The organism is Amycolatopsis roodepoortensis, from assembly GCF_024628825.1.
In the GTDB taxonomy this organism is placed as follows: Bacteria; Actinomycetota; Actinomycetes; order Mycobacteriales; family Pseudonocardiaceae; genus Amycolatopsis; species Amycolatopsis roodepoortensis.
Genome location: NZ_CP102415.1, coordinates 7,624,732 through 7,681,969, shown reverse-complemented (window position 1 = coordinate 7,681,969; position 57,238 = coordinate 7,624,732). Strand labels below are relative to the sequence as shown.

52 protein-coding genes (2 of these 52 running past the window's edge) are annotated in these 57,238 nt (G+C 69.4%); 21 read left to right on the top strand and 31 right to left on the bottom strand.

The annotated features are described in order from the left end of the window. Together alc and allB are read right to left on the bottom strand one after the other, a co-directional pair. Positions 1-967, bottom strand: the 5' portion of a protein-coding gene (gene alc / locus NQK81_RS36990) for an allantoicase (RefSeq protein ID WP_257485181.1). It extends 50 nt beyond the left edge of the window; 967 of the gene's 1,017 nt are visible here — the first part of the coding sequence; its start codon is at positions 965-967; its stop codon lies off the left edge, out of view. A gap of 1 nt (position 968) precedes the next feature. After that, positions 969-2,297, bottom strand: coding sequence for an allantoinase AllB (gene allB, locus NQK81_RS36985; protein WP_257485180.1), 1,329 nt, complete (start codon positions 2,295-2,297; stop codon positions 969-971). Positions 2,298-2,401: 104 nt separating this feature from the next. Here allB and NQK81_RS36980 point away from each other — a divergent pair, with 104 nt between their 5' ends. The 4 genes from NQK81_RS36980 to pucL are packed head-to-tail and all read left to right on the top strand — an operon-like array spanning position 2,402 to position 4,627. After that, positions 2,402-2,878 (top strand): helix-turn-helix domain-containing protein, encoded by a 477-nt coding sequence (locus NQK81_RS36980; protein WP_126733427.1) that lies wholly within the window; start codon positions 2,402-2,404, stop codon positions 2,876-2,878. 58 nt (positions 2,879-2,936) lie between these two features. Continuing rightward, complete coding sequence (gene uraD / locus NQK81_RS36975) at positions 2,937-3,428, top strand: 2-oxo-4-hydroxy-4-carboxy-5-ureidoimidazoline decarboxylase (RefSeq protein WP_257485179.1); 492 nt, start codon at positions 2,937-2,939, stop codon at positions 3,426-3,428. After that, positions 3,425-3,742 (top strand): hydroxyisourate hydrolase, encoded by a 318-nt coding sequence (gene uraH, locus NQK81_RS36970; protein ID WP_034310857.1) that lies wholly within the window; start codon positions 3,425-3,427, stop codon positions 3,740-3,742. The genes uraD and uraH overlap by 4 nt, the downstream gene beginning before the upstream one ends. A 6-nt stretch (positions 3,743-3,748) precedes the next feature. Next, a complete protein-coding gene (pucL, locus tag NQK81_RS36965; RefSeq protein WP_034310855.1) occupies positions 3,749-4,627 on the top strand; it encodes a factor-independent urate hydroxylase in 879 nt (292 codons plus the stop codon). 90 nt (positions 4,628-4,717) lie between these two features. On the opposite strand, the gene NQK81_RS36960 is transcribed toward pucL, so the two are convergent. Continuing rightward, positions 4,718-6,229, bottom strand: a complete 1,512-nt coding sequence (locus NQK81_RS36960) for an alpha/beta hydrolase (RefSeq protein ID WP_257485178.1) — start codon at positions 6,227-6,229, stop codon at positions 4,718-4,720. Between the two features lie 139 nt (positions 6,230-6,368). Between NQK81_RS36960 and NQK81_RS36955 the strand changes: the two genes are divergently transcribed. Continuing rightward, the gene (locus NQK81_RS36955) at positions 6,369-6,953 is read left to right on the top strand and encodes a TetR/AcrR family transcriptional regulator (protein ID WP_257485177.1); all 585 of its coding nucleotides are present in this window, start codon (positions 6,369-6,371) and stop codon (positions 6,951-6,953) included. A gap of 102 nt (positions 6,954-7,055) precedes the next feature. Beyond that, the gene (locus tag NQK81_RS36950; protein WP_257485176.1) at positions 7,056-7,745 is read left to right on the top strand and encodes an Ig-like domain-containing protein; all 690 of its coding nucleotides are present in this window, start codon (positions 7,056-7,058) and stop codon (positions 7,743-7,745) included. 43 nt (positions 7,746-7,788) lie between these two features. Here NQK81_RS36950 and NQK81_RS36945 read toward each other — a convergent pair whose 3' ends face one another. The 7 genes from NQK81_RS36945 to NQK81_RS36915 form a co-directional block, all read right to left on the bottom strand. Then, complete coding sequence (locus tag NQK81_RS36945; RefSeq protein ID WP_257485175.1) at positions 7,789-8,160, bottom strand: allophanate hydrolase-related protein; 372 nt, start codon at positions 8,158-8,160, stop codon at positions 7,789-7,791. Beyond that, positions 8,151-9,593, bottom strand: a complete 1,443-nt coding sequence (locus NQK81_RS36940; RefSeq protein ID WP_126733434.1) for an NCS2 family permease — start codon at positions 9,591-9,593, stop codon at positions 8,151-8,153. Before NQK81_RS36940 ends, NQK81_RS36945 begins: the two co-directional genes overlap by 10 nt. Before the next feature lie 209 nt (positions 9,594-9,802). Further along, entirely contained in the window at positions 9,803-10,297 is a 495-nt protein-coding gene (locus NQK81_RS36935; protein WP_126733435.1) for a nucleoside deaminase, read from the bottom strand. 33 nt (positions 10,298-10,330) lie between these two features. Then, positions 10,331-12,613: a xanthine dehydrogenase subunit D gene (gene pucD / locus NQK81_RS36930; RefSeq protein WP_257485174.1), complete on the bottom strand. Its 2,283-nt coding sequence runs from the start codon at positions 12,611-12,613 to the stop codon at positions 10,331-10,333. Beyond that, complete coding sequence (locus tag NQK81_RS36925) at positions 12,610-13,959, bottom strand: 8-oxoguanine deaminase (RefSeq protein WP_257485173.1); 1,350 nt, start codon at positions 13,957-13,959, stop codon at positions 12,610-12,612. Before NQK81_RS36925 ends, pucD begins: the two co-directional genes overlap by 4 nt. Beyond that, complete coding sequence (locus NQK81_RS36920) at positions 13,956-14,426, bottom strand: (2Fe-2S)-binding protein (protein ID WP_125673221.1); 471 nt, start codon at positions 14,424-14,426, stop codon at positions 13,956-13,958. The genes NQK81_RS36925 and NQK81_RS36920 overlap by 4 nt, the downstream gene beginning before the upstream one ends. Beyond that, the gene (locus NQK81_RS36915; RefSeq protein ID WP_126733438.1) at positions 14,417-15,286 is read right to left on the bottom strand and encodes an FAD binding domain-containing protein; all 870 of its coding nucleotides are present in this window, start codon (positions 15,284-15,286) and stop codon (positions 14,417-14,419) included. Before NQK81_RS36915 ends, NQK81_RS36920 begins: the two co-directional genes overlap by 10 nt. Positions 15,287-15,446: 160 nt before the next feature. Between NQK81_RS36915 and NQK81_RS36910 the strand changes: the two genes are divergently transcribed. The 5 genes from NQK81_RS36910 to NQK81_RS36890 all read left to right on the top strand — a co-directional run bounded on the left by NQK81_RS36910 (position 15,447) and on the right by NQK81_RS36890 (position 20,013). Next, positions 15,447-16,868, top strand: a complete 1,422-nt coding sequence (locus tag NQK81_RS36910; RefSeq protein WP_257485172.1) for a PucR family transcriptional regulator — start codon at positions 15,447-15,449, stop codon at positions 16,866-16,868. Positions 16,869-16,870: 2 nt separating this feature from the next. After that, a complete protein-coding gene (locus NQK81_RS36905; RefSeq protein ID WP_126733440.1) occupies positions 16,871-17,353 on the top strand; it encodes a MarR family winged helix-turn-helix transcriptional regulator in 483 nt (160 codons plus the stop codon). Positions 17,354-17,388: 35 nt separating this feature from the next. Continuing rightward, entirely contained in the window at positions 17,389-17,994 is a 606-nt protein-coding gene (locus NQK81_RS36900) for a DsbA family protein (RefSeq protein WP_126733441.1), read from the top strand. Between the two features lie 9 nt (positions 17,995-18,003). Next, on the top strand, positions 18,004-18,480 hold the full coding sequence (locus NQK81_RS36895) for a GNAT family N-acetyltransferase (protein WP_257485171.1): 477 nt from the start codon (positions 18,004-18,006) through the stop codon (positions 18,478-18,480). Positions 18,481-18,759: 279 nt separating this feature from the next. Further along, complete coding sequence (locus NQK81_RS36890; RefSeq protein ID WP_257485170.1) at positions 18,760-20,013, top strand: HNH endonuclease signature motif containing protein; 1,254 nt, start codon at positions 18,760-18,762, stop codon at positions 20,011-20,013. A 62-nt stretch (positions 20,014-20,075) separates the two neighbouring features. On the opposite strand, the gene NQK81_RS36885 is transcribed toward NQK81_RS36890, so the two are convergent. Next, positions 20,076-20,714: a TetR/AcrR family transcriptional regulator gene (locus tag NQK81_RS36885; protein WP_257485169.1), complete on the bottom strand. Its 639-nt coding sequence runs from the start codon at positions 20,712-20,714 to the stop codon at positions 20,076-20,078. Between the two features lie 74 nt (positions 20,715-20,788). On the opposite strand from NQK81_RS36885, the gene wzt reads away from it, so the two are divergent. Next, the gene (gene wzt / locus NQK81_RS36880) at positions 20,789-21,547 is read left to right on the top strand and encodes a galactan export ABC transporter ATP-binding subunit Wzt/RfbE (RefSeq protein WP_257485168.1); all 759 of its coding nucleotides are present in this window, start codon (positions 20,789-20,791) and stop codon (positions 21,545-21,547) included. On the opposite strand, the gene NQK81_RS36875 is transcribed toward wzt, so the two are convergent. Continuing rightward, on the bottom strand, positions 21,523-21,768 hold the full coding sequence (locus NQK81_RS36875; protein WP_101609689.1) for a hypothetical protein: 246 nt from the start codon (positions 21,766-21,768) through the stop codon (positions 21,523-21,525). The two genes, wzt and NQK81_RS36875, sit on opposite strands and share 25 nt — an antisense overlap. A gap of 353 nt (positions 21,769-22,121) precedes the next feature. On the opposite strand from NQK81_RS36875, the gene NQK81_RS36870 reads away from it, so the two are divergent. Continuing rightward, positions 22,122-22,430: a hypothetical protein gene (locus NQK81_RS36870; RefSeq protein WP_257485167.1), complete on the top strand. Its 309-nt coding sequence runs from the start codon at positions 22,122-22,124 to the stop codon at positions 22,428-22,430. A gap of 59 nt (positions 22,431-22,489) precedes the next feature. Here NQK81_RS36870 and NQK81_RS36865 read toward each other — a convergent pair whose 3' ends face one another. Together NQK81_RS36865 and aceB are read right to left on the bottom strand one after the other, a co-directional pair. Then, positions 22,490-23,686, bottom strand: coding sequence for a DUF6986 family protein (locus NQK81_RS36865; RefSeq protein ID WP_257485166.1), 1,197 nt, complete (start codon positions 23,684-23,686; stop codon positions 22,490-22,492). Between the two features lie 4 nt (positions 23,687-23,690). Beyond that, positions 23,691-25,268, bottom strand: a complete 1,578-nt coding sequence (gene aceB / locus NQK81_RS36860; protein ID WP_257485165.1) for a malate synthase A — start codon at positions 25,266-25,268, stop codon at positions 23,691-23,693. A gap of 103 nt (positions 25,269-25,371) precedes the next feature. Between aceB and NQK81_RS36855 the strand changes: the two genes are divergently transcribed. Beyond that, positions 25,372-26,148 (top strand): IclR family transcriptional regulator, encoded by a 777-nt coding sequence (locus NQK81_RS36855; RefSeq protein WP_126733446.1) that lies wholly within the window; start codon positions 25,372-25,374, stop codon positions 26,146-26,148. Here NQK81_RS36855 and NQK81_RS36850 read toward each other — a convergent pair. Then, positions 26,138-26,869: a TetR/AcrR family transcriptional regulator gene (locus NQK81_RS36850; RefSeq protein WP_257485164.1), complete on the bottom strand. Its 732-nt coding sequence runs from the start codon at positions 26,867-26,869 to the stop codon at positions 26,138-26,140. The two genes, NQK81_RS36855 and NQK81_RS36850, sit on opposite strands and share 11 nt — an antisense overlap. 105 nt (positions 26,870-26,974) lie before the next feature. Here NQK81_RS36850 and NQK81_RS36845 point away from each other — a divergent pair, with 105 nt between their 5' ends. After that, on the top strand, positions 26,975-28,471 hold the full coding sequence (locus NQK81_RS36845; RefSeq protein WP_257485163.1) for an MFS transporter: 1,497 nt from the start codon (positions 26,975-26,977) through the stop codon (positions 28,469-28,471). Positions 28,472-28,559: 88 nt separating this feature from the next. Further along, complete coding sequence (locus NQK81_RS36840; RefSeq protein WP_257485162.1) at positions 28,560-28,769, top strand: hypothetical protein; 210 nt, start codon at positions 28,560-28,562, stop codon at positions 28,767-28,769. A 97-nt stretch (positions 28,770-28,866) separates the two neighbouring features. Here NQK81_RS36840 and ftsY read toward each other — a convergent pair whose 3' ends face one another. Then, positions 28,867-30,171, bottom strand: a complete 1,305-nt coding sequence (gene ftsY, locus NQK81_RS36835) for a signal recognition particle-docking protein FtsY (protein WP_257485161.1) — start codon at positions 30,169-30,171, stop codon at positions 28,867-28,869. A gap of 152 nt (positions 30,172-30,323) precedes the next feature. On the opposite strand from ftsY, the gene NQK81_RS36830 reads away from it, so the two are divergent. Together NQK81_RS36830 and NQK81_RS36825 are read left to right on the top strand one after the other, a co-directional pair. Continuing rightward, entirely contained in the window at positions 30,324-31,532 is a 1,209-nt protein-coding gene (locus NQK81_RS36830; RefSeq protein WP_257485160.1) for an anhydro-N-acetylmuramic acid kinase, read from the top strand. Positions 31,533-31,541: 9 nt separating this feature from the next. Further along, entirely contained in the window at positions 31,542-33,125 is a 1,584-nt protein-coding gene (locus tag NQK81_RS36825) for a sodium:solute symporter (protein ID WP_257485159.1), read from the top strand. A gap of 42 nt (positions 33,126-33,167) precedes the next feature. Here NQK81_RS36825 and smc read toward each other — a convergent pair whose 3' ends face one another. Together smc and NQK81_RS36815 are read right to left on the bottom strand one after the other, a co-directional pair. Beyond that, on the bottom strand, positions 33,168-36,767 hold the full coding sequence (gene smc, locus NQK81_RS36820; protein ID WP_257485158.1) for a chromosome segregation protein SMC: 3,600 nt from the start codon (positions 36,765-36,767) through the stop codon (positions 33,168-33,170). Positions 36,768-36,855: 88 nt separating this feature from the next. Next, positions 36,856-37,143, bottom strand: coding sequence for an acylphosphatase (locus NQK81_RS36815; RefSeq protein WP_192742667.1), 288 nt, complete (start codon positions 37,141-37,143; stop codon positions 36,856-36,858). Positions 37,144-37,309: 166 nt separating this feature from the next. Between NQK81_RS36815 and NQK81_RS36810 the strand changes: the two genes are divergently transcribed. Next, positions 37,310-37,942, top strand: a complete 633-nt coding sequence (locus NQK81_RS36810; RefSeq protein ID WP_257485157.1) for a hypothetical protein — start codon at positions 37,310-37,312, stop codon at positions 37,940-37,942. Between the two features lie 207 nt (positions 37,943-38,149). Here NQK81_RS36810 and NQK81_RS36805 read toward each other — a convergent pair whose 3' ends face one another. The 6 genes from NQK81_RS36805 to kdpF are packed head-to-tail and all read right to left on the bottom strand — an operon-like array spanning position 38,150 to position 45,907. Continuing rightward, on the bottom strand, positions 38,150-38,851 hold the full coding sequence (locus tag NQK81_RS36805; protein WP_126733454.1) for a response regulator: 702 nt from the start codon (positions 38,849-38,851) through the stop codon (positions 38,150-38,152). After that, a complete protein-coding gene (locus tag NQK81_RS36800; protein WP_257485156.1) occupies positions 38,848-41,433 on the bottom strand; it encodes a DUF4118 domain-containing protein in 2,586 nt (861 codons plus the stop codon). Before NQK81_RS36800 ends, NQK81_RS36805 begins: the two co-directional genes overlap by 4 nt. Positions 41,434-41,438: 5 nt before the next feature. Then, positions 41,439-42,050, bottom strand: a complete 612-nt coding sequence (locus tag NQK81_RS36795; protein ID WP_257485155.1) for a potassium-transporting ATPase subunit C — start codon at positions 42,048-42,050, stop codon at positions 41,439-41,441. Between the two features lie 4 nt (positions 42,051-42,054). Then, positions 42,055-44,148 carry a potassium-transporting ATPase subunit KdpB gene (gene kdpB, locus NQK81_RS36790; RefSeq protein ID WP_257485154.1) on the bottom strand — a complete coding sequence of 698 codons (2,094 nt, stop codon included), beginning with the start codon at positions 44,146-44,148 and terminating at the stop codon, positions 42,055-42,057. After that, positions 44,145-45,806 carry a potassium-transporting ATPase subunit KdpA gene (gene kdpA / locus NQK81_RS36785; protein WP_257485153.1) on the bottom strand — a complete coding sequence of 554 codons (1,662 nt, stop codon included), beginning with the start codon at positions 45,804-45,806 and terminating at the stop codon, positions 44,145-44,147. Before kdpA ends, kdpB begins: the two co-directional genes overlap by 4 nt. Then, positions 45,806-45,907: a K(+)-transporting ATPase subunit F gene (gene kdpF / locus NQK81_RS36780; protein ID WP_020630647.1), complete on the bottom strand. Its 102-nt coding sequence runs from the start codon at positions 45,905-45,907 to the stop codon at positions 45,806-45,808. The genes kdpA and kdpF overlap by 1 nt, the downstream gene beginning before the upstream one ends. 344 nt (positions 45,908-46,251) lie before the next feature. Here kdpF and asnB point away from each other — a divergent pair, with 344 nt between their 5' ends. Continuing rightward, on the top strand, positions 46,252-48,084 hold the full coding sequence (asnB, locus tag NQK81_RS36775; RefSeq protein ID WP_257485152.1) for an asparagine synthase (glutamine-hydrolyzing): 1,833 nt from the start codon (positions 46,252-46,254) through the stop codon (positions 48,082-48,084). A 195-nt stretch (positions 48,085-48,279) separates the two neighbouring features. Here asnB and NQK81_RS36770 read toward each other — a convergent pair whose 3' ends face one another. From NQK81_RS36770 to NQK81_RS36755, 4 genes are all read right to left on the bottom strand, one after another. Further along, positions 48,280-49,200, bottom strand: a complete 921-nt coding sequence (locus NQK81_RS36770; RefSeq protein WP_257485151.1) for an ABC-2 membrane transporter-related protein — start codon at positions 49,198-49,200, stop codon at positions 48,280-48,282. A gap of 225 nt (positions 49,201-49,425) precedes the next feature. Next, positions 49,426-50,214: an ABC-2 membrane transporter-related protein gene (locus NQK81_RS36765; protein ID WP_257485150.1), complete on the bottom strand. Its 789-nt coding sequence runs from the start codon at positions 50,212-50,214 to the stop codon at positions 49,426-49,428. A gap of 9 nt (positions 50,215-50,223) precedes the next feature. Beyond that, positions 50,224-51,087 (bottom strand): ABC transporter ATP-binding protein, encoded by an 864-nt coding sequence (locus tag NQK81_RS36760; protein ID WP_257485149.1) that lies wholly within the window; start codon positions 51,085-51,087, stop codon positions 50,224-50,226. Further along, a complete protein-coding gene (locus NQK81_RS36755) occupies positions 51,084-51,479 on the bottom strand; it encodes a GntR family transcriptional regulator (RefSeq protein ID WP_126733463.1) in 396 nt (131 codons plus the stop codon). Before NQK81_RS36755 ends, NQK81_RS36760 begins: the two co-directional genes overlap by 4 nt. A gap of 414 nt (positions 51,480-51,893) precedes the next feature. Between NQK81_RS36755 and NQK81_RS36750 the strand changes: the two genes are divergently transcribed. Beyond that, positions 51,894-54,872, top strand: coding sequence for an AfsR/SARP family transcriptional regulator (locus tag NQK81_RS36750; RefSeq protein WP_257485148.1), 2,979 nt, complete (start codon positions 51,894-51,896; stop codon positions 54,870-54,872). Here NQK81_RS36750 and NQK81_RS36745 read toward each other — a convergent pair. The 3 genes from NQK81_RS36745 to NQK81_RS36735 form a co-directional block, all read right to left on the bottom strand. Then, entirely contained in the window at positions 54,869-55,396 is a 528-nt protein-coding gene (locus NQK81_RS36745) for a hypothetical protein (protein WP_257485147.1), read from the bottom strand. The genes NQK81_RS36750 and NQK81_RS36745 overlap by 4 nt on opposite strands. A gap of 488 nt (positions 55,397-55,884) precedes the next feature. After that, positions 55,885-56,886 (bottom strand): Gfo/Idh/MocA family protein, encoded by a 1,002-nt coding sequence (locus NQK81_RS36740; protein WP_257485146.1) that lies wholly within the window; start codon positions 56,884-56,886, stop codon positions 55,885-55,887. Positions 56,887-56,890: 4 nt separating this feature from the next. Next, on the bottom strand, positions 56,891-57,238 hold the 3' portion of the coding sequence (locus NQK81_RS36735; RefSeq protein WP_126733466.1) for a LacI family DNA-binding transcriptional regulator. Its footprint extends 657 nt past the window's final position; 348 of the gene's 1,005 nt are visible here — the last part of the coding sequence; its start codon lies beyond the right edge, outside the window; its stop codon occupies positions 56,891-56,893.

Genomic DNA, 57,238 nt, shown 5'->3' with positions numbered 1-57,238 from the left:
CGGAAAGCGCCCCGAAGAGCCGTAGGCGCGCCATCCCGCCGTCGGGATAGATGTCGAGCCGGACCTCGGTCACTTCAGGACCCTCGGCGAGGGCGAACCGGTGCCGCGTGTCGGGCTGCAACCGCGTCTTGGGCAGCAGTTCGGCCCATTCGCCGTCACCGTCCCGGCCGCTCAGCGACGCCCAGCCCGGCGCGTTGCCCTTGAGGTTGCTGTTGTCCAGTTCGGCGAACCGGACGACGCCCGCGCCGGCGAGGCGCACGGTGACCCAGTCGTTCCCGTCGTCGCGGCGCCGCGCGGTCTCCCAGCCCTCGGCCTGATGCGCGGCGAGCCCCGGCGAGAAGAGGTTGTTGGGCGAGGAATAGAACATGTCGCTGCAGCCGGTGACGACCGCGCCGTTCTCCAGCGCGGCGAGGTCGAGTGCGCCGAGGTCGAGCAGCCGCGGGTCCGGGATCGGTGTGCCGTGCACCCGCAGCCGGGCCACCCCGCCGTCGGGATGCATGGTCAGCCGGACGTGCGTGTAGCGCTTGCTCCCGCCGACCTCGAAGAAGTTCTCCGTGTGCCCCGCCGCCGCGCCGCGTTTCACCAGCACGTCCCAGTCCGCTTCGGACAGTTCGGCGGCGTTGGGATAGCCGTCGACGGCGCACGCTTCGACCGAGACGAACGGCGGGTAGTTGCCCTTGAAGAACGCGGTGTCCACGATGACGCCGGTGATCGCGCCCGCCAGGCCGAGCCGGATCACCGCCTGATCGTCGCCGGGCTCGCGGTGCCGCCGGGTCTCCCAGCCGTCGTAGACCTGCCCCTTGGGACCGAAGGTCTCCGCCCGATGCGCGGGAACCCAGGGATTGACCAGGTTCTCCTTCTCGGCGAACAACTCGTCCGTCGCCCACATCACGGTCCCGCCGAACCTGCGCGAGGCCAGATCGGGCAGGGCTGTCCACTCAGGACGGTCGTTCACGGCATCCTCCATCTCAGCAGTCTCCCCGGGTCAGCAGAACGCCTGCCGGGTCTTCACCGGTGATCTCCTCGCCTCGCAACCACGTGCTCCGGACGACACCGGCGAGCGGCCGTCCGTGGTAGGCGCTGACCGGGTTGCGGTGCTTCAATTTCGCGACGTCGACGACGAACGCCTCGTCGGGGGCGAACACGCTGAAGTCGGCGTCGTAGCCGGGCGCGAGATGTCCTTTGCGCTTCATCCCCGCCTGTGCGGCCGGATGTTCGGCCATCCAGCGGACGACGTCGGTGAGCGCGAAACCGCGCTGCCGCGCCTGAGTCCAGACGGCCGGCAGGCCGAGTTGCAACCCGGCGATCCCGCCCCAGGCGAGCCCGAAATCGCCGCTGTCGAAGCGTTTCAGCTCGGGCGTGCAGGGCGAATGGTCGGTCACCACGCAGTCGATGACCCCGTCCGCGAGGCCCTTCCACAGCAGTTCGCGGTTCCCGGCCTCGCGGATCGGCGGGCAGCATTTGAACTGCGTGGCGCCGTCGCCGATCTCCTCCGCGGTGAAGCTCAGGTAGTGCGGGCACGTCTCGGCGGTCAGCCGCACGCCGTCGCGCCGCGCGCTCTCGACCATCGGCAGCGCGTCCGAAGAGGACAGATGCAGGATGTGCGCGCGGACGCCGGTCTTCCTGGCCAGCTCGATGACCTGCGCGATCGCCACGTTCTCCGCGCCGCGCGGCCGGGAGTGCAGGAAGTCCTCGTACTTCTCGCCGTGCGGGTCGGGCGCGTGGTCGATCGCGTCGGAGTCCTCCGCGTGCACGATGATCATGCCGTCGAAGGTCCGCAGTTCGGTCATCGCCTCTTCGAGGCCGCGCGCGTCCAGCGGCGGGAACTCGTCGACCCCGGAATGCAGCAGGAAGGACTTGAAGCCGAACACTCCGGCTTCGTGCAGGCCGCGCAGGTCCGCGAGGTTGCCGGGGATCGCGCCGCCCCAGAAGCCGACGTCGACGTGCACCCGGCCCTCGGCGGTCTTGCGTTTCACCTCCAGTGACGCGACGTCGACCGTCGGCGGCAGGCTGTTCAGCGGCATGTCCACGATCGTGGTGACCCCGCCCGCCGCGGCCGCGCGGGTCGCCGAAGCGAACCCCTCCCATTCCGTGCGGCCAGGGTCGTTGACGTGCACATGCGTGTCCACCAGGCCCGGCAGCAGGACGACGTCGTCACCGAGTTCGAGTACCCGCTCGCCGTCCAGATCGGCTCCGGCGGGCTCCACCGCGACGATGCGGCCACCGTCGACACCGACGGTCGCGGGTACCTCTCCGGCGGCCGTCACGGCTCGGGCGGCTTTGATCACCAGGTCCATCTAGAGCCTCCAACTTCCACTGAGTGGAATCGAGGTTTCGCACTCCGACATTAACTCCGGCCACCCTGCTCGTCAACGAGCCCGGGCGGCGCTACCTTCGCTGGGTGCAGTTAGAAGCCGAGTTCACCAGCGAACCGTTCCACGGCGAGGGTCCGCCACCCGAACACGCCGTCAAAGCCCGCGACACCGCGGAGGACGCGGGTCTCTCCGCCGATTTCGGCCCGCTCGGCACCCTCGTCCGCGGCGACGCCGACGCCCTCCTCGACGCGCTCCCCGCCATCGCCAGGGCGGCACTGAACGGCGGCGCCACCCGCGTGACCCTCCAGCTCCGGCAGGTCGGCGACGAAACGAGCGAGCCCGCCGTCGAACTGCACAGCGCGCTGGCCCGGCTCATCGGCGACGTCGAACGCGAACTCGGCGGCAGACTCGACACCCTCGACCGCGCCGCCAAGCAGCGCGCGGTGCGGCTGCTCAAGGAACGCGGCGCGTTCGGCCTCCGCAAGTCGGTGTCGACCGTCGCCGAGGCGCTGGGGGTCACGAGGTTCACGGTCTACAACTACCTCAACCGGGACCAAGACTGAAGAGCTGATTCAACAAAATGTTGACGGCGGCGGAATCGTCGCCGTACCGTCAGTTCCCGTGCCGCTCACCATTCGAGAGTTCAACGAGGCTCCCGCACAGGACGTCCGGCCGGCGCTGACCGCCTGCCTCGACGTCCCGCGCTGGGTGGAGACCCTGCTGGCCAGGCGCCCGTACGCCGATCTCGCCGCGCTGCTCGCCGCGGCCGGGGCGCTCACCCCGTTGCGTCCCGAAGAGGTCCGGCGCGCCATGGCCGCCCATCCCCGGATCGGGGAGAAAGCGGACGGGAAGAGCACCGAAGCGGGCTGGTCGCGCTTGGAACAGTCCGGTGTGGACGGTGACGCGGCACGCGAGTTCGCCGCGGCCAACGCCGAGTACGAAGCGACGTTCGGGCATGTCTTCCTGGTCTGCGCGAGCGGCCGGAGCGGCGCCGAGCTGCTGGAAAACCTGCGTTCGAGGCTGCCGAACGATCCCGAGAAGGAACTCGAAGTGGCCGGTCAAGAGCTGGCCAGGATCGCCGCGCTGCGGCTGGAAAAGGCGGTGACGGCATGAGCCTCGTGACCACGCACATCCTCGACACCGCCGCGGGACGGCCGGCGGCAGGCGTCGGGGTCCGGCTCGAAACCGGCGCGGGCGAACCCGTCGCCGAAGGGCGGACCGACGCCGACGGCCGGATCCGCGACCTCGGCCCGGACACCCTGGAACCCGGGGTCTACCGGCTGGTCTTCGACACCGGCGCCCACCTCGGCCCGGACTCCTTCTTCCCCGAAGTCACCTTGACCTTCCGCATCGCCGACGGGACCGAGCACCACCACGTGCCGTTGCTGCTGAGCCCGTTCGCCTATTCCACCTATCGAGGGAGCTGATCGCCCGTGGCCATCACCCTGGGCCCCAACCAGTACGGCAAGGCCGAAGTCCGGCTCGTCACCGTCCAGCGCGAAGGCACCGTCCACCACCTCAAGGACCTCACCGTTTCGACGTCGCTTCGCGGCGACCTCGCGGCCACGCATCTCACCGGTGACAACGCCGACGTCGTCGCGACCGACACCCAGAAGAACACCGTCTACGCCTTCGCCAAGGAAGCCCCGGTCGGCGAGATCGAGGACTTCGCGCTGCGGCTGGGACGCCATTTCGTCGGCTCGTTCGAGCACATCACCGGCGCCCGGATCCTGATCGACGAACACGGCTGGAACCGCATCTCCGGCCACGACCACGCGTTCTCCCAGGCGGGCAGCGAAAAGCGGACGACCGCCGTGACCGTGCAGGGCGACCAGGCCTGGGTGGTGTCCGGTTTGGACGATCTCGTGGTGCTCAAGTCGACCGGCTCGGAGTTCCACGGCTTCCCGCGCGACGAGTACACGACGCTGGCCGAGACGAACGACCGGATCCTCGCGACCGCCGTGACCGCGCGCTGGCGTTACCAGGGCGACGGGATCGACTGGGCCACGAGCCACGCGGAGGTCCGGCGGATCCTGCTGGAGACCTTCGCGGACAAGCACAGCCTCTCCCTGCAGCAGACGCTGTACGCCATGGGAGAGGCTGTGCTCAAGGAACGCGAAGAGGTCGCCGAAGTCCGGCTCTCACTGCCGAACAAGCACCACTTCCTGGTGGACCTGTCACCGTTCGGGCTGAAGAACGACAACGAGGTCTTCTACGCCGCCGACCGTCCGTACGGCCTGATCGAGGGTGTGGTCCTCCGCGACGACGCCGAGGATCCGGGCCTGGCCTGGCACACCCTCGCCGCCTTCTAGGGCAGCGGGCACGTCGCGAAAGCCACTTTCGGGACGTCTGGCGTCTCGAAAGTGGCTTTCGCGACACGGGGAGCAGGCGGCCCGGCGTCGCTAGGGAGCCGGCACCGGCAGCGGCATCCCGGGGACGCTCTGGTCGGCGGGGACCACCCCGTCGACCAGGTAGGCGTCCACGATCTCGTCCAGCTTGGGGTTCCCGTCGGCGTAGAGCCCGTGGTCACCCTCACCGGTCACGGTCAGCATCCGCGAGTTCGCGAACCCGGCGTGCGCCTTCCTGGCACCCTCGATCGCCGTGGCCGGGTCGTGCTCGGAGTGCACGATCAGCACCGGCGGGACCCCCTTGCCGTCCATCTTCGGCAGCGGACGGGGTTCCTTGTCCCAGAACAGGCAGACCGAGGCGTTCAGCGTGCCGCCACCCGCCAGGAGCAGACCGCGATCGAGGTTCCGCTGTGAGGCGCGGATCAGCGATTCGCGGGTGCCGATGAAACGTCCCTCACCGCAGAGGGTGTTCCAGAAGGTGGCGTCCTGCGCGTCGGGGTGGTCACCCGCCGCGTCGACGGCGGCCTTCGCCTCGGCCCTGGCCGCCGGGTTCTCCATCGCGTCCCGGATCTTGACCAGCAGGTCGGCCAGCGCCGGGAAGGTCGCCTTCTTGTACAGCATGTAGATGATGGCGGTGTCGAGTTCCATCGGCCCGCTCCCGTTCAGCGGGTTGCGGGACAAGGCGTAACGGACCCGCTCGTAGTTCTGCCGGACCACCTCACCGTTGGTGCCGAAGTGGTACTTCGCGTCGTACCGCGCCATCCACGGCAGGAAGTCCTGCCGCCAGCGCCGTTCGAACCCGACCGGCTGCCGGTCGAACGTCTTCTGCCAGTCCGTGGTGAACTCCGTCGCGGAGTCCAGCACGAACCGCCCGGTCCGCTGCGGGAACTGCTGCGCGTAATGCGCCCCCAGCCAGGTCCCGCCGGAGTAGCCGACCCAGTTGATCTTCTCCCTGCCGAGCAGTGTCCGGAGCAGATCGAAGTCCCTGATCGTCTGGTGGGTGGTGATCAACGGACCGAGTTCGCCGCCGGCGCTCTGGCAGGACCTGGCCACGTGCTCGGCGTTGGCCAGGATCTGGTTCAGATTGCGCGGATCCCGGTCACGTGGATCCAGCTGCCGGATGAGATCGGCCGTGCCCCGGCAGGTGACGTTGGTGCTCTTGCCGGTCCCGCGCACGTCGATGCCGATGATGTCCTGGTGCTCGCGCAGTTTCTCCTGCCCGCGGAACGTCACCGGGAACCAGCGCCCGGGACCACCCGGCCCGCCCGGGTTGGTGAGCACCGAGGCCGTCGAGGTGCCGGTGGCCTTCAGCCTGCTGACCGCGATGGTCAGGTCCTGCCGCTCGCCCGCACGATCCCAGTCCCGGGGTGTGCGGAACGTCGAGCATTCGAGCCCGCTGATGTCGGTGCCCGGCGGCAACGTGACCAGTTCCTCCGCCGCGCAGGGATGCCAATCCAGCTTCTGGTCGGCGTAGTGAGCCGGGACGCTCGCCGAAGCCGGTGTGGCTCCGGCGAGCAGCCCGCCCACGATCACCGGGAGCAACCCGGCGGCCAAGAACCGCTTCATGTACTTCCCCCTTCTTCCTTGGTTTCCCAACGGCTCACGACGCTAGGGCCGGGCACACCGGGCGAACATCGACCGCAGGTAGCGCCGGAAGGTGAACCAAGGTCGAAGGGACCATCGAAACTTGATAGAACGCTCTATCATGGGAGGCGTGACTGGAACGCGGGAACGCATCGTGAACGCCGGCGCCGAGCTGCTCCGGCGCAACGGGTACACCGGCACCGGGGTGAAGCAGATCGTCGAGGCGGCGAACGCGCCGTTCGGCTCGCTGTACCACTTCTTCCCGGGCGGCAAGGAACAGCTCGGCGAGGAGGTCATCCGCACTTCGGGGATGATGTACCTCGCGCTGTTCGAGATCTTCTTCGCCGACGAGCCGGACCTCGTCCACGGTATCGAGGCGTGTTTCGCCAGCGCCGCCGAGACGCTGAAGGCGACCGACTACGCCGACGCCTGCCCCATCGCGACGGTCGCGCTGGAGGTCGCCAGCACCAACGAGAAGCTGCGGATCGCGACGGCCGACGTCTTCACGGCGTGGATCGAGACCGGCGCCGAGAAGCTGGGCAAGTACGGCCTCGAACCGGAAGCCGCGCGGCGCCTCACCATCGCTTTGGTGAACAGCCTCGAAGGAGCGTTCGTGTTGAGCCGTTCGCTGCGTAACACCGAAGCGCTCGAGGTCGCGGGTGCCTCGTCGGTGGCGTACGCGCGCACGTTGCTCCCGGATGCGTGAAGCACCGACGGCGGAATCCTGAACACCGGGATTTTCCCGCAACGCACCACGGCTTCCGGCCGACCTAGCCGTCGCCAACACCGGAATCCGTTTGGGGAGCCCATGATCATCAGGAAGCTCGTGATCGGCACCATCGCCGCGGCCGCGCTGCTCACCGCGGGCGCGGTACCCGCGACCGCCGCCGAGGCCCAGCCGTCCACCCTCACCACGACGACCAGCAGCACCAAGATCGACGCCGGGCAGACCGTCACCATCTCCGGGAAGCTCACCAAGGCCGACGCCACCCCGATCGCGGGCGCCGAGGTGGGCATCTCGTTCTGCTTCAACGGCTTCTGCGGTGAAGCGCAGGCCAAGCCGGTCACCGACGCCGCCGGTGCGTACAGCGCGACGCTGACCCCGATCCGCACCGGCAACTACCGCGCCGACTTCTTCTCCACCGACCCGTCGATCGCGAACTCGGGCGCCGACACCGCGAAGATCGTCGTGCTCCACCCGGCGAAGATCACGTCGTTCGCGGCGGGCCGGGACGCGGCCAGGGCGGTGACCGGCTCCGGCACGATCGAGTTCCCCGGCCGGTACACCGCGAACCCGATCCCGGTCGAGCTCCAGTACTTCTCGTTCAGCACCTACCGCTGGACCACGGCGGCGACGGTCACCGCCACCTGGAACGGCACCACCTGGGCCTTCGCGGCTTCGGCCGAGCACCGTAAGCCCGGCGCCTGGCGGGCCTTCTACGCGGGCGCGCCCGAGATGTTCCACGCGGCGGCGAGCGACCTGGTCTTCGTGCTCTGACGTTCCGTGAAGGCCTCCCCGCGGGGAGGCCTTCACGGAACCACTAGCGGGACGCGAGATACGCCCGCCAGTCCCCCACCGCGGAGATGTCCGTCAGCTCCGGAGAGTCCACATAGGACGAACGCAGGACGGTGGCGAGACAGGCCGCGCCGTCCTCCAGTTCGATGACACCCAGCTCCAGTTCCGGCGGTTCGGCCGGGACGAGGTGATCCCGCAGCACCGTGAGCGGCAGGTCGTAGACCTCGCCCACGACCGACGCGGAACCGCCCTCGTGCATGGCCGGGAACCGGTCGCCCACGGAGTAGTAGTGGTACTTGGGCGCGGATCGGGCCACGCAGCACAACGGCGCGCCCCGCAACTGTTCGTGCAGCGGTCCGCCACGCATCCCGCCGCCGTTGAGGAACATCAGAACCACGACATGATCCCTTCGATCCCGAAGTACACCCCGAACACCGCGGCCAGGATCCCGAGGATCCAGCCGATCTCGCGGATCTTGCCCTTGCAGATCTTGATCAGCACGTAGGCGACCAGCCCGGCGCCGATCCCGTTGGTGATCGAGTAGGTGAACGGGATCAGCGCGATGGTCAGGAACACCGGGATCGCGAAATCCAGGTCCCGCCAAGGGATCCGCGCGCATTGCGCCATCATCATCCCGCCGATGACCACCAGCGCGGGCGCCGCGGCCTGCGCCGGGACGATCGCCGCGATCGGCGTCAGGAACAGCGTGGCGGTGAACAACCCGCCGGTGACGATGCTCGCCAGCCCGGTCCGCGCGCCTTCGCCGACGCCGGCGGCCGATTCGAGGAACACGGTGTTCGGCGCCGATCCGGTGACGCCGCCCGCCAGCGCGCCCGCGCCGTCGACCAGCAGGATGCGGCCCATCCCCTCGACCTTGCCGTTCTTGACCAGCCCCGCCTCCTCCGAGACGGACGTGATCGTGCCCATGGCGTCGAAGAACCCGGACAGCACCAGCGTGAACAGGAACACCGCCGCCGTCACCGCGCCCGCCGACCCGAAGCCGCCGAAGAGGTCGATGTCGCCCAGCAGGCTGAAATCGGGATGCGCCACGACCTGGTCGGGCACCTTGGGTTCGACCAGCCCCCAGCCTTCGACGTGGAACACGCTGTTGACCAGCACAGCGAGCCCGGTCGCGACCGCGATGCTGATCAGCACCGCGCCCGGCACGCCGCGGCTCACGAGCACGATCATCAGCAGCAGCCCGAGGCAGAAGATCGCGATCGGCCAGCCTTCGAGATGGCCGGCGATCCCCATCCGCACCGGCACCGTCGACTGCGCCGAATCCGGTGTCCTGGTCACGAATCCCGCGCTGACCAGGCCGACCAGCGCGATGTAGAGGCCGATGCCGACGGTGATCGCGACCTTGAGCGCCATCGGGATCGCGTTGATGATCCGTTCCCGGACACCGGAAACGGCCATCAGCACGATGCAGAAGCCTTCGAGGACGACCAGCCCGAAGGCCTGCGCCCACGTCATCGCCGGAGCCATCTGGAAGGCGACGACCCCGTTGACGCCGAGACCGGCCGCGAGCGCCAGCGGCGCGTTGCCGACCAGTCCCATCAGGATCGTGGTGACGCCGGCCGCCAGCGCGGTCGCGGTGGTGATCGCCTCGGTGGTCAGCTTCGCGCCGGTGATGTCGGCCGACGCGCCGAGGATGAGCGGGTTGAGCAGCACGATGTAGCACATCGCGACGAACGTGGTGATCCCGCCGCGCACCTCGCGGCCGATCGTGCTGCCGCGATGGGAGATCTTGAACCAGCGGTCGAGCCCGGACAGCCGCCCCGGCTCGGGCGAGGGCAGGTGGGGACGCTCGGTACCTAATTGGGTCATGCCTACTCCACAACGTTGTGGGGCGGGAAGATTCGCTCAGCAAGCCGGTCGGCGGAGCAGTTGTGGCAGCCGAACCAGCCGACTACGACGTGAACCCGCCCCGGTCGAAGACCCCGTTATCGCGGCGGCAGGGCGCCTCTTCACACCTGACACGTCGCTTCGAGCACGAGTGCCCTGGCGACGCGATAACGGTCGCGGGTTCACCTGGATCAGTAAGCCTTCTTGTCGGGTTTCGACAGCCAGGCCTGGAAAGGCGCGAAAGAGTCCGGAAGGGACAGCTGGCCGACGGGTAGTGACCAGGTCTCGCGCGGACGGGAAAAGAGGTCGTAGAACTCGCGGTCGTCGAAGCCCGCCTCGGCCGCGTCGTGGCGGTCCGCGGCGTAGACGACCTTGCCGACACGCGCCCAGAGCGCGGCGGAAAGGCAGAGCGGGCAGGGCTCGCAGGAGGTCACGAGGACGCAGCCGTCGAGTTTGTAGTCGCCGATCGCCTGACAGGCCGCGCGGATCGCGACCACCTCGGCGTGCGCCGTCGGGTCCAGCGTCGGCGTCACCTGGTTGGTGCCGGTGGCCAGCACCGAACCGTCCCGGACGATCATCGCGCCGAACGGTCCGCCGCCGCGCTCGACGTTCGAGGTGGCCAGCCGGACGGCTTCGGCGAGCCATTTCTGCTCGTCGGACTCCGAAATGGACAGACGGGTACCCACGGATGTGCTCCTAGCTCGGAAAAGTACGGATTCTCAGGTGCCGGTGAGGTGTTCGGGACGCACCGGGACGCGGGGCAGCGCGAGCCCGGTGGCCGCGCGGATGGCCGCGACGATCGCCGGGGTGGACGAGATCGTCGGCGGTTCCCCGACCCCGCGCAGACCATACGGCGCGTTCGGGTCGGGCCGCTCCAGGACGTCGATGTCCATCGGCGGCATGTCCAGCACGGTCGGGATCAGGTAGTCGGTGAACGACGGGTTGCGGATCTTCCCGCCGTCGGTCTGGATCTCCTCCATCACCGCGAGCCCGAGCCCCTGCGCGGAACCGCCCTGGATCTGGCCGAGCACCGCCTGCGGGTTGAGCGCCTTGCCGACGTCCTGCGCGCAGTCGAGCGCGACGACCTTGATCAGGCCGAGCTCGGTGTCGACGTCCACGACCGCGCGGTGTGCCGCGAAACCGTACTGGACGTGCGCGTTCCCTTGCCCTGTCTCGGGATCGATGGGCACCGTCGGACGGTGACGCCACTCCACGGTCTCGTCGAAGACCTCGTCGCCGAGGACGTCGGCGAGGTCCGCGAGCACGCTGCCGTCGGCGGAGACGACCTTGTTCGCGACGACGCTCAGCTTCCCGTCCGCGGCGAGCTTGCCCGCCAGATGCTTGTGCAGCCCGGAACGCACCGCGACACACGCCGCCTGCACGGCGCCGCCGGTGACGTAACTCTGCCGGGAGGCCGAGGTCGAACCGCCGTTGCCGATGTTCGTGTCCATCGGCAGGATCGTCACCTGGTCGATGCCGAGTTCGGTCCGCACGATCTGCTGCATGATCGTGACCAGGCCCTGGCCGACCTCGCAGGCGGCGGTGTGCACGGTCGCCGCGGGTTCGCCGCCGACGAGCTGCAGCCGCACGCGGGCGGTCGAGTAGTCGTCGAAACCCTCGGAGAAGCAGATGTTCTTGATGCCGACCGCGTAGCCGACACCGCGGACGACGCCCTCGCCGTGCGTCGTGTTGGAGACACCGCCGGGCATGCGGCGCAGGTCGAGTTCCTCGTGCGTGACCGGTAACGGTTTGGCGCGCAGACGTTCCAGCAACTCGGCGACCGGGGCGGCCGAGTCGACGATCTGCCCGGTCGGCATGACGCTGCCTTCGGCCATCGCGTTGCGGATCCGGATGTCGACCGGGTCGAGGCCGCACGCCTCGGCGAGCTTGTCCATCTGGGACTCGTACGCGAAGCCCGCCTGCACCGCGCCGAAACCGCGCATCGCGCCACAAGGCGGGTTGTTGGTGTACACGCCCCAGCAATCGACCGAAGCACTGTCCACATTGTACGGACCGACGCCGAGGGTCGCGGCGTTCGCGACCACCGCGCCGGTGGACGACGCGTACGCGCCGCCGTCCAGGTACAGCTTCGCCCGGACGTAGACGAGGCGGCCGTCCTTGTCGGCACCGTGCTCGTAGTACATCTTCGCCGGGTGGCGGTGCACGTGACCGTAGAAGGATTCCTCGCGGTTGTACACCATCTTGACCGGCTTGCCGGTGTGCAGCGCCAGCAGACACGCGTGGACCTGGATCGAGAGGTCCTCACGGCCGCCGAACGCGCCGCCGACCCCGCCCAGCGTCAGCCGCACCTTGTCCTTGGGCAGGCCCAGCGCGGCGACGATCTGCTGCTGGTCCACGTGAAGCCATTGCGTGGCCACGTAAAGGTCGACGCCGCCTTCGGTGTCCGGGATCGCCATACCCGACTCCGGCCCGAGGAAGGCCTGGTCCTGCATGCCGACCTCGTAGACCCCGGACACCACGACGTCGGCCTTCACCGACTGGTCGCCGTGCCGGATCTTGGCGTACCGCACGACGTTCCCGCCGGGGTGCAGCTCGGCTCCCTCGCCGGCGGCGGCCTTCTCCGAGTCCGTCACCGGTTCGAGGACGTCGTAGGAGACCTTGATCCGCTTCATCGCGCGGCGCGCGGTCTCGGGGTGGTCCGCGGCGACGAGCGCGACGGGTTCTCCCTGGTAGCGCACGACGTCGACGGCGAGCACCGGCTGATCCGCGTGCTCCAGGCCGTACTTGTTCACGCCCGGCACGTCTTCATGGGTCAGCACCGCGTACACCCCTTGCACCGCAAGGGCTTCGGTGATGTCGATGCCGGTGATCCGCGCGTACGGATGCGGGCTGCGCAGCGTCGCGCCCCACAGCATGTCCTCGTGCCACAGATCCGAGGAGTAGGCGAACTCACCGCGGACCTTGACCGTGCCGTCGGGCCGCTGCGGGCTCGTCCCCACCCCGTTCCCGGTGGTCTGCTTGGAGACTTCAGTGGTGGTCATACCGTCTCCCTCAGTCGCGCACTGGCCACGGCCAGCTCACGGGCGATCTCGTCTTCGGATTCCTCGCGCAGCGTTCCGCCCTCGACGACGGGCGCGCCGCCGACGTACAGCCGCTCGACCGGCGGGGTCGTGCCGAGCACCAGTGCGGCGACCGGATCGGTGATCCCGGCGTAGTTCAGGCCGTTCAGGTTCCAGACCGCGAGGTCGGCGAGCTTGCCCACCTCGATCGAACCCAGATCCTTCTGGCGGCCGAGGCAGCGCGCGCCGCCCATCGTGCCCATCCACAGGGCCTCACGCGTGGTCAGCCCGCGCGGTCCGCCGCGCTGCCGCGCCTGCAACAGCGCCTGGTGCAGTTCCTCGCCGAGGCCCCCGGATTCGTTGGACGCCGCGCCATCGGCGCCGAGCCCGACCGAAACCCCGGCGTCGAGCAGCTGCCGGACGGGGGCGATCCCGGCGCCGATCCGCCCGTTGGACGTCGGGCAATGTGCCGCACCGGTGCCGGTGGCACCCATCCGCCGGATCGCCTCCGGGGCGAGGTGGATCGAGTGCGCGAGCCAGACGTCGTCGGCGAGCCAGCCGAGTTTGTCGGCGTATTCGGCCGGGGTGCAGCCGACTTCGGCGAGGCACTGCTTCTCCTCGTCGACCGTCTCGGCGAGATGGGTGTGGAGCCGCACCCCCTTGCGGCGCGCCAATTCCGCCGCGCCGGTCATCAGCCGCTCGCTCACCGAGAACGGCGAACACGGGCCGGCCGCGATCTGCAGATGCGCGCCGGCGGAGGCGTCGTGGAACCGCTCGATCGCGGCCTCGGTGCCGAGCAGCGCGGCCTCGGTCTCCTCGACGAGGTTGTCCGGCGGGAGCCCGCCCTGCGACTCGCCCCGGTCCATCGAGCCGCGGACGACGTGCAGCCGCACACCGACCCGGATCCGTGCGGCGGCGAGGGCTTCGACCTGGTCGCCGCCGTCACGCGGGAAGACGTAGTGGTGGTCGGCGACCGTGGTGCAACCGGTGGTCGCGAGCCGGGTGAGACCGGCCGTGGCCGCCGCGTGCGTGATCTCGGCGTCGAGCCTGCCCCAGACCGGGTACAGCGCGACGAGCCACTCGAAGAGCGTGTGATCGGCGGCGAGGCCGCGCGTGGCCCATTGGTAGAGGTGGTGGTGGGTGTTGATCAGACCGGGTGTGACCAGGCAGCCGGAGCCGTCGACGCGTTCGTCGTACTCGCCGTCGGGCGCCTTCCCCGCGCCGACCGCCGCGATCCGGTCGTTCTCGATGACGACGTGGCCCGAGGCGTGCTCGGTGCCCGCTCCGTCGACGGTGGCGATCGCGGCGTTCTCGATGACGGTCTTCACGTGGTCTCTCCCCTGGTCGCGGCCAGCCGGACGGCGTCGAGGATCTTCTCGTATCCGGTACACCTGCAGAGGTTCCCCGCCAGCGCCTCGCGAATCTCTTCGTCGGCGGGGTTTTCGACGCGGTTGAGCAGATCGTGCGCGGCCACCACGAGACCAGGCGTGCAGAAGCCACATTGGACGGCACCCGCGTCCACAAAGGACTGCTGGACGCGGTCCAGCTTGTCGCCTTCGGCGAGCCCTTCGACCGTGCGCACCTCGCGGCCTTCGACCTGACCGGCCGCGACCAGGCACGAACACACCGGGACGTCGTCGAGGTACACCGTGCAGGAGCCGCATTCGCCCTGTTCACAGGCATTCTTGGAGCCCGGGAGGCCGAGCCGCTCGCGGAGGACGTACAGCAGGCTTTCGCCCTCCCAGACGTCGTCGGCCTGGCGGGACTCACCGTTGATCGTCACGTTCACGCGCACTCGCGTTCACCCTTCTGGAAGTCGTTCCACGCCCAGGTCAGCGTTCGCCGCGCCAGGACGGACAGCGCGTGCTTGCGGTAGTCGGCGCTGCCGCGGACGTCGTCGATCGGCGACGCCGCTTGGGAGACCAGCTCGCCGAACCGGCGTTTGACGGAATCGGTGATCGAAGCCTTGGTGGACCAGGGAAGCTCGGCACCGAGGAACTCTTCGGCGGCGGTCGCACGGCGCGGTGTCGGCGCCGCCGACCCGACGGCCGCGCGGATCTCGCGGGTGTCCAGGTGCAGGGCCAGCGCGAACGAGCAGACCGCGATGACCATCGCGTTGCGCGTCCCGACCTTGGCGAACTGCTGAGGGCCGACCTCGGCTGGCAGGTGCACCGCGGTGATCAGCTCGTCGGGTTCGAGGGCGTTGCGTTTGACGCCGAGGTAGAACTCCTCGGCCGGGATCAGCCGGGTGCCGCGGACGGAGGCGGCCTCGACCTCGGCACCGAGCACGAGCAGAACGGGATGCGTGTCCCCGGCGGGTGAGGCGGCGCCGAGGTTGCCGCCGACGGTGCCCCGGTTGCGGATCTGCGGCGAGCCGACCGTGCGCGAGGCCATCGCCAGCGCGGGCAGAACTTCACCCAGCTCAGCGATCACCCGGACGTAGGGCACCGAGGCGCCGAGGCGGATCCTGCCGTCGCTCTCGCTCCACTCGGCGAGTTCGGTGACGCGGTTGAGATCGAGCAGCGCGCCGGGGCGGCGGTGGTCGAAATTGAGCTCCACCATGACGTCCGTGCCGCCCGCGATGGGCACCGCGTCGGGCCGCTCGGCCTTGACGGCGAGCGCCTCGGTCAGCGAGCTGGGGCGCAGGAAATCCACTCTCGGGCTCCTCGGTTCGGCGGCGTTGTGTGACGGCTGACTCAGTAGACGCCCTGCGCCCGCACGGCGGCAACGGTGCCGAAGCATGAAATCTCCCCTGCACGCGCCGGTCGTTTTGTGCTTTCCTACAAACCTGATGACGACCGTGAAAACAAACCTGATGACGACCGTGAAAACTCTGCTCGCGCTCCCCGGGCTGCGCTTGCGCGTCCGCGCCGGGACGGCTTTGCTCGACCGTCCGGTGTCCCGGATCTACGTCACGGAACTGTCCGATCCCGGGCGGTACGTGTCGGCGGGCGAGCTCGTCCTGAGCGGGTTGCTGTGGTGGCGCGGGCCGGGTGATTCGGAGGCGTTCGTCGCGGCGCTCGCGAAGGCGGGGGCCGCGGCGCTGGCGGCGTCCGGAGCCGACTCCGACGGGATTCCCGAAGACCTCGTCGAAGCCTGTACGCGACACGGGATCCCGTTGCTGGAGGTGCCGGCGGACCTGTCGTTCTCGGTCGTCACCGAACGCGTCGTCCTGGCACTGGCCGCGGCCGCGGAAGGCGCTCGCAAACGTTTGCTTTCGGCGGCGACGGAAGACTCGTCGGTCGAAGCCCTCCTGGAGCGGGCGCGCGGCGAGATCGGCCTCCCCTGCTGGGTGGTACCTGTCGGCACCCCGTCGGAGCTGGTGCGCCGGTTCGTCGCCGCGGGCGGGCGTTCCCTGGAAGCCGACGACGTCTCGGTGCGGCCCGTCGGCGGCAGGCACGCGTTGCCGTGGCTGCTCGCGATCGGCGGCAGGCTGACCGCCTCACAGGCCGAGATCGCCGAGGAACTCGCCGGGCTGATCGGGCTCGCGCGCACGCGGGCGGACGAGGTCCGCGCCGTCACCGACAGGGTGCTCGAACCGTTGCTCGCCGCGCTCGACGAAGGGGGCGATCCGCACGCGGCGCTGACCGCGACCGGGCTCCGCGGCGATCTACGGGTCGTCGTCGCGCGCACCGAAGGATCCGAAGCGGCACGCGGCATCCTGACCGAACTCCTGCCGCCGGGCGCACTCGTCGGCCCCGCCGGGGAGACCACCTGGGCACTGGCCGAGGACGACGGCGAATGGCCGGAGGACTGGCCCGCCACGGTGACCGGCACCCTGACCGGCGTCGAATCCCTGTTGCCGTGCCGCCGGGTGCTGATCGGCGTCAGCGACCGCTCCCCGGTTTCCGTGCTGCGGGGCGCGAAAGAGGTCGCGCGCTACGCGCTGGCCGTGGCGGCGGAACGGCCCGGCACGATCGAGGTCGTCCCCGGCGGCGAGATCGGGATGCACCGGCTGCTGCTGGCGGGCGCGCCCGACGACCTGCGGGCGGCGTTGCGGCGGCGGGTGCTGGGCCCGCTGCTGAGCTACGACGCCGAACAGGGCACCGATCTGGTGCACACCCTGCGCGTCTACCTCGAATGCTCCGGCTCGCCGACGCGGGCCGCGCGGGCGCTGCACGTCCACGTCAACACGTTGCGGTACCGGATCGGGCGCGCGAGTGAACTGCTCGGCACCGACCTGACCGAGTTCACCGAACAGCTCGACGTCTATTTGGCCTTGTCGGCAGGGAGCTGAAAATGGGCATCACCACGGCGAAAGAAGCCGCCTACGACCCGCGCGTGGTCGCCTTCGGCCGGATGATGGGCGCCGCGAACCGGCTCGAATACCTGCTCGGCCGCGCGCTGGAGGCGGAATGCGGGATCTCGCACCTGATGTTCGAGGTCCTGCTCATCGTCGGCAGGTCGGGTGAAGCCGGGATGAGCATGCGCGCCATCGCGCAGGAACAGGTGCTGACCACCGGTGGCGCGACCAGGCTGGTCGACCGGATGACCACCCTCGGCCTCGTCGTCCGTTCGTCCGACGCCCAGGATCGTCGCGTGCAGCTCGTGCGGCTGACCGCGCAAGGCGAGGAGACGACCGTGCGGGCCGCGCGGGTGCACGTCGAGAACATCCAGCGGCTCTTCCTCGACCCGCTGCCCGCGGACCATCGCGAACGGTTCGCACAGGACCTCCGGACACTGAGCCACTCGGCACGTGACGCACTCCCCAAGCTCCGCTAGGAATATCTGACCAGTCAGACATCGTTGGTTCGGTCATGAAGCTCATCTATGTCTTCGACGCGTACTGCGGCTGGTCGTACGGGTTCGCCCGCACCATGGCCGACGTCGCGCACCGGCATCCGGACCTGCCGGTGGAAGTGGTGTCCGGCGGCCTTTTCCTCGGCGGGCGGCGGGTGCCGATCCGGCAGTTCGGCTACGTCCAGGGAGCCAATGCCGAGATCACCCGCCGGACCGGCGCGCCGTTCGGGGAGAGCTACGAACGGCTCATCGCGGACGGGGAGTTCGTCATGGACTCCGAGGCCGCCGCCTGCGGAATGGCGGCGTTGCGCGAGGTCGGGCCGGACCGCGCGGTACGGCTCGCGGCGCTGCTTCAGGAGGCGTTCTACCTCGACGGGCTGAGCCTGTCCGAGGTCTCGACCTATCGCGTGGTCGCGCAGCGGGCAGGCCTGGACGGGGACGCCGTCGAGGCCGCACTGGACCGGGTTTCCGCCGCGGACGACTTCCGGCGGGCACGGGAATTGGGCGTCACCGGCTATCCGACTCTTTTGGCCTCCTTGCCGTCGGAGCAGGTGGTGACGCTGGTTGCCGGAAACGCGAGCGCGGACGAAGTGGAGCGGCGGATCGGCGCGCTGGTTTCCTAGACTTCGCGCATGCCTTTGACGATTCGACCGGCGACCCCCGCGGACGCCGACGCCGTCGCGAAGATCTGGTACCACGGCTGGCAGGACGGCCATCTCGGCAACGTGCCCGACTCGCTCGTCCGGATCCGCACCCGTGAATCGTTCTGGGAGCGGGCCGCGGCCCGCGTCGGCGACACGACCGTCGCCGTGCTGGACGGCGAGGTGGCGGGTTTCGTGATGGTCGTCGGGGACGAGGTCGAACAGGTCTACGTTTCGTCGGACCATCGCGGGAGCGGGGTGGCAGGCGCGCTGCTCGCGGAAGCCGAACGGCTGGTGAGTGCGGGCGGGCACTCGCGCGCCTGGCTCGCGGTGGCGCCGGGGAACGCGCGGGCGCGGCGGTTCTACGAACGGTGCGGGTGGGCCGACGAGGGAGAGTTCGACAATCGGGTCGCCGGACCTGACGGCCCGGTTTCGGTGCCTTGCCTGCGCTACGCCAAGCCCGTCTGACCCTTCGCATTTAGCCGGCTAACTGCGGTATGCGTTTAGCCGGCTAACTGCGGTATGCGTCTAGTCGACCAACTGCGTTCCTTTTGCTGCGTTCACGAGTGCCGATGCCGCGACCGTGGCGGCCCCGCAAGCAGCCGCACGTTTAGCCAACTAAACGCAACCTGCTTTCTTTGCGTGATCTTCCTGCGCAGCCGCATCACCCTTCGGTGTTGTATGCACGTTTCGCTTGTTGCTTAAAATTACGAACATCTGTTCGATTTTTTCGGGTATTATGGAGGTGTGTCCGAGACCTTCCTCCCCGAGTTGCCGCAAGAACTGTGGCGTGCCGGCAAGCTGGAGCTTGCCCATGGCGTGCAGCAGTCTCTGCAGGTGATTCGGATGGCCACCGCTGGTTTGGGGCGGTTTCTGGCGGAGGTCGAGTCCCGGGGTGCGAAAGACTTGTTCGGGCATGGGACTACGGCGAGTTGGTTCGCGGAGATGGCCGGTTTGTCGCGGGCCGAGGCTGGTGCGGTGATGAAGCGGGCGATCGCTTTGAACCCGACACGGAACCTGGATGGCACCGAAGCCCCGGCCGTGGCACCCGAGACCGCCGCGGTCGCCGCCGAGGGGCTGGTCGGGGACGAGCGGATCGACCAGATCCTGGAGATCTTGAAGAGACTCCCCGCCGACACCTCCGCCGAAGATAAGGCGGTCGCGGAGAAGATCCTCGCCGACCTCGCCCCGACCGCTAGTCCGCAGCAGCTCGCCAAGGCCGAAGCGAACCTCCTGGGCTGGCTGGACCCCGACGGCAACGAACCCCAAGACCCCGAACCCAAACAACCACGCCGCGAAATCACCCTGGAACGCCGCAAAGACGGCTTCTGGAAACTCACCGGCCTCCTCGATGACGAGACCGGCGCCCGCACCGCCGCCGCACTTGAGGCCTACGCCCAACCACGGCCAGTCGACGAATTCGGCCAGGCCGATCTTCGGATGAAGTGCGAACGCCTGGGAGACGCCTGGGCCGAACTCCTCGATCTCGCGATCGCGTGCCCGGACCAGCCGGGCACCAGCGGTTATCGCACTCTCGTGCATGTCACCATCGGGCTTGAGGAGCTGAAGTCGGGTCTCGGGACCGCGTGCCTGGACTTCGTCGGGTCGATGACGGCGCGGGAAGCGCGGCTGGCGGCCTGCGACTGCCTGATGCTCCCGGTCGTGATGAGCACCGCCGGAGAACCCCTCGATGTGGGGAGGCTACGACGCTTCGTCACGCCCGGGCAACGACGGGCGCTGAATATCCGCGACGGTGGCTGCGCGTTCCCGGGCTGTCATCGGAAACCCAAGAATTGCCACGCCCACCATATTGAGCACTGGGCAGACGACGGCCCCACCGACCTCCGAAACCTGGTGCTGCTATGTAGTTTCCACCACCGCCTGATCCACCACGGCGACTGGGAAGTCCGCATGGCCGCCGACGGATTACCGGAATTCATCCCACCCCAATACCGAGATCCGCTCCGACAACCCCGGCGCAACACCTTGCATCACCGCTGAACCCGAGGAGCCCGCCAGCCACACCGGCGACGGGCCCCTCGTCATGCCCGAACCAGATTCCTTCAAGCCGATTCCGAAGACCCACCCGACACCAGATAGGCCAACGCCATCTCGGTCGTCTCGCTCGCCCAAACATCCCAGCTCAAACCGTCGGGCCAGAACCGGCCGCTGGCCGCCCGATGCACACAAGACCCGATGACGGTCCGGCTCATCATCCGGATCGCCCGCTCCGCGTCCGGCCGCCGGACCTCTCCGAAGCAAGGCCGAGCCGCCTCCACGAAATCGCGCTGGATCGTGGCCAGCGCTTGGAGGCCGCGGTCGCGTCCTTCTGCGCGCTGGCCGTCGAGCAGCTCGGAGAAGATCCGGTCGTGGCGGGCGAAGGTCCCCGCCAATCCCTGGGTGAACGCGCCGACGACCCCGCCCAGGCCGGGCTCCGCGGAGCCGAGCGCGTCGCGGACGCCGGTCTCCAGCCGCCCGAGAAGTTCGTCCTTCACGGCATACAGCAGCTGGTTCTTGCCGTCGAACCGGCGATAGATCGCGCCCACCGACATTCCGGCCCGCTCGGCGACCGCCGCGACGGTGAACTCTTCGAAGCCCTGGCCTGCCAGGACATGCTCTGCGGCGGCCAGCACCTTCCGCAGGGACTCCCGGCTTCGGGCTTGCTGCGGCGGCCGGAAGCCCAGATCGACGGATCGACTCACCGCCCGCACGTTACCGCACCAAGATGCGAATGATAACTTCCGTTCGCATCTGCCGAGCGCGAGGAGGCCGGACCGTGGTGAGCATCGAGGTGCGGGGCGCCTACGTCGATTTCCCGATCTTCGACGCCAAAACCCGGTCGCTGAAGAAACGGGTGCTCGGCAAGGTCGGCGGCAAGATCGGCACCGGCTCGAAGGTCCCGATCATCGAGGCCCTGAGGGATGTCTCGCTGTCGCTACGCGAAGGCGATCGCGTCGGCCTGGTCGGGCACAACGGCGCCGGGAAGTCCACGCTCCTGCGGTTGCTGTCCGGCATCTACGAGCCGACCAGGGGCACCGCGCGCGTCGTCGGGCGGATCGCGCCGGTGTTCGACCTCGGCGTTGGCCTCGATCCCGAGGTCTCCGGCCACGAAAACATCCTCATCCGGGGCCTGTTCCTCGGCATGAGCCGCAAGCAGATGGCGAAACGGGTCGACGACATCGCGGAGTTCACCGAACTCGGCGACTACCTGCACCTGCCCTTACGCACCTACTCCGCCGGCATGCGGGTCCGGCTCGCGCTCGGCGTGGTCACCACCATCGACCCGGAGATCCTCATCCTCGACGAGGGCCTCGGCGCGATCGACGCCGCGTTCCTGACCAAGGCGCGCGAACGGCTGGTCGACCTCGCCCGCCGCTCCGGCGTGCTGGTGTTCGCTTCGCACTCCGACGAACTGCTGCGGGAACTGTGCTCCACGGGCCTTTGGATGGACGAGGGCCGCATCCGCGCGCGCGGCTCGCTCGACGAGGTTCTCGCCACCTATCACGGCGATCAAAGGAAGATCTTGACCAGCTGATCCTGCCCGTCCGGATCCCGCAGCACGACCTGTTTGCCGGCGCGAAGTTCCGCGTCGACGAACTCGTAGATCAGCAGCGCGCGGTTGACCAGGTCGACCTTCTTCAACCCGGTGCGCTCCTGCAGTTTGCCCAGCGCGTCGACCGCCTCGGCGATCAGCGCGACATTGACGCGATCGACCACCGCGGGGCGGCCGGTCGCGGTCTCCTCGACCGATGGCATACCCGCTCCCTTCCCTGCGGCGAAGAGCCGCCTGTCCATGCTGACACAGAAGACACACGTTAACCACATTTCTCACACCGAAAATGTGTGAGAAGGGTTGCGGCTTCCCTCACGGCGGTCCTACAGTGGGTCTCGGCCCTCCGGGGCCGAACCGGACCGGCATCCGTCCCATGCGACGGACGGCAAGTGCGACCACTCACTTCGTCGGTCTGGCAGGAGGAACGCGGCACACGGGTTGGAGAGGGGAAATCCGCGAGCCGCGGATCTGGAGGGAAGTCGCCTCCGGGCAAAAGTGGTCCCCAGCTTGACGCGCCAATCCCGGCTCGCCTGACTGGGCCGGAAAGGGCATGCGCATGGCTGCCGAAATCGAGGGCCCGGAAGAAGCCGCGCCCGTGGATGCAGTACCGAGCTGGGCCGGGACACCGAGCCCGCTCGCCAGGGTCAGAATCGAAACGACCGAGCTGAAGGCCGAAGCGGCGGTGCCCGCCACTGAAACCCGTCGGCTACTCGCGACGATCCTGAACACGTTGTTGGTACTCGGAGCCGTACTCGGCCCGGCGCTCACGTTGCAGGTGGTTCCGGCCGCCTTTCCGGTGTGGGCGACGGCTGGAACGATCGCAGCCCAGCTCGCCATGCTGGTGCTCGTCGCGAAGTCCGGCTGACGCCGGCGAGCAGCGGCTGAGCGAGCGTCTGCCACGAAAGACGTTCGCTCAGCCGCTGCTCATACCGTCCGGCGCGCGTAGCCGTCCAACTCCGCCCGGGAGAACGAAAGCTCCCCCACGTCGATGGCGCCACAATCCAGCCCCCGCAGCAAGAAGCTCGCCAGAGCCTGCGCGGTCGCCGGCTCGTCCAGCACCCCACGACCGGTCTGGTCCGCGTAATCCCGCAACCGGCCCAGCGCGGCCGGGAAACCTTCGCGGAAGAACGCGTACGTCGCGGCGAACCGGGACGGCAGCTGGTGCGGGTGCAGATCCCAGCCCTGGTAAAAGCCTCGTTCCAGAGAACGCCGCACGAGCCGCAGATGTTCGCGCCAGGCCGGGAGGATCGCGTCGCCGACGGGCAGCTTGTTCGTCGAGCCGTCGGAAAGCCGGACGCCGGTACCCGCGGCCGAAACCTGCATGAGCTGCTTGGCGAAATCGGCGGCCGGATGTTCCATGCTCTGGTACTCGGCGCTGATCCCGAGCCCGGCGCTGTAGTCGTAGGTTCCGTAGTGCAGCCCCGAACACCGGCCGCGCGCGGCTTCGATGATCCGCGGCACCGCCACCGTCCCATCGATGTCCACAATGGACTGCGCGGTCTCGATCTGGACTTCGAACCGCAGCGCGCCCTCGGGCAGCCCGTACGCGGATTCGAGGCGCTCCAGGACATCCGCCGCCACTTCGACCTGCTCGACGGCGGTCACCTTCGGCAGCGTGACGACGAAACCGTCCGGCAGCGGGCCGCTTTCCAGCAACCCGGCCAGGAAGAGATCGAGCGTGCGGATACCGCGGCGGCGGGTCGCCTGCTCGAAGCTCTTGAACCGGATGCCCACGAACGGCGTGCCGCCCGTGACGGCGAGGGTCCTGCCGGCGGCGAGCGCGATGGCGTCCTCTTCGTCGTCGCCCGGCCTGCCGAGGCCGTCCTCGAAATCGATCCGCAGATCCTCGATCGGCTCGGTCAGCAGTTTGGTCCGGACCCGGTCGGCGATGTCCGCGTCCAGGCCCAGCTGATCGGCGTGCTCGCCGAAAACCCGCAAGGCCTGCTTGCCCCAGTCCGCCACGAGCCGCGTCTTGTACTGCGACGCGGGCACGTACACGGTGTGCACGGGCTGGCGGCCGGGCGGCTCGCCGGGATACTTGGCCGCGACGCGCGCGTCGGCCTCGGCCAGACGCGCGTCAGCGGCGGTGTAGACGTCCTCGGTGAGCCGCCCGTTCCCCATCTGTCTACTTGATCCGTTCGTAGGCGGGCAGGGTCAGGAAGTCCGGGAACTCGTCGGCGAGCGCGACCTGCTCGAACAGCTCGACGGCGGGCTCCAGCAGCTCCGGCTTGATCTCGGCGGCGAGTTCGCCGCGGACTTCGGCCAGCACGCCGCGCACCAGCTCCCCGGTCACCTTGTCGCCGGTGTCGAGCTGGGTGCCGTTGCGCACCCACTGCCACACCTGCGAACGCGAGATCTCCGCGGTGGCCGCGTCCTCCATCAGGTTGTGGATGGCCGCCGCGCCGTTGCCGCCCAGCCAGGAGGCGATGTAGCGGATGCCGACGTCCACGGCGGCGCGCAGCCCGGCCGCGGTGGCGCTGCCCGGCGTCGAGGCCGCGTCGAGCAGCTGGTCGGCGGTGACGGACACCTCGTCGCGGGTGCGGTCGAGCTGGTTCGGCTTGTCGCCGAGGACCTTGTCGAACTCCTCGCGGCAGATGTCCACCATGCCGGGGTGCGCGACCCAGGAACCGTCGAAGCCGTCGCCCGCCTCACGGCTCTTGTCGGCGCGGACCTTGTCGAGCGCCGCGGCGGTGACCTCGGGGTCCTTGCGGTTCGGGATGAACGCGGCCATCCCGCCGATCGCGAACGCGCCGCGCTTGTGGCAGGTGCGCACCAGCAGTTCGGTGTACGCGCGCATGAACGGCGCGGTCATGGTGACCGAGTTGCGGTCCGGCAGGACGAACTTCTCCCCCGCGTCACGGAAGTACTTGATGACGCTGAACAGGTAGTCCCAGCGGCCGGCGTTGAGGCCGGAGGCGTGCTCGCGCAGTTCGTAGAGGATCTCCTCCATCTCGAACGCGGCCGGGATGGTCTCGATCAGCACGGTCGCGCGGACGGTGCCGTGCTCGATGCCGAGCGCCTTCTCCGCGTGGGTGAAGACGTCGTTCCAGAGCCGGGCTTCGAGGTGGCTCTCCATCTTCGGCAGGTAGAAGTACGGGCCCTTGCCGCGGTTGAGCAGTTCCTGCGCGTTGTGGAAGAAGTACAGGCCGAAGTCGACCAGCGCGCCGACGGCTTGCCGCCCGCCGAAGGACAGGCCGCGCTCGTCGAGGTGCCAGCCGCGCGGGCGGACGACGATGGTCGCGTGCTCGACGTCGTCCTTCAGCGCGTAGCTCTTGCCGCCGCTTTCCAGCGTGATGGTCTCGCGGACCGCGTCGTACAGGTTGACCTGGCCGGAGACGACATTCGCCCAGTGCGGCGTGTTGGCGTCTTCGAGGTCGGCGAGCCAGACCTTGGCGCCGGAGTTCAGCGCGTTGATGGTCATCTTGCGGTCGGTGGGGCCGGTGATCTCGACCCGGCGGTCGCGCAGCGCGGGCGGCGCCTCGGCGACCTTCCAGTCACTCTCGCGGATTTCCTTGGTCTCGGGCAGGAAGTCGAGTTTGCCGGTGACCCTGGCCTCTTCGCGGCGCTTGCTCCTGGCCTGCAGCAGCTCGTCGCGGCGGGCGGCGAAGGCCTCGTGCAGGCCGGCGAGGAAGGCGAGCGCCTCCGGCGTGAGGATTTCGTCCCCGCGCTCGACCGGATCGCCGAGCACCTGAGCTTCAGACATGAGTAACACCCCGAGTTCGGAAAGATAACGTCCCTACGGTTTTACATGACGGACTATAGTTTCTGCATAGCGGAACATCAACGCAGACGTAAGGAGTACCACGGTGGCAGCGGAGAAGAACGGGCGCGACGGCGGCGTCCAGTCCCTTCAGCGGGCCTTCGAGCTCCTCGAGCATCTCGCGGACACCGGCGGGGAGGCCAGCCTTTCGGAGCTGGCGACCCTGTCCGGGTTGCCGATGCCGACCATCCACCGGCTGATCAGGACGCTGGTGGACCTGGGTTACGTCCGGCAGAACACCAACCGCCGGTACGCGCTGGGCGCCCGCCTCATCCGGCTGGGCGAGAACGCCAGCATGCAGTTCGGCTCGTGGGCCCGCCCGCTGCTCGCGGAGCTGGTCGACGAGGTCGGCGAGACCGCGAACCTCGCCGTCCTCGAGCGCGACGAGGTCGTCTACGTCGCCCAGGTGCCCTCGAAGCACTCGATGCGGATGTTCACCGAGGTCGGGCGGCGTCTCCTGCCGCACGGCACCGGCGTGGGGAAGGCGATGCTCGCGCATCTGCCGTCCGACGACGTCACGGCGCTGCTCGCCAGGACGGGCATGCCCTCCTACACCGAGCACACCTTCACCGACCAGGACGCGCTCCTGCGCGAGCTGGCGAAAATCGCCCAGCAGGGTTACGCGCTCGACGAAGCGGAGCAGGAGCTGGGTGTCCGTTGCGTGGCCGTCGCGGTGCCGGGCGCGCCGGTGCCGGCGGCCGTCTCGGTGTCCGGGCCGTCGGGACGGCTGACGATGGAGGCCGTCGAGCGGATCGCGCCCGTCGTCCAGCGGATCGCGAACTCGCTCGGTTCGACCCTTTCGAAGGACGGGGTCACCGTTTGAGCCTGGCCTCCAGGCCGTCGAGCATCCTGTCCAGCCCGTAGCGGAACTTCTCGTCGCGGAGCCGGACCGGATCGGTTTCGGCGACGGTCCTGGCGAGCATTTCCCGCTGGTGCGGATGTCCCTGCACCGCCTCCTCGACGGCGGGCCGCAGCCGCTCCGCCCACTCGCTTTCGCTCCGGCCGCTCCTGGCGACGGTCGTGAGCCAGGCCGCCTCGGTCGTCCCCATGCCGATGACGTAGGAGATCACCGCGCTGATCGCCTGCTCGGCCTCGTCGCCGGGGAATCCCGCGGCCACGAAGACCCCCAGCAGCCGCTCGTTGAGCCGCATGACGTTCGGGCCCAGATACGACAGGCCGACCGAGCCGAGCAGTGAAGCGACCCATGGGTGCCGCAGGATCATCGCGCGGACGCTTTCCGCCCCCACGACGGCGGCTTCCCGCCACCGCTCCGGATCGTCGCCGTCCGGCACGGTGATCTCGCCGTAGACCTCGTCGACGACCAGTTCGATCAACTCGTCGCGGTTGGCGACGTGCCGGTAGAGCGACGTCGCGCCCGCGTTCAGCGCGGTGCCCAGCCTGCGCATGCTCAGCGCGTCGACACCTTCGACGTCCAGGAGCCGGACGGCCTCGGCCACGATCTGCGCCTGACTCAGCGCGGGTTGGTCCCGCTTCCGGCGCGGACGGGTCCATACCGACTGGATCGGTTGCTCCTCGATCGACATGCCCCCACCTTAGCGCACGAAGTACCCCCTTGCGTACGGCGTTTCGTCATGCGTACAGTGTGCGCATCAGCCGAACAACGTACGCAAACTTCTGGGGGTTTCCCGATGAACGAACCCGTCCGCGATCCACGCCGCTGGTGGATCCTGATCGTGTTGTGCCTGAGCACGCTCGTACTGGTCGTCGACAACATGGTGCTGACGGTCGCCGTCCCGCCGCTGGCCGAAGACCTCGGCGCCAGTGCCCAGGACACGCAGTGGATCCTGGACTCCTACATCCTGGTGTTCGCAGGCCTGCTGCTCACGTCGGGAAGCCTCGGTGACCGGTTCGGCCGCCGGAAGGTGATGCTCATCGGCCTCCTGCTCTTCGGAGTGGCCTCACTCGTCGCGGCGTTCGCCGCGAATCCGCTCGAACTGATCGTGTCCCGCGCGGTGATGGGCGTCGGCGGCGCGCTGATCATGCCGAGCACCCTGTCGATCCTGATCACCGTCTTCGACGACGAAGAGCGCCGCAAGGCGATGGCGGCGTGGAGCGCGGTCGCGATGATCGGCCTGATCGGCGGCCCGGTGCTGGGCGGCGTGCTGATCGCGTGGTTCTGGTGGGGCGCGGTGTTCCTGATCAACGTGCCGATCGTCGTCATCGCGGTGATCGCCGCGCTCACGCTGATGCCGGAGTCCAAGGGCCCGTGGCAGAAGCCCGACCCGCTCGGCGCGCTCCTGTCGGCGGCGGGCATGGTCGCGCTGGTCTGGACGATCATCGAGCTCCCCAAGCACGGCATCGCCGAGGCGGGGACCTTGATCCCGCTGGCGGTCGCGGTGGTGTGCCTGACCGGTTTCGTGTTCTGGGAGCAGCACACGCCGTCGCCGATGGTCCCGCTCGTGCTGTTCCGCAAGCGCAACTTCAGCGGTGGCAGCCTGTCGCTCACGCTGGTGCAGATCGGCAACGGCGGGCTCCTGCTGCTCCTCACCCAGTACCTGCAGTTCGTGCTCGGCTACACCCCGACCGAGGCGGGTCTCGCGTTCATCCCGATGGCCGTCGCGTCGCTGCTGTTCAACACCCTCGGCGCCACGCTGGGCCAGAAGATCGGCAACCGGGCACTGACCACGGTCGGCATGATCGTGATGGCGGGCGGGTTCGGCCTGCTCGCGACGATGTCGGCGAACGAGGGCTTCCTGCTGCCCGCGACCGCGCTGTTCCTGCTCGGCGCGGGTGGCGGAGTGGCGATGCCGGCGGCGATCGCGGCGCTGATGGGCGAGGTCCCGGAGGAGCAGGCCGGTGTCGGCTCCGCGCTCAACGACACCATCCAGCAGCTGGGCGCCGCGCTCGGCATCGCGATCCTGGGCAGCGTCGTGTCGGGCCTGTTCACCGCGAACATGCCCGAGTCCGCCCCGGCGCAGGCGAGGCTTTCGATCGGTGACGCCTTCGCGACCGGCGACGGCGGCCTCATCGCCGCGGCCCGCGAGTCGTTCACCTCGGCGATGTCGACGACGTTCCTGGTGAGCGCGGTCGGGGTGCTGGCCGCGGCGGTGCTCGCGTTCCTGGTGATGCGGGACAAGAAGACCGCACCGGCGGGGACCGAGGAGAAGGCTCCCGCCGCCGTCTGACGAAAACGCGCGAAGGCCCCTCTTTCGGCTCAGCCGGAGGTGGGGCCTTCGTCGTAGCCTCGAAACAGGGCCGGGCGGGGGATGTCAGATGGTGGAATCGGTGATCGCCTGGATCGGACAGAAAGTCGCGGAGAAGACGCTCGACCGGAAGTCACGGCGCCACGACCTCAGCGTCCCAGGCGCCGAAGCGACCAGCGACCTCGACATCACCGTGAAGTACACCCTGCCGTACCGGCGGAGCGCGAAAGCACCGGTACGGCTGATCTCGCAGAGGGTCGACGGCTATCCCGACGCGTGAGGCGGAGCCAAACCGGGCGCCCCCAAGCCTGCACGCAAGCCCTCCAAAGCCCGGGCAGCTCAGCCCGACCTTCCCGCTGGTGGCAGCCGTCAGGGTCCTAGCTGCTGAGCAGGGCCTCGACGAACGCGCCCGGCTCGAACGGCGCCAGGTCGTCCGGTCCCTCGCCGAGGCCGACCAGCTTGACCGGCACCCCGAGTTCGCGCTGCACCTGGAAGACGATGCCGCCCTTCGCGGTGCCGTCCAGTTTGGTCAGCACGATGCCGGTGACGTCGATGACCTCCGAGAACACGCGGGCCTGCATCAGCCCGTTCTGCCCGGTGGTGGCGTCGAGTACCAGCAGCACCTCGTCGACCTTCGCCTGCTTCTCGACGACTCGCTTGACCTTGCCCAGCTCGTCCATCAGGCCGGTCTTGGTGTGCAGGCGGCCCGCGGTGTCGATCAGGACCGTGTCCACGCCGGCCTCGGTGCCGCGTTTGACGGCGTCGAAGGCGACCGCCGCCGGGTCCGCGCCTTCCTTGCCCCGCACGACCTCCGCGCCCACGCGCTCGGCCCACGTCTGGAGCTGGTCCGCCGCGGCGGCGCGGAAGGTGTCGGCCGCGCCGAGCACCACGGTGCTCCCCTGCGCGACGAGCACCCGGGCGAGTTTGCCGGTGGTGGTGGTCTTGCCGGTGCCGTTGACCCCGGCGACCAGCACGACGGCGGGCTGCTTCTTCCCGTCGACGGTGTGCGGCAGCGCGCGGACGGCCCGGACCGCGTCGGTCGAGAGGGCGGCGGTCAGCACCTCCTGCAAGACCGCGCGCGCCTCCTCCGACGTCCGCACCGCGCGGCGCTTCAGCTCGTCACGAAGGCGTTCGACGATCTCGGTGGTCGTCGCGGCGCCCAGGTCCGCCATGAGCAGCGTGTCTTCGACGTCCTGCCAGGAGTCCTCGTCCAGGTCACCGGCGCCCAGCAGGCCGAGCAGGCTCTGCCCGAACACCGACCGGGACTTGCCCAGCCTGCCGCGCAGCCGCTCCAGGCGGCCGGTGGCCGGGGCGATCTCCTCGACGGGGGCGGGCTCGGGTGCCGCTTCCTCGGCCGGTTCGGGAAGTTCGACGTCGCGCACCGTGCGCTGCGCGGAATCCCTCGGCACCGCCGCGTCGTCCCCGACGGCGGGCTGCCCGTCGGTCTCCGGGCGATCCTCGACCGGGTGCTCCGGCTCCTCGGTCTTCTCGCCACCAGGGGCGAGCGCGATCCCGCCTGTCGCGGTATAACCGCCGCCCTTCGGCTTCTCGACGACGTCGGCAGCCTTGGACTCGTCCAGGCTGATCCGGCGGCGGCGCGCGATGAGCAGCCCGGCCACCAGTACGGCGACCAGGACCACGACGGCAACGACAACGATCCAGAACCAGGGGGTACTCGACACGGCGCCATCCTCGCATCCGCACCCCGTCGCGCTCAGACGCCCCACGGGAAGCAAGCCGATCTTGTCAAACACCCACTGGATAGGACTCATTTCGGACAAGAAGAAACGGTCCGGCTTGCGCGCCCTCCGGATCGACGGATAAACCACTCCGAATGACGGTTTCCTCCGGCACTGGGGTCCGGGTGATCGGGCTCATCTCCGGCACGTCGATCGACGGGATCGACGTGGCGGCCGCCGAACTGCGCGCCGACGGGGACACGGTGGTGCTCTCGCCGCTCGGCCAGCTCGAAGTCCCCTATCCCGAAGCGCTCCGCGAGGCGTTGCTCGCCGCCTTGCCGCCGAATCCCTGCGACGCCGAGCAGCTCACGAAACTCGACACCCTGGTGGGCCAGGCCTTCGCCGAGGCGGCCGCGCGCGGGGTCGAGGAACTGGCCGGCGGCGAGGCGGACGTCGTCGCTTCGCTGGGCCAGACGGTATTCCACTGGGTCGAGGACGGCGTCGCGCGCGGCACGCTGCAACTGGGGAACCCGGCGTGGATCGCCGAGCGCACCGGGCTGCCGGTGGTGGCCGACCTGCGCGTCCGCGACGTCGCCGCCGGCGGGCACGGCGCGCCGCTCGCCAGCACGCTGGACGCGTTGTGGCTCCGGGAAATGGCCGCGGCAGGCCCGGTCGCGGCGCTGAACATCGGCGGGATCGCGAACATCACCGTCGTCCCCGCGAGCGGTCCGGTCCTGGCCTACGACACCGGCCCCGGCAACGCGCTGATGGACATCGCCGCGCACCGCGCCACCGGGCTGCGCGCCGACATCGGCGGAGCACTCGCCCTGCGCGGAAACGTACGGCCCGACCTGCTGGCGAAACTCCTGCTCGATCCCTACTACGCGGCCGCGCCGCCGAAGTCCACCGGCAAGGAACTGTTCCACGCCACGTATCTCGACGAAGCGCTCGACGGGCTCCCGCCGGTCGGTGCGGAAGACCTCCTGGCGACGCTCACCGAACTGACCGCGGTGACCATCGCCGCGGAATGCCGTCGCCACGCCATCGCCACGGTGATCGTCTCCGGCGGCGGCGCCGACAACCCGGCGCTGATGGCCGCGCTCGCCAGGAACCTGCCGGACACGGCGCTGAAGACCAGCGACGACCACGGGCTGCCCCGCGCGGGCAAAGAGGCATACCTGACCATTCTGCTCGGCTGGCTGACCTGGTCCGGCGTCCCGGGGAACCTCCCGTCGGCGACCGGAGCCAGCGGCGACCGGCTGCTCGGCAGCATCACCCCGGGCGCGGGGCCCCTGCGGCTCCCCGCCCCGCACAGCTCAACCGTGACCCGGCTACGGGTAGCGGCGAAGACCGGCGAGCGATAGGAGATACGGATGCGCGCACTTGACCTCGCGATCATCGGGCTTTTTCTGGTCGGCATGCCCTTGCTGGGCGTCTGGATCGGCGGCAAACAGAAATCCGGCTCCGACTACTTCGTCGGTGAAGGCAAGATCTCCTGGTGGGTGGCCTGTCTCTCGGTGGTGTCCGCGGAGACGTCCACCCTCACCGTCCTTTCCGTACCGACGGTGGCCTACATCGCCACCCCCGGCGACGGCGGGATGACGTACCTGGCGCTGGCGATCGGCTACATCGCCGGCCGGATCGTGGTGTCGATGGTGCTGTTGCCGCGCTACGTGGCGGGCAACCTGGTCACCGCGTACGCCTTCCTCGGCAAACGCTTCGGCAGCGGGCTGCAGGGCACCGCGTCGGTGACCTTCCTGCTCACCCGGACGCTGGCCGACGGGATCCGGCTGTTCGCCACCGCGATCCCGATCAAGGTGGTGATGGCGGCCTACGGCCTGAACGTCTCGTACTGGACGATCGTGATCGGCCTCGGTATCGCGATGGTGCTCTACAGCTTCTTCGGCGGGGTCCGCGCGGTCGTCTGGGTCGACGCGATCCAGATGCTCTGGTACGTCCTCGGCGCGGTCGTGGTGATCTGGGCGATCTCCGGCAGGCTGCCCGACGGCTGGTTCGGCAAGGCCGTCGACGCGAACAAGTTCCAGATCTTCGACTTCTCCTCGAACATGCTCACCGGGCAGTACGCGTTCTTCACCGCGCTGATCGGTGGCGCGGTGCTCTCGATGGCCTCGCACGGCTCGGATCAGCTGATCGTGCAGCGCCTCCAGGCGACCAACGATCTGCGCGCCGCGCGGAAGGCCTTGGTGGCCAGCGGATTCGTGGTGTTCCTGCAGTTCGCGCTGTTCCTGTTCATCGGCGTGCTGCTGTGGGCGCTGTACAACGGTCTCGCCCCGACGAAGCCGAAGCCGGAAGGACTGGGGCTGGCCAACAAGGACGAACTGTTCGCGAACTTCATCGTGAACGACCTGCCGAGCGGTCTGTCCGGCTTCGTGATCGCCGGGATCCTCGCCGCCGCACTGAGTTCGTCACTCGGCGCGCTGGCCTCGTCGACGGTGACCGACGTCTACGAACGGGTGATCGGCCGGGAACTCCCGGAAGCCGACCGGCTGAAGCACGGCCGGATCTGGACGATCGTCTGGGCGGGCGCGCTGATCCTGTGCGCGGGTTTCTTCGCCTCCTCCAACAAGACCTCGGCCGATCCGATCGTGGTGCAGGCGCTCGGCATCACCGGGTACACCTACGGCGCCCTGCTCGGCGCGTTCCTGTTGGGCCTGCTGTTCAAGCGGGCGAGGCAGGCCGACGCGATCGTGGCATTCGTGTCGACGGTGATCGTGATGGCGTTCATCATCCTGGGCGTCAAGTTCAACAAACCGGACGGCAGCCTGATCGGCGTCGACTTCAGCAAGGCTTCCGGGAACACCGTCGCGCTGGCGTGGCCGTGGTACACGCTGTGCGGTGTGGTGATCACGCTCGTCGTGGGCGGGCTGCTCTCGCTGCGGCACGGGAGCGTGGACCCGCTGGCCGAACCGGACGTGAAGGAGTCCACTCCCGTCTAGGGCCTCGTGAGTGGTAAGGACGGTTAGAACCGTCCTTACCATTCACGAGGTGACGAGCTCCTCTTCGGACGTACGCAGCCGCTGCGAGATCACCTTCGTGATGCCGTCGCCCTGCATCGAAACGCCGTACAGCGCGTCGGCGATCTCCATCGTCGGCTTCTGGTGGGTGATGATGATCAGCTGCGAAGAGTCCCGCAGCTGCTCCAGCAACCCGATCAGCCGCCGCATGTTGGTGTCGTCGAGCGCGGCCTCGACCTCGTCCATGACGTAGAAGGGCGAAGGCCGGGCGCGGAAGATCGCGACCAGCATGCCGACGGCGACGAGCGACTTCTCGCCACCGGAGAGCAGCGAGAGCCGCTTGACCTTCTTGCCCGGCGGCCGCGCTTCGACGTCGACACCGGTGGAGAGCAGGTCGTTGGGCTGGGTGAGCACCATGCGCCCCTCGCCACCCGGGAACAGCACGCTGAACACCGTCTCGAACTCGCGCGCGACATCCTCGTACGCCGACGCGAAGACCTCGAGGATCTTTTCGTCGACCTGCTTGATGACGGCTTCGAGGTCCTTGCGGGTGTCCTTGAGGTCTTCGAGCTGGGTGGAGAGGAACTTGTAGCGCTCTTCCAGCGCCGCGAACTCCTCCAGCGCCAGCGGGTTGACCTTACCCAGCAGGCTCAGGTCCTTCTCCGCGCGCTTCGCCCGGCGGGCCTGGGTGTCGCGGTCGAACGGCATCGGCGGCGGCGGGGTGACGTCCTCACCGCGTTCCTTGGCGGCCTCGTACTCGGCCATCTCCCCCGCGCTCGGCGGCACCGGGACGTCCGGGCCGTACTCGGCGACGAGGTCCTCGAGACCGATGCCGAAGTCTTCGGCGATCTTGGTTTCGAGCTGTTCCAGCCGCAGCCGCTGCTCAGCGCGCAGAACCTCGTCACGGTGGACGGCGTCGGTGAGCTTCTCCAGTTCGCCGGTCAGCTCGCGGACCTTACTGCGGACCTGGGTCAGCGCTGTCTCCCGAGACTGCCGCTGTGCCTGCGCCTCGTCCCGTTCGTGGGCGGCGCGCTGCACGGAGACCTCGATGCGCTCCAGCGCGATCTCGCCGCCGTTGACCACCGCGTTGGCGATCTCGGCGCCGCGTTTCCGCGCGGCCCTGGACTTTTCGGCGCGTTCGCGCGCCTGCCGCTCGGCGTGCGCGGCCCGGCGGAGCGATTCGGCCTTGCCCTGGATGCTCCGCGCGCGCTCCTCGGCGGTGCGCAGCGCGAGCCGGGATTCCATCTCCTCCTGGCGGACCGTGCCGAGGTCTTCGGCGGCCTGGTCGCGCTCGGCGGTGTCCGGATCCTCGTCGACTTCCTGGTCGGCGACGGCGGCCAGGCGCTCTTCGAGTTCGGCGAGCTGCCGCAATGCCTCTTCGCGGCTCTGCTCGACCTTCGCACGCTGGTTGCTCAGCCGGTCCATTTCGGCCTGCGCGGCGCGCGCGGCCTGCTGCATCCGGTTCAGCCGCTCGGAAGAACGCGCCTTGCGGACCTTCGCGTCCCCGAGCGCTTCCTTGGCCCTGCCGACCTCTTCGCGCCTGGCTGCCTGCCCCGCGCGGGCGCCTTCGAGTTCCGCGGCGGTTCGTTCCAGCGCCCGCTCGGCGGCACTGAGCCGATCGCTCGCCTCGTCGACCGCGGCCTGCACCTCGATGACGCTCTCACTGCGGGCGGACCCGCCGACCGCCCAGCGCGCGCCGAAGACGTCGCCTTCGGGCGTGACCGTGCTGACCTCGGGGTACACCTCGACGAGCCGTCGCGCGGACTCCAGACCGTCCACAATGGCCACCCGGTCGAGCGCGTGCTCGACGGCGGACCGCAACGCGGGCGGCGCGGTGACCACTTCACGCGCCCAGCGCGCACCCTCGGGCAACGACGGCCAGGAGCTGGTGTCCACAGTGGATTCCAAGCCGCCGAGCAGAATGCCCGCACGCCCGGAGTCGTTGTCCTTCAAGAACTTCAGCGCGGCGAGCGCGTCTTCGCCACCGTTGACCGCGACCGCGTCGGCGACCGGGCCGAGCGCCGCGGCCAGCGCGACCTCGTGTCCGGCTTCGACGGTGAGCAGCGCGGCGACCGAACCGAGCAGGCCAGGAAGTTCGTGCTGCGCGCCGAGCAGCGCGCCGGCGCCGTCCTTGCGCCGCAGCCCCATCGACAGCGCCTCGACGCGCGCCTTCTCCGACGCGATCTCGCGTTCGGCGGCGCGCTCGGCCTTGACCAGCTCCTCGACGCGGGCCTTGGCGGCGTTGTTGGCCTCCACCGCGCGGTCGTGATGGGCCTGCAGCTCCGAGTCGTCGGATTCCTCGACGCCACCCGCCGCTTTGGCCTCTTCGAGTTCCTCGACGGCGATCTCGGCCCGCTCGGCCGCCTCTTCGAGCGACACGGTGAGCCGGTCGATCTCGTCGGAGGTGGCGCCGTTCTTGCTGCGCAGCGCCTCGACCTGGCCGGAGAGCTTCGCGAGCCCTTCCCGGCGGTCGGCGATCGCACGGACGGCGGCCATATGCGCGCGCTCGGCGGCCTGGACGAGGTGTTCGAGCTGCTCGCGCCGCTGGACGGTCTCCGAAAGCACCATCCGGGCCTCGGCGACGGCCTCGTTGAGCTCCTGCTCCCGCTCGGCGACCTGCTCGGCCTCGGCGAGCAGCTCGTCGGGGTCGCGACCGGTGCTCGCCTGCTGCACGTCGGACGACAGGTGCCGCTGACGCTCCAGCGCGAGCCGCACGGTGCCGCGCAACCGCTCCGTCAAGGCGGAAAGCTTGTACCAGGTCTCCTGGGCGGCGGCCAGCTTCGGCGCGTCCTCGGCGAGCGACGCTTCGAGCTCGGCCTCCTCGGCGGCGACGATCTCCAGGGCCTGCTCGACCTCGGCGCGCCGCTGACGGGCGACGCGCTCGTCCGCCTCTTCCTTGGCGATGCCTTCGCGCTGGGTGACCAGGTCGTGGGCGAACAGCCGCAGCCGCGCGTCGCGCAGTTCGGACTGCACCCACTGCGCCTTGCGGGCGATCTCGGCCTGTTTGCCCAGCGGTTTGAGCTGGCGGCGGAGCTCGGTGGTGAGGTCGCCGAGACGGTCGAGGTTGCCCTGCATGTTCGCGAGCTTGCGCAGGGTCTGTTCCTTGCGCTTGCGGTGCTTGAGGACGCCCGCGGCCTCTTCGATGAAGGCGCGGCGCTCCTCGGGCTTCGATTCGAGGATCGCCGAAAGCTGCCCCTGCCCGACGATGACGTGCATCTCGCGGCCGATACCGGAGTCCGACAGCAGTTCCTGCACGTCCATCAGGCGGCAGCGGTCGCCGTTGATCTCGTACTCGCTCGCGCCGTCACGGAACATCCGGCGGGTGATCGAGACCTCGGAGTACTCGATGGGCAGCGCGCCGTCGGCGTTGTCGATGGTCAGGGTGACCTCGGCGCGCCCGAGCGGGGCGCGGCCGGCGGTCCCGGCGAAGATGACGTCCTCCATCTTGCCGCCGCGCAGGTCCTTCGCGCCCTGGGTGCCCATGACCCAGCGGAGCGCGTCGAGGACGTTCGACTTGCCGGACCCGTTCGGTCCGACCACGCAGGTGATGCCCGGCTCGAAACGCAACGTCGTCGCCGAGGCGAAGGACTTGAAGCCCTTGAGCGTCAGGCTCTTCAGGTGCACGTCGTGCTGACCCCTCTGGCTGCGGGAACCGGTCTTTCAATCGACCCAGGCTACCTGTGTGCTCACGGTGATCGTGGGACGCCGGGCTTCAGCGCTCCACGAAGCCGCGAAGCCCGCCTTTCGCAGGCGACCACCGCTCGACTACGTGATCCACACTTCCGGGTGATTCCCCGGAGCGCAGGGCGGCCAAAAGCCGCTCACAGTGTTCACGAACACCCTCCGCTATCACCTCGACACGTCCGTCGGCCAGATTGGCCGCGCTGCCGGCCAGCCCCAGCTCAAGCGCCCTGCTACGGGTCCACCAGCGGAAACCGACACCCTGCACCCGGCCGTGCACCCACGCGGTCAGCCTGATGTGCGTTACTTCTTCACTCACGACCCCTATCGTGCACCATGCGGATGAACGCGGAGGGTGAACACGACGTGCGCTGTAGTTCGCAGACGGTGAAGCGGCGGTGATAATCTCCGCGCCGGGTCCCCACATGGGCTACCTCGCCCGGGTAGCCGAACTCCCCGAAGTCCCCCATCCGAGGAGCCAGCACATGCCCCGTCCCGACGGGTCTGATTCGAGCGCACGCGTGTCCGTGGCACCCCCGCGCGGCGCGACCGGCAAGCTCAACCGCGCGGGCTACGCCGTCCTCGGCGTCAGCGGCCTCGTGGTGGCGACGGCCTTCGCCGCGATCGCCGAACTCGCGGGCCCCGGCGTCTCCGCCACCGCGGGCGGCACCGGCGTCCCCGGCGGCGGGCAGGGCATCGCCCCCGCCGGTGTCCAGCTGGTCCCGGGCAACGCCGTCCCCGGCGGCCCGATGACCGTCAGCGGTTCGCCCACCCCGGGCGCGCCCTCCAGCTCGACGGCGCCGCCGACCACGGTGACCTCGGTCGGGGCGGACGGCAAGGAGACGACGAGCGTCGTCACCCCGCCCCCGCCGAACCCGGGCCCCGGTCCTGGGCCGGGCACCACGGTCTTGCCGCCTACGACGCCGACCAAGCCCACCACCACGAAGACGACTCCTACAACCACTCCGACCACGTCGACGCCCCCCTCGTCGGACCCGTCGGATCCCCCGTCCAGCCCGCCGGGTGGCGGCTCCAGCTCCAGTGGCGCTCCCAGCGAGTCGACTCCGGGCAAGTCCAGCACCTCCGGCACCGACACGTCCACGAGCAGCGCTCAGTAAGCCTTGAGGTCCGTGAAGGCCTCCTTGCCTACCTTGAGGGTAGGGAAGGAGGCCTTCACTACTTCCCGGCCCGCACCGAATCCCCCGCAGTCAGCCGACTATTGCGGCATGGCGCTGGGGCGGCAGGGGGTTGCGAAAGCCACTTTCGCAACGTTGAAGGTTGCGAAAGTGGCTTTCGCAACGCGTCAGCCCGACGCACGCGGGACCTCAAACCTCGAAGCGGTAGCCCATCCCCGGCTCCGTCAGCAGGTGCCGCGGCCGCGAGGGTTCCGGTTCCAGCTTCCGCCGCAGCTGCGCCAGATACACACGCAGGTAGTGCGACTCCGTCTCGTACGTCGGCCCCCACACCTCGTGCAGCAGCTGCTTCTGCGCCACCAGACGGCCTCGGTTGCGCACCAGCAGTTCCAGCACTCCCCATTCGGTCTTGGTGAGGTGCACTTCCTTGCCGTCCCGGCGCACCTTCTTCGCCGCGAGGTCGATCCGGAACGATCCCGTGTCCACCACCGCGTCCGCACCGTCCACACCGGACGACGCCGAGCGGCGCACGGCGGCCCGCAGCCGCGCCAGCAGTTCGTCCATACCGAAGGGTTTGGTGACGTAGTCGTCGGCGCCGGCGTCGAGGGCCTGGACCTTGTCGGCCGAGTCGCCGCGCGCGGACAGCACGATGATCGGCACGGTCGTCCAGCCGCGCAGCCCGGCGATCACCTCGGTGCCGTCGAGGTCGGGCAGGCCGAGGTCGAGCACGACGACGTCGGGTTTGGTCTCGGCGACGGCCTTCAGCGCGGCCGTCCCGTCGTGCGCGGTGATCACCTTGTAGCCGCGGGCGGACAGGTTGATCCGCAGGGCTCGCACGATCTGCGGTTCGTCGTCGACGACCAGCACGGTCGCCGACGCGGTGTCTGCGCTCATCGCACTCGCTCCTCCTCTTCGTTCTCGAGGCCCTCGTCGTCGAAAGCGAGGAGGCTCTTTTCCGGATCCTGACCAACATATGCGGGCAGCGAGATGACGACGGTGAGCCCGCCGCCGGGCGTGTCCTCCGCCCGGATCCGCCCGCCCATCGCCTCGGTGAACCCCTTGGCGACCGACAGCCCCAGTCCCACGCCGGGCACGCTGTCCCGGTCTCCCCCGAGCCGCTGGAACGGCGCGAACGCCGAGTCCGCGGTGCCCTTCTTGAGCCCGCGCCCGTGGTCGACGATGCGCAGTTCGACGTGTTCCGAATGCGTGCTCGCGCGGGCCGAGACCGGCTCGCCGGACCTGCCGTGCCGCAGCGCGTTGTCGATCACGTTCGCCACGACGCGTTCGAGCAGGCCGGGGTCGGCGCACACCGACGGCAGCCGCGAGTCGATCGCGACCACGACCGATTCGGAGTTGTCCACATTGGACAGCGCGTGCGAGACGACCTCGTCGTAGCCGACGGGGCGCAGGTGCGGGCGCACCGCGCCGGTCGCCAGCCGTGAGGAGTCGAGCAGGTTGTCGATCAGCCCGGCCAGCCGGTCCGCCGATTCCTCGATCGCTTCGAGCAGTTCGTCGGTGTCCTCTTCGGACAGTGAGATGTCGGTCGCGCGCAGGCTGCCGATGGCCGCCTTGATCGACGTCAGCGGCGTGCGGAGGTCGTGGCCGACGGCCGACAGCAGCGCCGTGCGGAGTTCGGTCGCCTCGGCCTTGCGCTCGGCCCGGATGGCCGCCTTCGCCGTCCGCTGCTGCCGCAGGGCCAGCAGCGCCTGCCCCGCGACGGCTTCCAGCACTCCCCGGTCCGACGCGGGCAGCGCGCGGCCCCGCAGCGTCAGGTGGACGTCGGCGGTTACCGCGATGTCGACGTCGGCCTGGTCCGGGTCGGCACACGGATCCGTGCCCGCGTTCGCCACCCGTTTCCATTTCCCGTCCCGCTTTTCCAGCAGGGTCACCGAAGTCAGGCCGAAGTTCTCGCGGACCTTCTCCAGCAACCGCTCGATCGGGTTGGCGTGGGTGAGCACCGTCCGCGCGTACGACGCCAGCAACGCCGCCTCGGTCCGCGCCCGCGCGGCCTGCGTCGCGCGCCGGGCGGCGGTGTCGACGACCGCCGCGACGAGGACCGCCACCAGCACCATCGCGACCAGTGTGATCACATTGCGCGGCTCGTGGACGGTCAGGTTGTACAGCGGCGGGGTGAAGAAGAAGTTCAGCAGTCCCGCAGAGAACACCGCCGCGAGCAGGGCGGGGCCGAGCCCGCCGGCGAGCGCGACCAGCACCGTCGCGAGCACGTAGTCGATCACGTCGGTGGAGAAGTCGAGCTGATCCCTCAGCAGGACACCGAGCAGCGTCGCCAGCGCCGGCAGCACCAGTGAGAGCACCCAGCCGGTCAGGCGGCGTGATGGCGTCAAGGGGCTCCGGTTGAAGCGGGCGCGCAGCCGTCCGCCCGCTTCGTCGTGCGTGACCATGTGGACGTCGATCGGGCCGGACCGCTGGACCACGGCCGCGCCGATGCCCTCGTCGAACAGCCTCGCCACGCGTGACCGCCGCGAGGTCCCGACCACCAGCTGGGTCGCGTTCACCCCGCGCGCGAAGTCGAGCAGCGCCGTCGGCACGTCGTCGCCGACGACGGTGTGGAAGGTCGCGCCGACCTCTTCGGCCAGCTTCCGGTACTTGCCGACCGCGGTCGGCCCCATCCCGGCGAGCCCGTCGCCGCGCAGGATGTGCAGCACCTGCAGCTCGGCGCCCGCGCGGTTCGCGATGCGGCTCGCGCGGCGGATCAGCGTCTCGCTCTCCGGGCCGCCGGTGATGGACACGACCACCCGTTCGCGGGCTTCCCACGTGTCGGTGATCTTCTGTTCGGCCCGGTACCGCTGCAGCGCGACGTCGACCTGGTCGGCGACCCACAGCAGCGCGAGCTCCCGCAGCGCCGTCAGGTTGCCGGGGCGGAAGTAATTGCCGAGCGCCGCGTCGATCCGCTCGGCCGGGTACACGTTGCCGTGCGCCAGGCGCCGCCGCAGCGCTTCGGGCGTTATGTCGACCAACTCCAGCTGCTCGGCCCGCCGCACGACCTCGTCGGGCACCGTCTCCTGCTGGGTGACGCCGGTGATCCGCTCGACGACGTCGTTGAGGCTCTGCAGATGCTGCACGTTCACCGTGGAGAGGACGTCGATCCCGGCGGCGAGCAGTTCGTCGATGTCCTGCCAGCGCTTCTCGTTGCGCGAACCCGGCACGTTGGTGTGCGCGAGTTCGTCGACCACGGCGACCTCGGGGGCGCGGGCGAGCAGCGCGTCGAGGTCCATCTCCTCGAACTCGTGGTCCCGGTGCGCCGACCGACGGCGCGGCACGGTCTCCAGACCCTCGACGAGCTCCGCGGTCTTCTTCCGCCCGTGCGTCTCGACCAGGCCGATGACCACGTCGGTGCCCCGGTCGAGGCGCCGCCGCGCTTCGCCGAGCATCGCGTAGGTCTTGCCGACGCCCGGGGCCGCGCCGAGGTAGATCCTCAGCTCACCCCGGCGCGGCTTGGTCGTGTTCTCGTCCACGTCTGTCAGTGTGCTCCTCCGGCCGCGTCGCGCACGGCCAAGTTGACCTTCAGCACATTGACGCCCGGCACCCCGATCCCGGCACCGCTCGTGTTCTCCGCGACGAGCTGCCGGACCTTCTCCTCCGGCAGGCCCGTGTTCCTGGCCACACGCGGGATCTGCAGGTCCGCGTAGGCGACGCTGATCGCCGGGTCCATCCCCGACCCCGACGCCGTCACCGCGTCGGCGGGCACCCGCGACTCCTGGACACCCTCGCGGGCGGCGATGAGCTTCTTGCGTTCACCGATCGCGGCGACCAGGTCCTCGTTGTACGGCCCCTTGTTCGACGGGCCGGACGACGACGGGTCGCCGGGGCCGAGGGCGTCCTTCGAGCCCGCGGACGGGCGGTTGTGGAACCACGGGTCCTTGGCCGGGTCGGCCGCGACCGGGTCGACGCCGATCAGCGACGAGCCGACGGCCTGCCCGTCCTGGCTGATGATCGAGCCCTCGGCGTTGCCTTCGAGGCCGGGGATCCGCGAGACCGCCCACACGCCGAGCGGGTAGACCACGCCCAGCAGGACCGTGAAGACGAGCAGGACACGCAGCCCGGCGAGGGTCTGCTTCAGCAGTGCGTTCATGGCGTTACCCGATTCCAGGGATGAGACGGACGAGCAGGTCGATCAGCCAGATCCCGAGGAACGGGCTGACGATCCCGCCGAGGCCGTAGACCAGGAGGTTCCGGCGCAGCAGCGCCGAGGCGGACGACGGCTTGTACCGGACGCCGCGCAGGGCGAGCGGGATCAGCCCGACGATGATCAGGGCGTTGAAGATGACCGCCGAGAGGATCGCCGACTTCGGCGTCGCCAGCTGCATGATGTTGAGCGCGCCGAGCTGGGCGAAGATGCCGGTGAACATCGCGGGCAGGATGGCGAAGTACTTCGCGAGGTCGTTGGCGACGCTGAAGGTGGTCAGCGCGCCGCGGGTGATCAGCAGCTGTTTGCCGATCTCCACGATCTCGATCAGTTTCGTCGGGTCGGAGTCGAGGTCCACCATGTTCCCCGCCTCCTTGGCGGCGGAGGTCCCGGTGTTCATCGCGACGCCGACGTCGGACTGCGCGAGCGCGGGGGCGTCGTTGGTGCCGTCGCCGGTCATCGCGACCAGCCGCCCGCCCTCCTGCTCCTTCTTGATCAGCGCCATCTTGTCTTCGGGCTTGGCTTCGGCGAGGTAGTCGTCGACGCCCGCATCCCGCGCGATGGCCTTGGCGGTCAGCGGGTTGTCCCCGGTGATCATGACGGTCTTGATACCCATCGAGCGAAGCTGGACGAACCGCTCCTTCATCCCGGGTTTGACCACATCGGACAGCCGGATCACGCCGCGCACGAACGCTTTCACGCCGTCGTACTCCGCGACCACGAGCGGCGTGCCACCCTGCCCGCTGATCTCGTCGACGACGCGTTCGGTCTCGTCCGGCATGTCGCCGCCGTGGTCGCGGACCCAATCCCGGACGGCCGAGGTGGCGCCCTTGCGCACCTGGCGTGCGCCGATGTCGATACCGCTCATCCGGGTCTGCGCGGTGAACTCGACGAACTCCGCGCGTTTCTCCTCGTCGGACGCGGTCTCCGCGAGCCCGTGCTCCCTCGCGACGAGTTCGACGATGCTGCGGCCTTCCGGCGTGCCGTCGGCGAGGCTGGACAGCCGGGCCGCCTTGGCGATGTCGCCCATGGTGGAGTCGCCGACCGGGATCAGCTCGGTGGCCTTGCGGTTGCCGAAGGTGATCGTGCCGGTCTTGTCCAGCAGCAGGGTCGAGACGTCGCCGGCGGCCTCCACCGCGCGGCCGCTCGTCGCGAGGACGTTGCGCTGCACCAGCCTGTCCATCCCCGCGATCCCGATCGCGGACAGCAGCGCGCCGATCGTCGTCGGGATCAGGCAGACCAGCAACGCGGTCAGCACGATCACGGACTGCTGGCTGCCGGAGTAGCCCGCCATCGGCTGCAGCGCCACGACGGCGAGCAGGAAGATGATCGTGAGCGTCGAGAGCAGGATCGTCAGCGCGATCTCGTTCGGCGTCTTCTGCCGGGAAGCGCCTTCCACCAAGGCGATCATCCGGTCCACAAAGGACTCACCGGGTTTGGTGGTGATCTTCACGACGATGCGGTCCGAGAGCACCGTGGTGCCGCCGGTGACCGCGCACCGGTCGCCGCCCGACTCGCGGATGACCGGGGCCGACTCGCCGGTGATAGCCGATTCGTCGACGGTCGCGATGCCCTCGACGACGTCGCCGTCACCCGGGATGACCTGTCCCGCCTCGACGACCACGAGGTCGCCGACGCGCAGATCGGCGCCCGGCACGGTCTCCTCGTCGCCGTCTTCGGTGAGACGGCGCGCGACCGTCTCCTTCTTGCTGCGCCGCAGGGTTTCCGCCTGCGCCTTGCCGCGGCCCTCCGCCACGGCCTCGGCGAGGTTCGCGAACAGGACGGTGAACCACAGCCAGATGGTGATGAGGATGGTGAACACGCTCGGATCGGTGATCGCGAAGACCGTGGTCAGCGCCGAGCCGATCCACACCACGAACATGACCGGGTTGCCGAGCTGGTGCTTGGGATTCAGCTTGCGCAGCGCCTCCGGCAAGGAGGTCAGCAGCTGGCGCGGGCTGAAGATCCCCGCGCCGACCCGGCCGGTGTTCTCGACGTGGTGCTGTGTCGTCTCTTCGGGAGTGCGTTCTTGAGTGACGGTCATGCCAATGCCTCTGCGATGGGCCCGAGCGCGAGCGCCGGGATGAAGGTGAGGGCCGCGACGAGCACGATCGTGCCCGCGAGCATCGTGCCGAAGAGCGGCCCGGTGGTGGGCAGCGTGCCGGCGGTCTCCGGAACCTTCCGTTGCGAGGCGAGGGATCCGGCCAGGCACAGCACGGCGAGGATCGGGACGAACCGGCCGAGCAGCATGGCCACCGACAGCGAAGACTGGAACCAGTCGTTCGTCACGGTCAGCCCGCCGAACGCGCTGCCGTTGTTGTTGCCCGCCGAGGCGTAGGCGTACAGGACTTCGGAGAGGCCGTGCGCGCCCGAGTTCGTCATGGCGGCCGGGGTGTCGGCCAGCATCAGCGCGACACCGGAACCGAGCAGCACCACGGTCGGCATCGCCAGCATGGAGACGGCCGCGCAGGTGACCTCGCGTTTCCCAAGCTTCTTGCCGAGGTACTCCGGCGTCCGGCCGACCATCAGCCCGGCGAGGAACATCGCGATCACGGCCATCACGAGGATGCCGTAGAGACCGGTGCCCACCCCGCCCGGCGAGATCTCGCCCAGCAGCATGTTGAGCAGCACGCCCCCGCCGCCGAGCCCGCTGTAGCTGTCGTGCGCGCCGTTGACGGCGCCGGTCGACGTGCCGGTGGTGGCGTTGGCGAACAGCGAGCTCAGGCCGATGCCGAACCGCTGTTCCTTGCCCTCCAGATTCGCCCCGGCGGCCAGCGACGCGGGGCCGCTCGCGTTGGCTTCGGACAGCCAGGTGACCGCGAGCATCGCGGTGAACAGCGCGGCCATCACCGAAAGCAGGACGTAACCCTGGCGCTTGTTGCCGACGAGTTTGCCGAACGTGCGGGTCAGCGACACCGGGATCACGAGGATCAGGAAGATCTCGATCAAGTTGGTCCAGGCGTTCGGGTTCTCGAACGGGTGGGCGGAGTTGGCGTTGAAGATGCCGCCGCCGTTGGTCCCGAGCTCCTTGATGGCTTCCTGGCTCGCGGCCGGGGCGAGCGCGATCTTGCTCGTGCTGCCATCGGGGTTGAGGACATCGACGCCGCTCTTGAGGCTTTGGACGACGCCGAGCGCGATCAGCGCGAGCGCCGCCACGAACGCGATCGGCAGCAGGATCCGGATCGTGCCGCGCGTCAGGTCCACCCAGAAGTTGCCGAGGCGGTCGGTCTTCGAGCGGACGAAACCGCGGACGACCGCGATGGCGACCGAAAGGCCGACGGCGGCGGACAGGAAGTTCTGCACGGTCAGGCCGGCCATCTGCACGAAGTGACCCATGGTCGCTTCGGGGCTGTAGGACTGCCAGTTCGTGTTGGTCACGAAGCTGACGGCGGTGTTGAAGGCGACCGCCGGCGAGACCGGTTCCTTGCCGAGGCTCCACGGCAGGATCGCCTGGAGCCGCTGAAGCAGGTAGAGGAAGACGACGGAGACGAACGAGAAGCCGATCACGGCGGACGCGTAGGTCTTCCAGTGCTGTTCCGATCCGGGGTTCACCCGGAACAGGCGGTAGAGGCCGCGCTCGGCCTTCGTGTGCTTCTCGGTGGAGAAGACGCGCGCCATGTAGTCGCCGAGTGGCCGGTGGACCACGGCGAGCGCGACGAGGAGGAGGCCGGCCTGCAGGAGGCCGGCCATCATGTCTGACATCAGAATTTCTCCGGCCTGACCAGTGCGATGAACAAATAGACGATCAGCCCCAGCGCCAGCAGTCCGCCGACGACGTTGGCCACGGTTCCCGTGCCGGTCACAGCTTTTCCAGACCGCGAAGGGTCAGGGCGAGAACCACGAATACGCCGATCAGGAGCACGGCGTAGAGCAAGTCGGCCACTAGGCACCTCTCAGGACAGGTCACCCCATCGGTGACCAGGACCCCGCAACACTGCGCCTGGTACAGACCAACGCGACCCTCGCCTGACGGCCTCTTGATGCCCCGATCGGGTGCCTTTACGACTTCTTGATGCCCGGTGACGTGCCCCACAGACGGTGACGCACTGCGGACGGAGCGTGCAATTCGGGCAGACAAGCCCGCCGAAGCGTGTTACACCGGTGTTACGGATAGTTGTATGCGCTAACTAATCACCGGGAGGTAGCGATGTGCGGAATCGCAGGGTGGGTCTCCTTCGACACGGATCTGACCCAACGCCGTGAGATCGTCGACGCGATGACCGAGACCATGGCCTGCCGCGGGCCGGACGACTCGGGCACCTGGGTGCGGCCGAACGTGGCGCTGGGCCACCGGCGGCTGGCGATCATCGACCTGCCCGGCGGCAGGCAGCCGATGGCCGAAGCCGGGCTGGCCGCGATGGTCTACAGCGGTGAGGCGTACAACTTCACCGAGCTGCGCGGGGAACTCCTCAAGCGGGGCCACAAGTTCGAGACCGACAGCGACACCGAGGTCGTGCTCCACGGCTACCTCGAGTGGGGCGACGAGGTCGTCGACCACCTCAACGGCATGTACGCCTTCGCGATCTGGGACGAACGTGACGAGAAGCTCGTCATGATCCGCGACCGCATGGGCATCAAGCCGTTCTACTACTACCCGACCCCGGATGGCGTCCTCTTCGGTTCCGAGCCGAAGGCGATCCTCGCGAATCCCTTGGCGCGCAAGGTGGTCGACACCGACGGCCTCCGCGAGCTGATGGCCATGACCAAGACGCCGGGCTGGTCGCTGTGGAAGGGCATGCACGAGGTCGGGCCGGGCACCATCGTCACGGTCGACCGCTCCGGGATCCGCACGCGGACGTACTGGAAGCTCGACGCGAAACAGCACACGGACGACCAGGAGACCACGGTCGAGCGGGTGCGCGAGCTGATGACCGACATCGTGCACCGTCAGCTGATCGCCGACGTGCCCCGTTGCGTCCTGCTCTCGGGCGGGCTCGACTCCAGCGCCGTCACCGGTCTCGCCGCCGCCCGGCTGGCCGAACAGGGCGAGCGGCTGCGCACGTTCTCGGTCGATTTCCAGGGCCAGGAGGAGAACTTCAAACCGGACGAGGTGCGCGACACCCCGGACTCGCCGTTCATCCGCGACGTCGCGCAGCTGGTCGGCTCCGACCACAAGGACGTCGTGCTGAACCCGGCCGAGCTCAGCGACCCGGAGGTCCGCCGCAAGGTGCTGGCCGCGCGGGACATCCCGGCCGGGCTCGGTGACATGGACACGTCGCTGTACCTGCTGTTCAAGGCGATCCGCGCGGAGTCGACGGTGGCACTGTCCGGCGAATCCGCCGACGAGGTCTTCGGCGGTTACCGCTGGTTCCACGACGAGGCCGCGGTGAACTCGGGGACGTTCCCCTGGCTCGCCTTCCGGATGGGGCTCACCAGTGAGCGGGGTGCCCTCCTGCGCGGCGAGGTCCAGGAGAAGCTCGACCTGCCCGGCTACATCGCCGACCAGTACGCCACCGCCGTCGCCCAGGTCGAGCACCTCGACGGCGAAAGCGAGCAGGACCGCAAGATGCGCACGGTCTGCAACCTGCACCTGAGCCGGTTCGTGCGGATGCTGCTGGACCGCAAGGACCGGGCGTCGATGGCCGTCGGACTCGAAGTGCGCGTGCCGTTCTGCGACCACCGCCTCGTCGAGTACGTCTACAACACGCCGTGGTCGCTGAAGACGTTCGACGGCAGGGAAAAAAGCCTGCTGCGGCACGCGACCGAACACGTGCTGCCGACATCCGTGCGGGACAGGGTCAAGAGCCCGTATCCGTCCACTCAGGACCCCGGATACGCGGCGGCGTTGCAGCAGCAGGCCAAGGAGGCCCTGACCGAACGGGACAACCCGGTGTTCGAGCTGGTGGACCGCGACTGGCTGCACCGGGTGTCCGAAGTGGACCCGGCCACGATGTCGTCGGCCCAGCGCTCCGGGATCGACCGTGCGCTGGACCTCTACCACTGGTTCGACCTGTACCGGCCCGAACTCCAGCTCGGCTGAGGTCCTGGTCCACCGCCGTCTCGGCGCCTGTGGGCGGAGCTGAGATTCGTCCGTGAAGTGACCACACACGTGAACCCGCCCGGCCGGAGGCCCCGCTATCGCGGTGGCAGGGCGCCCTCGGCACCCGGCGCGACCTGGAAGACCAGGTCGCGCCCTGCCGACGTCGATCGCGGCCGCGGGTTCACCAGCGGACAGTCACCGACGGCGGCGGACCGTGCCCCCGACCGCGGCGCCCCCGAGCACCGCGGTCGCGGCGAGCAGGATGCCCGCCTCGGTCCACTGGAACCGCCAGAACCGGTCGGCGGGCTGGTAGACGGTGAAATCCCGATACCCCGCCGCCTGAGCGCACGCGCTCTTCCCCAGCCCCAGCGGGCACCCGGGCACTTCGTCCAGCGAACTCGTTTCGCGGCCGTCCGGCGTGACCCTGCCCAGCTTGACGATCAGCGCCCCCTTGGTGGCCGGATCCGCGCCGATCGTGCGCACCGGCTCGGCGTAATGCGGCCTCAGCACCAGCAAGGCGATCGAAGCCGCGAGGAACACCGCGACGGTGATCGCGATGGCGGGCAGGGTCTTGCGCACGAGCGCCCCGGCCGCCGCACCGAGGGCGAAGGCGAACAGCCACCAGGCCGCCGGCGCGATCCCGAGCGCACCGAAGTAGGACGTCTCGGCGAAGCTCTCCGACTTGCCGGGGAACATTTCCAGCCACGCGCCGAACATCTGCCCGGAAGCGAGCCCGGCGAGCATCGCGCACCCGGCGAGAACACCGAACTTGACGGCCAGCCAGTGTCCCCGGCCGACCGACTGGGTCCACGCGAGCTGGTGGGTGTTGCGCTCGTACTCCCTGGCGAGCAGCGGCGCGCCCCAGAAGACGCCTGCCAGCAAGGGAACGAACGGCACCAGCACGACCAGCGGGTAGACCTTCTGATAGAGATCCTCCAGCCCCGCGTCGTATTCACGGCACGGGACGCCGCCGCCGTGGCAGTACAAGGAGGTCCTGCCGTTCGCGGCGCCGGCGGCGATCTGTCCGGAGAGGAACAGGATCCCGCCGAGCACGACGAGGAATCCGAGGGTGACGAGCAGCTGGGTGCGGTGCTGCCGCCAGGTGAGCCAGAGCAAGAAGCGGCGCCTTTCTCTTGAGGGGCAAGGCAAACGTGGCATGTTCGCGGGCGGGCCGGCGGCGGGGTGAAGGCCCTGGTCGAGTGCGGCTCGTGAGTGACGATTCGGCTATACAGGGGCGAGATGCCGGGTTGCGAAAGCCACTTTCGCAACCTTCGACGTTGCGAAAGTGGCTTTCGTAACATGAACCCCCGGCCCCGAGGGAGCCACGACACCTGTGCCTTTCTAGGAGCGGCGGCGGATGGCGAAGGTCGCGGCGACGGCGAGCAAAAGCGAGACGCCCGTCAGGATCGCGGCTTCGGTCCACTGGAAACGCCAGTACCAGTCCGCGGGCAGGACCTTGAGGGCGGTGATCTCACCTGCCGCGTCCCTGACCATTTCGACCACCCGGCCCACGGGTTCCGTGCCCACCGCGACGAGCCGCGGTTCCGCGTAGAGGTCACGGACGTTGCTCACGCCGATCATCAAACCCACCGACACCGCGATGGTGATGGCGATCGCGGGCAGGGTCTTGCGGATGAGCGCCCCCGCGGCCGTGCCGAGCACGAACCCGAAGAGCCACCACGCGCCCGGCGCGACACCGGTCATCGCGAACAGGACCGGGTTGTCGAAACGGCTGGTGAAGGCGGTGTCGCCGCGGTCGGTGGGGAAGACCGCCACCCAGCGCTGCATCATCGTGCCGAACGCGAGCCCGCCGAGGGTGGCGAGAACCGCGAGGAATCCCAGTTTCACGCCGAGCCAGTGGAATCGCGAGATCGACTGGGTCCAGGCGAGTTTCGTGGTGCCGCGTTCGAATTCGGCCGCGACGAGCGGGGCGCCCCAGAACACGCCGATCGCCACCGGGACGACCTGAAGCCAGGAAAGGTACTGGTAGAGATCCGCGAACAGCTTCGCCGGGGTCGGGCTGTCCGCCGCGGCGTTGCCGTTGACCAGCAGGACGATCCCGACGGCGACGAGCAGGCCGGCGGTGATCACCAGCTGCATGCGATGCTGACGGTAGGTGAGCCAGAGCATCGTTCCCCCTTACGCCGAAGCCAGTGTCGGGCGAGGCAGGCTCGCGGATTCGGGCCGCCGCAGGTAAGCGAGCACCAGTTCCTCCAGGTTCGCCGGCCGCTCGGTCCACTGTGGACCCAGTGGGACCGGTTCGGTGCGGGCGAAGACGGTCGCCTGCCGTCCCGCCCTCGCCTCGTCCACGATCGCGACCCGCCGGGCCAGCGCGTCGGCCTCCTCGGCGGGGCCGACGAAGGTCCGGTGCCCGGCGACGAGTTCGTCGATGTCACCACTGACTTGGACGCGGCCGCCGTTGAGGACGATCAGCCAGTCGCAGGTGTTCTCCAGATCGGAGACGACATGGGACGAGAGCAGCACGGTCATCCCGGTCTCGGCGACCGCCTCCATCAGCCCGCGCATGACCTCGTGGCGGGCGAGCGGGTCGAGGTTCGCGAGCGGTTCGTCGAGCACCAGGAGATCCGGGCGTTTCGCGAGGGCGAGGGTGAGCGCGACCTGCGCGCGCTGTCCGCCGGAGAGCTTGCCGACCTTGTGCTTCAAGGGAAGCCCGAGCGCATCGATGCGCTTGAGCGCGAATTCGTCGTCCCAGCCGGGGTTGAGGCGCCTGCCGAACTTGAGCATCTCCGCGATGCTGAAGCCGGAGTACAACGGCTTGTCCTGCGCGAGAAAGGCCGCGGTGCCCTGGATCGAAACCGAGCCGAGGGTCGGGTCGAGCAACCCGACGGCCAGGTGCAGGAAGGTCGTCTTACCCGCGCCGTTGGGCCCGACCAGCGCGACGACGCGACCTTTCGGGACGGCGAGGGAGCAGTCGCGCAGCGCCCACTTGCGGCGGTAACGCTTGCCGAGCCCGGTCGCCTCGATGACGGGTTTATCGGTCATGCCGTCCGCTCCCCTCGAAAGCCATCGACCACCACCGAGGTGAACAGCGCCTCGACGTCTTCCTGATCCAGCCCCGATTCGCGCGCGTCGCGGACCCACGCGCCGAGGCTCTTCCGCAAGCGGGTGTGCTCCGCGAACGAAGCGCCGCCGAGTGTCTTCTTGACGAAGGTGCCGAGGCCCGGCTTCCCCTCGACGAGCCCTTCGCGCTCCAGCTCGCGATAGGCCTTGAGGACGGTGTTGGGGTTGATCGCCAGCTCGGCGACCACTTCCTTCGCCGTCGGCAGCCGGTCCCCCGGCTCCAGCAACCCCAGGCGGAGGGCGTTCTTGACCTGCTGGACCAGCTGGACGTACGTCGCGACGCCCGAGCCCTTGTCCAGGTGGAAGGTGACCACTGGCAACACCCTTTCACTAATTAAGTAGTGAAAGGGTGCAGGCAGACCGCGGCGACTGTCAAGTGATCACGCGAAAAATCCGTGAAGGCCCCTTGAGGGAGTCTGGATCCCTCAAGGGGCCTTCACGGAAAACCCCAGCCCCAGTAAGAAGAAGCGCCAGTTCGACGACACGGGGGAAGACGTCGAGCTGGCACTACCCCCAACCCCCACCGCCTTCAGATCGGCGGTGCCTGTGCAAGCGAAGGTGCCCACCGTCGTACCGGAACCGAATGGGGGGTCCTGCCCGTCTGGTTGGTTGGGCACGGTTCCGGCGACGGGTCCTCGGTGGACACATGGGCAAGCATCACGCCGTCCGGATGCAGGGCGCTTGCACTACGCTTGCAGGCTCTGACGAGGGTGAGCGGAGGTGGCCGCGTGGAGTTCCGCGTCCTCGGCGCCGTCGAGGCGTGGGCCGACGGCGTTCCGGTCGATCTCGGTTCGCCCAAACAACGGCTCGTGCTGGCGGTCCTGCTGCTGGAGGCGGGCAAACCGGTACCGCGCGACCGCATCATCGACCTCCTCTGGCCCGAAGAACCCCCGGCCAGTGCCCGGAACACCGTTCAAGCGCTAGTGTCCAGGCTGCGTGCGGTGTTCCGCGGCGCGGGCGGGCCGGAGATCGTCTCCGAGGGGACCCGGTACCTGCTCAAGGTCGATCCGCGTCAGGTCGACCTGCACCGCTTCACCGAGCTGACCGCGCGAGCCCGCGACGCCGACGACGAGACCGCCGTCGAGCTTTTGGACGAGGCGCTCGGTTTGTGGCGCGGCGAGGCGTTGTCCGACGTGGTGAGCGGCGAGGTCGCCCAGCGGCTCCGCGGCGGTATGCACGAAGCACGCTGGACGGCGCTGGAGGATCGGGCCGAAGCGCAGCTGCGGCTCGGCCGCGGCAGGCAGGTCCTCGCGGAGCTGACCGAGCTGGTCGCCGCGCATCCCCTGCGCCAGCGGTTCGTCGGGCAGCTCATGCTCGCGCTGCACCGCGAAGGCCGCACCGACGACGCCCTCGAAGCCTTCCGCGCTCTGCGGGGCCGGCTCGGCACCGAGCTGGGTCTCGATCCCTCGCCGGAGCTGCGGCGGCTGGAATCCGCCATCCTCGGCGCCGATCCCGCGCTGGAACCCGCGACCCGGCCCGAGCCGGTCCGCCCGGCCCAGCTGCCGCACGACGTCCGGGGGTTCGCCGGGCGGGCGGCCGAGCTGGAGCGGCTCGACGAGGCGACCCGGCACCCGGGCGAGGGCACCGACATCTGGGTCATCAGCGGGACCGCCGGGGTCGGCAAGACAGCGCTCGCCGTCCGCTGGGCCCACCGCGTCCGCGACTCCTTCCCCGACGGCCAGCTCTACCTCGACCTGCGTGGTTTCGACCCCGACCACGAACCGCTCACCCCGGCCGTCGCGCTCACCCAGCTCCTGCAGGCGCTCGGCACCGCGCCCAAGGCGATCCCGCCGGACACCGACACACGGGCAGCGTTGCTCCGGTCCCTCCTCGCCGACCGCCGGGTGCTGCTGGTGCTCGACAACGTGCGCGACAGCGGCCAGGTCCTGCCGCTGCTGCCGCCTTCCGGCACCGTCCTGGTCACCAGCCGCCAGCGGCTCGGCGACCTCATCGCCCGCACCGGCGCCCGCGCGCTCCCGCTGTCCGTGCTGCCCGCCGAGGACGCGCGGCACCTGCTGGAAGCCGTGCTGGGCAGCGAAACCGTCGCCGCCGAGGCCGTCGCGGCCGCCGAACTGGCGCGGCTGTGCGGGCATCTCCCGCTCGCCCTGCGGATCGCGGCGGCCAACCTCGGTGCCAGTGGCGAACCCGAGATCGCCGAACTCGCCCGCGAGCTGGCAGGCGGTGACCCGCTGGCGGAGCTGACCGTCGACGGCGCCGAGGAAAGTGCCGTGACCACGGCGTTCGGTGTCTCCTACCGGGCGCTTCCCGAGGAGCACCGGGAGCTGTTCCGCCGTCTCGCGCTCGTTCCGGGCCAGACGTTCACCGCTCCCGTGGCGCAGGCGCTGACCGGTGTCGCGCACTCGAAGGCGAACCAGCAACTCAAGGCGCTCGCGGCGGCGCATCTGGTCGAGCGCTACACCCCGGGGCGCTACCGGTTCCACGATCTTCTCCGCAGTTTCGCGGCGGGACGCACGCTCTCGGAGGACTCGAAGGCCGACCGTGACGCCGCGGAGAGGCGGCTCTTCGAGAGCTACCTGAGTACCGCCGACGCCGCGGGGCGTGTCCTCATCCCGCATTTCCTGCGCCTGCCGCGCGAAGAACCGGCGGACAAACCCTTCGCCGACACCGAAGAGGCGCTGGCCTGGCTGGACGCCGAGTGGCCGAACCTGGCCGCCTCCGTCGAGCACAGCGCCGAACACGGCCCGCCCGAGTTCTCGTGGCATCTCGCCGACGCGCTCCGCGCCTTCTTCCACCAGCGCGGGCATCACGCGGAATGGATCGACACGGCCTCGACCGCGCTCCAGGCCGCCCGCCGCAGCGGCGCCGGGCAGGCACAGGCCGCGATGCACCTGAGCATCGCGCTGGCCTGCGTCAACAGCGGCCGCTACGACGAAGCGCGCGAACACCTCACCAACGCCCTGCGCGGCGATCTCCTGGACGGCTGGGACGCGGGCCGCGCGGCCGTGCTCAACAATCTGAGCGCGGTGCACCAGCGGCTCGGCGACCCGCAGGAGGCGATCCGCTGCGGGCTGGAATCCCTGCGGCTGTGCGAAGAACTGAACATGCCCGCCGTCTCGATGGCGCTGGCGAACCTCGGTTTCCCGTACTGGCAGACGGGTCAGCTCGACGAAGCGCTCGCCAACTTCACTCGCGCGCTCGCGGTCTCCGAACGCGACGGCGCCCGGTTCAGCGTCGCGGTGTTACTGGTCGACCTCGGCAACGTGCACCGGGACCTCGGCCTTCTCGACGACGCCTACGACTTCTACACCCGGGCGCTCGCGGCCAACCGCGAGCTGGGCTACACCTACGGCGAGGCGACGGCGCTGTCCGGCAGGGCCGTGCTCGAAAGCAGGCGCGACCCGGGCGAGCAGAACCACGCGGACGCGCTCGAAGCCGTCGAGCTCACCCGCAAGATCGGCGACCGGGGCACCGAGGCCTGGACGCTGGCCGGGCTCGGCGAGGTCTGCCTGCGGCTCGGCCGGCCGGAGGAAGCCGCGGAGCACTACCGGCTCGCGTTGTCCATCGCGCGGACGACCAGCTTCTTCTGGTGCGAAGCCGCCGCCCGGACCGGGCTCGCGGAAACCCTGCTGAAACTGGGAAAGCTCGCGGAAGCCCGGACACACGGCGAACTGGCACTGGAACTCGCCGCGCGCTCCGGCTACCGGCTCGTCGAGGAACGCGCGAAGCTGATCCTGGACGAGCTTTAGTCGTTGGTGTCGTACGACTTCACACTGGCGGCGATCGCCGCCGCGATCGCCGTCAGGACAGCGAGGATGATCGTCAGTGCCATGGCAGTGCTGTCGCCGTCGTCGAAGCTGAAGAGCCACTTCGCCTGAGCGCCGAACGGCGTGCCCCACACCAGGGGCGTCCCCACGAAGACCGCCACCACGTAGAACAGGCAAAGCCCGCACAGGGTCCAGGCGCCGGGAATCCGGCGGGCGAACGTGAACGCCGCCGCGATCACCAGGACCACGGCGGAGATGACGCCGCTGGCCATGTTCTGCACCGTGATACCCGGCGGGCGACCGTCCGCCTCCGCGGCGACGACGACGTTGTAGAGCGCGAACCAGACGAGCATGGCAGCGGCGAGCAACGCGAGGACGCCGGCTGTCACCGCTGCCGGCGTGTTGGCCCGCGGCTTGGGCCGCGCCGCCTGGCCCCACGGCGGAGGTCCGCTCGGCGTCGGCTGACCGGGCTGCGGAAAGCCGGGCTGCGGTGGATTCGGCTGCATCCGCACTCCTCGCGCGTTCGGCGGCACGGACCGGGCCGCCTGTCGTGGTTCGCGGTCACCGTAGCGAAAGTCGGCTCATGGTGGACCGTTCATGGCAGGAAACTGCCTTCGCGACACGGTGAGTCCGTGCGGCGCAGGGGGGCGAAGTCTGCCCCTGCCCGTGTCGCGAAAGCCACTTTCGCGACGTTGGATGTCCCGAAAGTGGCTTTCGCGACACGGCCTTGAGGGTTCGGCTGAGGAAACTCGACCTTCGCACGTGATACCGGCGGCAAGTACTCGTGACTGCGTCGGGTCGCTGGAGCCGACCGTGTCTCAGGGATGTACCGCCGGGTGCGCGAGTGGACGTCTCGCGTGATTGGACGGACGACACGTGTGATCAGAAGGCCGTCTCGCGTGATTGGACGGCCGACTCGGCGCGAGCCCCGGCCACGCGCGTGTCCGTCCATCCAGTCACGCGTGTCGTCCATCCAGTCACGCGTGTCGTCCGGTCAGACGCGGACCTCGTCCACGCGGACCGGGCGCCGTTCGCGGCGCGAGAGCTCGCACGCCTCGGCGATGTAGAACGCCTCCAGCGCGTCCGCCGCGCCGCACGGGCTCGGCGCGCGACCGGCGGCGACGTCGAGGAACGCCTTCAGTTCGCTGATGTACGCGGGACGGAAACGTTCCATGAAGCCGGGGTAGGCCGGGCCGGGCAACGGCTGGACGCCGGGTTCCACCGACGTCAGTGGCGCGCGGTCGTCCAGGCCCACCACGGCGTTGCCCGCCGAGCCGAGCACTTCCAGCCGGACGTCGTAGCCCGCGCCGTTGTAGCGCGTCAGCGAAACCACCGCCAGCGTCCCGTCGTCGAGCGTCAGCGTCGCGGCCGCGGTGTCGACGTCACCGGCGTCGGCGAAGAACCGCTCGCCCTTGTTGGCGCCGACCGCGTAGACCTCGACGACCTCGCGCCCGCTCACGAACCGGACGACGTCGAAGTCGTGCACCCCGCAGTCGCGGAACAGTCCACCCGAGTGCGCGACGTACTCGGCGGGCGGCGGTGCCGGGTCGAGCGTGGTCGCGCGCAAGGTGTGCAGCCAGCCGAGTTCGCCGGACGCCACCGCCGCCCGGGCCGCGGCGTAACCCGCGTCGAACCTGCGCTGGAAACCGATCTGCACCGGCACGTCCGCACCGGAGATCTTGTCGATCACCGCGATCGTTCCCGGGATGTCGGCGGCGACCGGCTTCTCGCAGAACACCGGGATGCCCGCGTCCACCGCCTTGAGGATCAGCTCCGGATGCGCGTCCGTCGCCGCGGCGATCACTAATCCGTCCAAAGAGGACGCGAAAAGCGAAGGGATGTCCGCCGCCGCTTCCACGCCGAGCTTCGCCGCGGCGGCCTGGGCACGAGCGGTGTCGACGTCGGCGACGACCACGGAGGAAACCTCGTCGAAGCTCTTCAAGGTCTCGGCGTGCGAAGTGCCGATCCGGCCGGTGCCGGCGAGTCCCAACCTCATGTGGTTACCTTTCTGGAGCGGCGGTGGTCGAACGGACCACCAGCGACGGGTGCAGCAGATGCCGGACCGGTTCGGCGCGTTCGCCCCGGATCCGTTCGAGCAGCGCTTCGACGGCCAGCCTGCCCATTTCCGTACGCGGCTGGTCCACAGTGGTCAGTGAGAGATGGCGCAGCGCGGCGAGCGAGGTGTTGTCGTAGCCGACCACGGACACGTCCTCCGGCACGCGCAGGCCCACCTCTTCGAGGGCGGAGATCGCACCGACGGCGTTGAAGTCGTTGCCCGCAACCAGGGCCGTCGGCATTCCGCCCATCGGTGGGTCGCTGAGCAGTTCGTGCACGGCCTTCTCCCCGGC

Bases quoted from the DNA above. Each gene is read 5' to 3' on its own strand.
- NQK81_RS36850 (WP_257485164.1), bottom strand. From the start codon at position 26,869: ATGTCGATCGAGGAGCAACCGATCCAGTCGGTATGGACCCGTCCGCGC.
- kdpB (WP_257485154.1), bottom strand. From the start codon at position 44,148: ATGACCGTCACTCAAGAACGCACTCCCGAAGAGACGACACAGCACCAC.
- uraH (WP_034310857.1), top strand. From the start codon at position 3,425: ATGAGCCTCGTGACCACGCACATCCTCGACACCGCCGCGGGACGGCCG.
- NQK81_RS36900 (WP_126733441.1), top strand. From the start codon at position 17,389: ATGAAGCTCATCTATGTCTTCGACGCGTACTGCGGCTGGTCGTACGGG.
- NQK81_RS36955 (WP_257485177.1), top strand. From the start codon at position 6,369: ATGGGAGGCGTGACTGGAACGCGGGAACGCATCGTGAACGCCGGCGCC.
- aceB (WP_257485165.1), bottom strand. From the start codon at position 25,268: ATGTCTGAAGCTCAGGTGCTCGGCGATCCGGTCGAGCGCGGGGACGAA.
- NQK81_RS36895 (WP_257485171.1), top strand. From the start codon at position 18,004: ATGCCTTTGACGATTCGACCGGCGACCCCCGCGGACGCCGACGCCGTC.
- NQK81_RS36865 (WP_257485166.1), bottom strand. From the start codon at position 23,686: ATGGGGAACGGGCGGCTCACCGAGGACGTCTACACCGCCGCTGACGCG.
- asnB (WP_257485152.1), top strand. From the start codon at position 46,252: ATGTGCGGAATCGCAGGGTGGGTCTCCTTCGACACGGATCTGACCCAA.
- NQK81_RS36905 (WP_126733440.1), top strand. From the start codon at position 16,871: ATGGGCATCACCACGGCGAAAGAAGCCGCCTACGACCCGCGCGTGGTC.
- NQK81_RS36875 (WP_101609689.1), bottom strand. From the start codon at position 21,768: ATGCCATCGGTCGAGGAGACCGCGACCGGCCGCCCCGCGGTGGTCGAT.
- NQK81_RS36960 (WP_257485178.1), bottom strand. From the start codon at position 6,229: ATGAAGCGGTTCTTGGCCGCCGGGTTGCTCCCGGTGATCGTGGGCGGG.
- NQK81_RS36950 (WP_257485176.1), top strand. From the start codon at position 7,056: ATGATCATCAGGAAGCTCGTGATCGGCACCATCGCCGCGGCCGCGCTG.
- NQK81_RS36870 (WP_257485167.1), top strand. From the start codon at position 22,122: ATGGCTGCCGAAATCGAGGGCCCGGAAGAAGCCGCGCCCGTGGATGCA.
- NQK81_RS36830 (WP_257485160.1), top strand. From the start codon at position 30,324: ATGACGGTTTCCTCCGGCACTGGGGTCCGGGTGATCGGGCTCATCTCC.
- NQK81_RS36910 (WP_257485172.1), top strand. From the start codon at position 15,447: ATGACGACCGTGAAAACTCTGCTCGCGCTCCCCGGGCTGCGCTTGCGC.
- NQK81_RS36765 (WP_257485150.1), bottom strand. From the start codon at position 50,214: ATGCTCTGGCTCACCTACCGTCAGCATCGCATGCAGCTGGTGATCACC.
- pucD (WP_257485174.1), bottom strand. From the start codon at position 12,613: ATGACCACCACTGAAGTCTCCAAGCAGACCACCGGGAACGGGGTGGGG.
- NQK81_RS36795 (WP_257485155.1), bottom strand. From the start codon at position 42,050: ATGAACGCACTGCTGAAGCAGACCCTCGCCGGGCTGCGTGTCCTGCTC.
- NQK81_RS36740 (WP_257485146.1), bottom strand. From the start codon at position 56,886: ATGAGGTTGGGACTCGCCGGCACCGGCCGGATCGGCACTTCGCACGCC.
- NQK81_RS36805 (WP_126733454.1), bottom strand. From the start codon at position 38,851: ATGAGCGCAGACACCGCGTCGGCGACCGTGCTGGTCGTCGACGACGAA.
- NQK81_RS36940 (WP_126733434.1), bottom strand. From the start codon at position 9,593: ATGACCCAATTAGGTACCGAGCGTCCCCACCTGCCCTCGCCCGAGCCG.
- allB (WP_257485180.1), bottom strand. From the start codon at position 2,297: ATGGACCTGGTGATCAAAGCCGCCCGAGCCGTGACGGCCGCCGGAGAG.
- NQK81_RS36840 (WP_257485162.1), top strand. From the start codon at position 28,560: ATGGTGGAATCGGTGATCGCCTGGATCGGACAGAAAGTCGCGGAGAAG.
- NQK81_RS36825 (WP_257485159.1), top strand. From the start codon at position 31,542: ATGCGCGCACTTGACCTCGCGATCATCGGGCTTTTTCTGGTCGGCATG.
- NQK81_RS36745 (WP_257485147.1), bottom strand. From the start codon at position 55,396: ATGCAGCCGAATCCACCGCAGCCCGGCTTTCCGCAGCCCGGTCAGCCG.
- NQK81_RS36845 (WP_257485163.1), top strand. From the start codon at position 26,975: ATGAACGAACCCGTCCGCGATCCACGCCGCTGGTGGATCCTGATCGTG.
- NQK81_RS36810 (WP_257485157.1), top strand. From the start codon at position 37,310: ATGCCCCGTCCCGACGGGTCTGATTCGAGCGCACGCGTGTCCGTGGCA.
- NQK81_RS36760 (WP_257485149.1), bottom strand. From the start codon at position 51,087: ATGACCGATAAACCCGTCATCGAGGCGACCGGGCTCGGCAAGCGTTAC.
- kdpA (WP_257485153.1), bottom strand. From the start codon at position 45,806: ATGTCAGACATGATGGCCGGCCTCCTGCAGGCCGGCCTCCTCCTCGTC.